This is a genomic window from Rhodococcus sp. IEGM1428, from assembly GCF_050321865.1.
Taxonomy (GTDB): domain Bacteria; phylum Actinomycetota; class Actinomycetes; order Mycobacteriales; family Mycobacteriaceae; genus Rhodococcoides.
The window spans coordinates 341,496-395,501 of record NZ_JBNQFW010000005.1 but is presented as its reverse complement, the minus strand read 5'-3'; the positions used below and the strand labels follow the sequence as shown (position 1 = coordinate 395,501).

At 64.9% G+C, this 54,006-nt stretch carries 61 protein-coding genes and 2 pseudogenes (2 of these 63 running past the window's edge); 17 read left to right on the top strand and 46 right to left on the bottom strand.

The window, feature by feature from the left end:
* A protein-coding gene (gene glgC / locus ACQR3T_RS23095) for a glucose-1-phosphate adenylyltransferase (protein ID WP_032375927.1) crosses the window boundary here: on the bottom strand, nt 1-67 show its beginning. Its footprint begins 1,148 nt before the window's first position; 67 of the gene's 1,215 nt are visible here — the first part of the coding sequence; the start codon lies at nt 65-67; its stop codon lies beyond the left edge, outside the window.
* Between the two features lie 76 nt (nt 68-143).
* On the opposite strand from glgC, the gene glgA reads away from it, so the two are divergent.
* Complete coding sequence (gene glgA, locus ACQR3T_RS23090; RefSeq protein ID WP_094738572.1) at nt 144-1,307, top strand: glycogen synthase; 1,164 nt, start codon at nt 144-146, stop codon at nt 1,305-1,307.
* Here the strand turns inward: glgA and ACQR3T_RS23085 are convergent.
* The 12 genes from ACQR3T_RS23085 to ACQR3T_RS23030 form a co-directional block, all read right to left on the bottom strand.
* A complete protein-coding gene (locus ACQR3T_RS23085) occupies nt 1,277-2,140 on the bottom strand; it encodes a methyltransferase domain-containing protein (RefSeq protein ID WP_094738571.1) in 864 nt (287 codons plus the stop codon). The genes glgA and ACQR3T_RS23085 overlap by 31 nt on opposite strands.
* Before the next feature lie 118 nt (nt 2,141-2,258).
* The gene (locus ACQR3T_RS23080; protein WP_008714277.1) at nt 2,259-2,426 is read right to left on the bottom strand and encodes a DUF3117 domain-containing protein; all 168 of its coding nucleotides are present in this window, start codon (nt 2,424-2,426) and stop codon (nt 2,259-2,261) included.
* A gap of 96 nt (nt 2,427-2,522) precedes the next feature.
* On the bottom strand, nt 2,523-3,131 hold the full coding sequence (locus tag ACQR3T_RS23075) for a DNA-3-methyladenine glycosylase I (protein WP_032375930.1): 609 nt from the start codon (nt 3,129-3,131) through the stop codon (nt 2,523-2,525).
* On the bottom strand, nt 3,128-3,478 hold the full coding sequence (locus tag ACQR3T_RS23070; RefSeq protein WP_032375931.1) for a DivIVA domain-containing protein: 351 nt from the start codon (nt 3,476-3,478) through the stop codon (nt 3,128-3,130). The genes ACQR3T_RS23075 and ACQR3T_RS23070 overlap by 4 nt, the downstream gene beginning before the upstream one ends.
* A 31-nt stretch (nt 3,479-3,509) precedes the next feature.
* Complete coding sequence (locus tag ACQR3T_RS23065; RefSeq protein WP_032375932.1) at nt 3,510-4,439, bottom strand: glucosyl-3-phosphoglycerate synthase; 930 nt, start codon at nt 4,437-4,439, stop codon at nt 3,510-3,512.
* Nucleotides 4,436-5,296, bottom strand: coding sequence for a dihydropteroate synthase (folP, locus tag ACQR3T_RS23060; RefSeq protein WP_032375933.1), 861 nt, complete (start codon nt 5,294-5,296; stop codon nt 4,436-4,438). The genes ACQR3T_RS23065 and folP overlap by 4 nt, the downstream gene beginning before the upstream one ends.
* A gap of 36 nt (nt 5,297-5,332) precedes the next feature.
* Nucleotides 5,333-7,108 carry a long-chain-acyl-CoA synthetase gene (locus tag ACQR3T_RS23055; RefSeq protein ID WP_094609682.1) on the bottom strand — a complete coding sequence of 592 codons (1,776 nt, stop codon included), beginning with the start codon at nt 7,106-7,108 and terminating at the stop codon, nt 5,333-5,335.
* 91 nt (nt 7,109-7,199) lie between these two features.
* Nucleotides 7,200-7,778 (bottom strand): TIGR00730 family Rossman fold protein, encoded by a 579-nt coding sequence (locus ACQR3T_RS23050; protein WP_428694933.1) that lies wholly within the window; start codon nt 7,776-7,778, stop codon nt 7,200-7,202.
* The gene (locus ACQR3T_RS23045) at nt 7,775-8,542 is read right to left on the bottom strand and encodes a TIGR00730 family Rossman fold protein (RefSeq protein WP_032375935.1); all 768 of its coding nucleotides are present in this window, start codon (nt 8,540-8,542) and stop codon (nt 7,775-7,777) included. The genes ACQR3T_RS23050 and ACQR3T_RS23045 overlap by 4 nt, the downstream gene beginning before the upstream one ends.
* A 10-nt stretch (nt 8,543-8,552) precedes the next feature.
* Entirely contained in the window at nt 8,553-9,638 is a 1,086-nt protein-coding gene (gene dapE / locus ACQR3T_RS23040) for a succinyl-diaminopimelate desuccinylase (RefSeq protein ID WP_428694932.1), read from the bottom strand.
* A 10-nt stretch (nt 9,639-9,648) separates the two neighbouring features.
* On the bottom strand, nt 9,649-10,593 hold the full coding sequence (locus ACQR3T_RS23035; RefSeq protein ID WP_428694931.1) for an SMP-30/gluconolactonase/LRE family protein: 945 nt from the start codon (nt 10,591-10,593) through the stop codon (nt 9,649-9,651).
* A 44-nt stretch (nt 10,594-10,637) separates the two neighbouring features.
* A complete protein-coding gene (locus ACQR3T_RS23030) occupies nt 10,638-10,781 on the bottom strand; it encodes a hypothetical protein (RefSeq protein ID WP_155290847.1) in 144 nt (47 codons plus the stop codon).
* 181 nt (nt 10,782-10,962) lie between these two features.
* On the opposite strand from ACQR3T_RS23030, the gene dapD reads away from it, so the two are divergent.
* Complete coding sequence (dapD, locus tag ACQR3T_RS23025) at nt 10,963-11,916, top strand: 2,3,4,5-tetrahydropyridine-2,6-dicarboxylate N-succinyltransferase (protein WP_037171561.1); 954 nt, start codon at nt 10,963-10,965, stop codon at nt 11,914-11,916.
* An 87-nt stretch (nt 11,917-12,003) separates the two neighbouring features.
* Here the strand turns inward: dapD and ACQR3T_RS23020 are convergent, their stop codons facing one another.
* The 7 genes and pseudogenes from ACQR3T_RS23020 to ACQR3T_RS22990 all read right to left on the bottom strand — a co-directional run bounded on the left by ACQR3T_RS23020 (nt 12,004) and on the right by ACQR3T_RS22990 (nt 15,488).
* The gene (locus ACQR3T_RS23020) at nt 12,004-12,564 is read right to left on the bottom strand and encodes an HNH endonuclease (protein WP_428694977.1); all 561 of its coding nucleotides are present in this window, start codon (nt 12,562-12,564) and stop codon (nt 12,004-12,006) included.
* 75 nt (nt 12,565-12,639) lie between these two features.
* Nucleotides 12,640-12,795, bottom strand: a pseudogene (locus tag ACQR3T_RS23015) (hypothetical protein); the annotation flags it as partial.
* Nucleotides 12,796-12,953: 158 nt separating this feature from the next.
* Nucleotides 12,954-13,331: pseudogene (locus ACQR3T_RS23010) on the bottom strand (DUF222 domain-containing protein); the annotation flags it as partial.
* Between the two features lie 129 nt (nt 13,332-13,460).
* Nucleotides 13,461-13,886: a DUF4440 domain-containing protein gene (locus ACQR3T_RS23005; RefSeq protein ID WP_428694930.1), complete on the bottom strand. Its 426-nt coding sequence runs from the start codon at nt 13,884-13,886 to the stop codon at nt 13,461-13,463.
* Nucleotides 13,887-13,902: 16 nt separating this feature from the next.
* Nucleotides 13,903-14,358, bottom strand: a complete 456-nt coding sequence (locus ACQR3T_RS23000; RefSeq protein ID WP_037171563.1) for a 6,7-dimethyl-8-ribityllumazine synthase — start codon at nt 14,356-14,358, stop codon at nt 13,903-13,905.
* Between the two features lie 10 nt (nt 14,359-14,368).
* Nucleotides 14,369-14,800, bottom strand: a complete 432-nt coding sequence (locus ACQR3T_RS22995; RefSeq protein ID WP_428694929.1) for a DUF1810 domain-containing protein — start codon at nt 14,798-14,800, stop codon at nt 14,369-14,371.
* 103 nt (nt 14,801-14,903) lie between these two features.
* A complete protein-coding gene (locus ACQR3T_RS22990; protein ID WP_032380596.1) occupies nt 14,904-15,488 on the bottom strand; it encodes a TetR/AcrR family transcriptional regulator in 585 nt (194 codons plus the stop codon).
* A 61-nt stretch (nt 15,489-15,549) separates the two neighbouring features.
* Here ACQR3T_RS22990 and ACQR3T_RS22985 point away from each other — a divergent pair, with 61 nt between their 5' ends.
* Nucleotides 15,550-16,311, top strand: coding sequence for an SDR family NAD(P)-dependent oxidoreductase (locus ACQR3T_RS22985; protein WP_428694928.1), 762 nt, complete (start codon nt 15,550-15,552; stop codon nt 16,309-16,311).
* On the opposite strand, the gene ACQR3T_RS22980 is transcribed toward ACQR3T_RS22985, so the two are convergent.
* The gene (locus ACQR3T_RS22980) at nt 16,286-16,726 is read right to left on the bottom strand and encodes a MarR family winged helix-turn-helix transcriptional regulator (RefSeq protein WP_032380594.1); all 441 of its coding nucleotides are present in this window, start codon (nt 16,724-16,726) and stop codon (nt 16,286-16,288) included. The genes ACQR3T_RS22985 and ACQR3T_RS22980 overlap by 26 nt on opposite strands.
* A gap of 59 nt (nt 16,727-16,785) precedes the next feature.
* On the opposite strand from ACQR3T_RS22980, the gene ACQR3T_RS22975 reads away from it, so the two are divergent.
* A complete protein-coding gene (locus ACQR3T_RS22975) occupies nt 16,786-17,487 on the top strand; it encodes an SDR family oxidoreductase (RefSeq protein ID WP_428694927.1) in 702 nt (233 codons plus the stop codon).
* A 14-nt stretch (nt 17,488-17,501) separates the two neighbouring features.
* Here the strand turns inward: ACQR3T_RS22975 and ACQR3T_RS22970 are convergent, their stop codons facing one another.
* The 5 genes from ACQR3T_RS22970 to ACQR3T_RS22950 all read right to left on the bottom strand — a co-directional run bounded on the left by ACQR3T_RS22970 (nt 17,502) and on the right by ACQR3T_RS22950 (nt 22,122).
* Nucleotides 17,502-17,987, bottom strand: coding sequence for a CoA-binding protein (locus ACQR3T_RS22970; RefSeq protein ID WP_428694926.1), 486 nt, complete (start codon nt 17,985-17,987; stop codon nt 17,502-17,504).
* A complete protein-coding gene (locus tag ACQR3T_RS22965; RefSeq protein ID WP_032380591.1) occupies nt 17,984-19,282 on the bottom strand; it encodes an O-acetylhomoserine aminocarboxypropyltransferase/cysteine synthase family protein in 1,299 nt (432 codons plus the stop codon). The genes ACQR3T_RS22970 and ACQR3T_RS22965 overlap by 4 nt, the downstream gene beginning before the upstream one ends.
* A gap of 4 nt (nt 19,283-19,286) precedes the next feature.
* Nucleotides 19,287-19,799 carry an OsmC family protein gene (locus tag ACQR3T_RS22960; RefSeq protein ID WP_032380590.1) on the bottom strand — a complete coding sequence of 171 codons (513 nt, stop codon included), beginning with the start codon at nt 19,797-19,799 and terminating at the stop codon, nt 19,287-19,289.
* A gap of 204 nt (nt 19,800-20,003) precedes the next feature.
* Nucleotides 20,004-20,666 (bottom strand): SDR family NAD(P)-dependent oxidoreductase, encoded by a 663-nt coding sequence (locus ACQR3T_RS22955; protein ID WP_428694925.1) that lies wholly within the window; start codon nt 20,664-20,666, stop codon nt 20,004-20,006.
* 40 nt (nt 20,667-20,706) lie between these two features.
* Nucleotides 20,707-22,122, bottom strand: coding sequence for an acyl-CoA synthetase (locus tag ACQR3T_RS22950; protein WP_032380588.1), 1,416 nt, complete (start codon nt 22,120-22,122; stop codon nt 20,707-20,709).
* 2 nt (nt 22,123-22,124) lie between these two features.
* On the opposite strand from ACQR3T_RS22950, the gene ACQR3T_RS22945 reads away from it, so the two are divergent.
* Nucleotides 22,125-22,547 (top strand): hypothetical protein, encoded by a 423-nt coding sequence (locus tag ACQR3T_RS22945; RefSeq protein WP_032380587.1) that lies wholly within the window; start codon nt 22,125-22,127, stop codon nt 22,545-22,547.
* Nucleotides 22,548-22,559: 12 nt separating this feature from the next.
* On the opposite strand, the gene ACQR3T_RS22940 is transcribed toward ACQR3T_RS22945, so the two are convergent.
* The 5 genes from ACQR3T_RS22940 to ACQR3T_RS22920 all read right to left on the bottom strand — a co-directional run bounded on the left by ACQR3T_RS22940 (nt 22,560) and on the right by ACQR3T_RS22920 (nt 28,118).
* On the bottom strand, nt 22,560-23,177 hold the full coding sequence (locus tag ACQR3T_RS22940; RefSeq protein ID WP_428694924.1) for a LysE family translocator: 618 nt from the start codon (nt 23,175-23,177) through the stop codon (nt 22,560-22,562).
* A 58-nt stretch (nt 23,178-23,235) separates the two neighbouring features.
* A complete protein-coding gene (gene dapC, locus ACQR3T_RS22935; RefSeq protein WP_428694923.1) occupies nt 23,236-24,339 on the bottom strand; it encodes a succinyldiaminopimelate transaminase in 1,104 nt (367 codons plus the stop codon).
* Between the two features lie 4 nt (nt 24,340-24,343).
* On the bottom strand, nt 24,344-24,667 hold the full coding sequence (gene fdxA / locus ACQR3T_RS22930) for a ferredoxin (protein ID WP_008714223.1): 324 nt from the start codon (nt 24,665-24,667) through the stop codon (nt 24,344-24,346).
* A gap of 113 nt (nt 24,668-24,780) precedes the next feature.
* Nucleotides 24,781-25,539, bottom strand: coding sequence for a hypothetical protein (locus tag ACQR3T_RS22925; RefSeq protein ID WP_428694922.1), 759 nt, complete (start codon nt 25,537-25,539; stop codon nt 24,781-24,783).
* A gap of 38 nt (nt 25,540-25,577) precedes the next feature.
* The gene (locus tag ACQR3T_RS22920; RefSeq protein WP_428694921.1) at nt 25,578-28,118 is read right to left on the bottom strand and encodes a bifunctional FO biosynthesis protein CofGH; all 2,541 of its coding nucleotides are present in this window, start codon (nt 28,116-28,118) and stop codon (nt 25,578-25,580) included.
* A 134-nt stretch (nt 28,119-28,252) separates the two neighbouring features.
* On the opposite strand from ACQR3T_RS22920, the gene ACQR3T_RS22915 reads away from it, so the two are divergent.
* From ACQR3T_RS22915 to ACQR3T_RS22905, 3 genes are read left to right on the top strand one after another with little or no spacing between them, the layout of a single operon-like run.
* Complete coding sequence (locus tag ACQR3T_RS22915) at nt 28,253-28,732, top strand: PH domain-containing protein (protein WP_094738535.1); 480 nt, start codon at nt 28,253-28,255, stop codon at nt 28,730-28,732.
* A gap of 59 nt (nt 28,733-28,791) precedes the next feature.
* Nucleotides 28,792-30,240 carry a PH domain-containing protein gene (locus ACQR3T_RS22910; RefSeq protein ID WP_428694976.1) on the top strand — a complete coding sequence of 483 codons (1,449 nt, stop codon included), beginning with the start codon at nt 28,792-28,794 and terminating at the stop codon, nt 30,238-30,240.
* Nucleotides 30,241-30,246: 6 nt separating this feature from the next.
* Entirely contained in the window at nt 30,247-30,948 is a 702-nt protein-coding gene (locus ACQR3T_RS22905) for a uracil-DNA glycosylase (RefSeq protein WP_428694920.1), read from the top strand.
* Here ACQR3T_RS22905 and ACQR3T_RS22900 read toward each other — a convergent pair.
* The 5 genes from ACQR3T_RS22900 to typA all read right to left on the bottom strand — a co-directional run bounded on the left by ACQR3T_RS22900 (nt 30,875) and on the right by typA (nt 36,416).
* A complete protein-coding gene (locus ACQR3T_RS22900) occupies nt 30,875-31,327 on the bottom strand; it encodes a hypothetical protein (RefSeq protein WP_032380580.1) in 453 nt (150 codons plus the stop codon). The genes ACQR3T_RS22905 and ACQR3T_RS22900 overlap by 74 nt on opposite strands.
* 66 nt (nt 31,328-31,393) lie before the next feature.
* A complete protein-coding gene (locus ACQR3T_RS22895; RefSeq protein ID WP_008714214.1) occupies nt 31,394-31,552 on the bottom strand; it encodes a hypothetical protein in 159 nt (52 codons plus the stop codon).
* A 43-nt stretch (nt 31,553-31,595) separates the two neighbouring features.
* Nucleotides 31,596-32,489: an N-acetyl-1-D-myo-inositol-2-amino-2-deoxy-alpha-D-glucopyranoside deacetylase gene (mshB, locus tag ACQR3T_RS22890; protein ID WP_428694975.1), complete on the bottom strand. Its 894-nt coding sequence runs from the start codon at nt 32,487-32,489 to the stop codon at nt 31,596-31,598.
* Between the two features lie 77 nt (nt 32,490-32,566).
* A complete protein-coding gene (locus tag ACQR3T_RS22885) occupies nt 32,567-34,375 on the bottom strand; it encodes an ABC transporter family substrate-binding protein (RefSeq protein ID WP_032402994.1) in 1,809 nt (602 codons plus the stop codon).
* A 103-nt stretch (nt 34,376-34,478) separates the two neighbouring features.
* A complete protein-coding gene (typA, locus tag ACQR3T_RS22880) occupies nt 34,479-36,416 on the bottom strand; it encodes a translational GTPase TypA (protein ID WP_032365354.1) in 1,938 nt (645 codons plus the stop codon).
* A 175-nt stretch (nt 36,417-36,591) separates the two neighbouring features.
* On the opposite strand from typA, the gene ACQR3T_RS22875 reads away from it, so the two are divergent.
* Entirely contained in the window at nt 36,592-36,768 is a 177-nt protein-coding gene (locus tag ACQR3T_RS22875; RefSeq protein WP_094609726.1) for a hypothetical protein, read from the top strand.
* Here ACQR3T_RS22875 and ACQR3T_RS22870 read toward each other — a convergent pair.
* Nucleotides 36,734-37,159: a (deoxy)nucleoside triphosphate pyrophosphohydrolase gene (locus ACQR3T_RS22870; protein WP_032380578.1), complete on the bottom strand. Its 426-nt coding sequence runs from the start codon at nt 37,157-37,159 to the stop codon at nt 36,734-36,736. The genes ACQR3T_RS22875 and ACQR3T_RS22870 overlap by 35 nt on opposite strands.
* Nucleotides 37,160-37,173: 14 nt before the next feature.
* Between ACQR3T_RS22870 and ACQR3T_RS22865 the strand changes: the two genes are divergently transcribed.
* Nucleotides 37,174-37,455, top strand: a complete 282-nt coding sequence (locus tag ACQR3T_RS22865; RefSeq protein WP_037171596.1) for a 4a-hydroxytetrahydrobiopterin dehydratase — start codon at nt 37,174-37,176, stop codon at nt 37,453-37,455.
* Here ACQR3T_RS22865 and ACQR3T_RS22860 read toward each other — a convergent pair.
* Entirely contained in the window at nt 37,400-38,617 is a 1,218-nt protein-coding gene (locus tag ACQR3T_RS22860; protein ID WP_032380576.1) for a mannosyltransferase, read from the bottom strand. The two genes, ACQR3T_RS22865 and ACQR3T_RS22860, sit on opposite strands and share 56 nt — an antisense overlap.
* 300 nt (nt 38,618-38,917) lie before the next feature.
* On the opposite strand from ACQR3T_RS22860, the gene ACQR3T_RS22855 reads away from it, so the two are divergent.
* On the top strand, nt 38,918-39,778 hold the full coding sequence (locus ACQR3T_RS22855) for a hypothetical protein (protein ID WP_052064894.1): 861 nt from the start codon (nt 38,918-38,920) through the stop codon (nt 39,776-39,778).
* A gap of 128 nt (nt 39,779-39,906) precedes the next feature.
* Here ACQR3T_RS22855 and ACQR3T_RS22850 read toward each other — a convergent pair whose 3' ends face one another.
* A complete protein-coding gene (locus ACQR3T_RS22850) occupies nt 39,907-40,656 on the bottom strand; it encodes a DUF1906 domain-containing protein (RefSeq protein WP_428694974.1) in 750 nt (249 codons plus the stop codon).
* Nucleotides 40,657-40,884: 228 nt separating this feature from the next.
* Between ACQR3T_RS22850 and ACQR3T_RS22845 the strand changes: the two genes are divergently transcribed.
* Together ACQR3T_RS22845 and ACQR3T_RS22840 are read left to right on the top strand one after the other, a co-directional pair.
* Nucleotides 40,885-41,463 (top strand): TerD family protein, encoded by a 579-nt coding sequence (locus ACQR3T_RS22845; RefSeq protein WP_032380864.1) that lies wholly within the window; start codon nt 40,885-40,887, stop codon nt 41,461-41,463.
* Between the two features lie 119 nt (nt 41,464-41,582).
* Entirely contained in the window at nt 41,583-42,404 is an 822-nt protein-coding gene (locus ACQR3T_RS22840) for a hypothetical protein (RefSeq protein ID WP_032380573.1), read from the top strand.
* Between the two features lie 66 nt (nt 42,405-42,470).
* Here ACQR3T_RS22840 and ACQR3T_RS22835 read toward each other — a convergent pair whose 3' ends face one another.
* The gene (locus ACQR3T_RS22835) at nt 42,471-43,823 is read right to left on the bottom strand and encodes a sialidase family protein (protein ID WP_428694919.1); all 1,353 of its coding nucleotides are present in this window, start codon (nt 43,821-43,823) and stop codon (nt 42,471-42,473) included.
* 194 nt (nt 43,824-44,017) lie between these two features.
* On the opposite strand from ACQR3T_RS22835, the gene ACQR3T_RS22830 reads away from it, so the two are divergent.
* Together ACQR3T_RS22830 and ACQR3T_RS22825 are read left to right on the top strand one after the other, a co-directional pair.
* Nucleotides 44,018-45,391: a WS/DGAT domain-containing protein gene (locus ACQR3T_RS22830; protein ID WP_428694918.1), complete on the top strand. Its 1,374-nt coding sequence runs from the start codon at nt 44,018-44,020 to the stop codon at nt 45,389-45,391.
* A gap of 75 nt (nt 45,392-45,466) precedes the next feature.
* Nucleotides 45,467-46,348, top strand: a complete 882-nt coding sequence (locus tag ACQR3T_RS22825; RefSeq protein WP_428694917.1) for a PE-PPE domain-containing protein — start codon at nt 45,467-45,469, stop codon at nt 46,346-46,348.
* Here the strand turns inward: ACQR3T_RS22825 and ACQR3T_RS22820 are convergent.
* The 4 genes from ACQR3T_RS22820 to ACQR3T_RS22805 all read right to left on the bottom strand — a co-directional run bounded on the left by ACQR3T_RS22820 (nt 46,314) and on the right by ACQR3T_RS22805 (nt 50,117).
* The gene (locus ACQR3T_RS22820) at nt 46,314-46,787 is read right to left on the bottom strand and encodes an SRPBCC family protein (RefSeq protein ID WP_037171602.1); all 474 of its coding nucleotides are present in this window, start codon (nt 46,785-46,787) and stop codon (nt 46,314-46,316) included. The two genes, ACQR3T_RS22825 and ACQR3T_RS22820, sit on opposite strands and share 35 nt — an antisense overlap.
* A gap of 10 nt (nt 46,788-46,797) precedes the next feature.
* Nucleotides 46,798-47,157 carry a VOC family protein gene (locus tag ACQR3T_RS22815; RefSeq protein WP_037153490.1) on the bottom strand — a complete coding sequence of 120 codons (360 nt, stop codon included), beginning with the start codon at nt 47,155-47,157 and terminating at the stop codon, nt 46,798-46,800.
* A 16-nt stretch (nt 47,158-47,173) separates the two neighbouring features.
* The gene (locus ACQR3T_RS22810) at nt 47,174-48,130 is read right to left on the bottom strand and encodes an alpha/beta hydrolase (RefSeq protein ID WP_037171606.1); all 957 of its coding nucleotides are present in this window, start codon (nt 48,128-48,130) and stop codon (nt 47,174-47,176) included.
* A gap of 73 nt (nt 48,131-48,203) precedes the next feature.
* Nucleotides 48,204-50,117, bottom strand: coding sequence for an alpha-amylase family protein (locus tag ACQR3T_RS22805; protein WP_428694916.1), 1,914 nt, complete (start codon nt 50,115-50,117; stop codon nt 48,204-48,206).
* Nucleotides 50,118-50,188: 71 nt separating this feature from the next.
* Between ACQR3T_RS22805 and ACQR3T_RS22800 the strand changes: the two genes are divergently transcribed.
* A complete protein-coding gene (locus ACQR3T_RS22800; RefSeq protein WP_428694915.1) occupies nt 50,189-51,148 on the top strand; it encodes an SDR family NAD(P)-dependent oxidoreductase in 960 nt (319 codons plus the stop codon).
* Between the two features lie 6 nt (nt 51,149-51,154).
* Here the strand turns inward: ACQR3T_RS22800 and ACQR3T_RS22795 are convergent, their stop codons facing one another.
* Both ACQR3T_RS22795 and ACQR3T_RS22790 read right to left on the bottom strand, forming a co-directional pair.
* Entirely contained in the window at nt 51,155-51,700 is a 546-nt protein-coding gene (locus ACQR3T_RS22795; protein ID WP_428694914.1) for a hypothetical protein, read from the bottom strand.
* A gap of 37 nt (nt 51,701-51,737) precedes the next feature.
* Complete coding sequence (locus tag ACQR3T_RS22790; RefSeq protein WP_428694973.1) at nt 51,738-53,486, bottom strand: GAF domain-containing protein; 1,749 nt, start codon at nt 53,484-53,486, stop codon at nt 51,738-51,740.
* A gap of 70 nt (nt 53,487-53,556) precedes the next feature.
* On the opposite strand from ACQR3T_RS22790, the gene ACQR3T_RS22785 reads away from it, so the two are divergent.
* Nucleotides 53,557-54,006 carry the 5' end (the start) of an FAD-binding oxidoreductase gene (locus ACQR3T_RS22785; RefSeq protein WP_428694913.1) on the top strand. The gene runs 924 nt beyond the window's last position, so the window shows 450 of its 1,374 coding nt (coding positions 1-450); it begins with the start codon at nt 53,557-53,559; its stop codon lies beyond the right edge, outside the window.

Below are 54,006 nucleotides of genomic sequence, written 5' to 3'. Positions count from 1 at the left end.
TCGGGTAAAGACGTTTACCCTCACCGCCGGCAAGCACGATCCCTAGTACGTGCGGTTGTGTCCTCACCCACTCAACCTATCCGCACCGAGAGAACCTTGCGAGCAGTACACGCACAACTGCTGGGGAATGTAGGTTCGTTCACGTGCGCGTAGCAATGATGACCAAGGAATATCCCCCGGAGATCTACGGTGGCGCAGGAGTTCATGTCACCGAGTTGTCCGCGCAGCTGAAGTCGCTGTGCGACGTGGACATCCACTGTATGGGCGCGCCCCGCGACACTGCGCAGGTGCACGACCCGGATCCCGCTCTCGCCGGAGCCAACGCTGCGTTGACGACGTTGTCGGCCGAGCTGCGAATGGCGAACGCGGCCTCGGGCGCAGACGTAGTGCATTCACACACCTGGTACACCGGGCTCGCGGGCCACCTCGCGGCCGAGCTGTACGACGTTCCCCATATCCTCACCGCGCACTCGCTCGAGCCGCGTCGGCCGTGGAAGGCCGAACAGCTCGGCGGCGGATACCGCATCTCGTCGTGGTCCGAGCGCAACGCCGTGGAATACGCCGACGCCGTCATCGCCGTCAGCGAGGGCATGGCCAAAGATGTGCTCGACGCCTATCCGCGACTCGACAAGAGCCGGGTTCACGTGGTGCGCAACGGAATCGACACCGAGCGCTGGTTCGCCGATCACGGCACCTCGACGCTGGACGAGATCGGCGTCGATCGAAGCAAGCCGATCGTCGCCTTCGTCGGGCGCATCACCCGGCAGAAGGGCGTCGGGCACCTGATCGCGGCCGCCCACCATTTCGATCCGTCCATCCAGCTCGTTCTGTGCGCAGGCGCGCCCGATACACCCGAGATCGCTGCGGAAACCGAGCGTGCGGTGGCACTTCTCGCCGAACAGCGCGGCGGCGTGTTCTGGGTCAAGGACATGCTTCCCACCGACAAGATCCGCGAAATACTCACTGCAGCAGCAGTATTCGTGTGCCCGTCGGTATACGAGCCGCTCGGCATCGTCAATCTCGAAGCGATGGCCTGCGAAACCGCCGTTGTCGCATCGGACGTCGGCGGTATCCCCGAGGTGGTCGACGACGGCCGCACCGGACGCCTGGTGCACTACAACTCCTACGAACCCGACGCATTCGAGCGGAATCTGGCCGACACCGTCAACGCAGTCGCCCTCGACCCCACACTCGCGACGGCAATGGGCAAGGCAGGACGCGAGCGCGCCGTCGCCGAGTTCTCGTGGGCGTCGATCGCGCAGCAGACCCTCGCCGTCTACGACGCAGCGTTGGCGCGGCGGCGATAGGTCGACACTGTCACCGACGCGGTGACCTCGATGCCGTCCGGTAGCTGCGCCAGCGCTGCGGACCGCGACTCGGGGTCACCGTGCCGCGCCGACGGGCCCATTCCGATCAATGTCTCGATGTCGTGGTGCGAGAGCATCATCGAGTACTCGAGCGGGGATTCTGCCACCGGCTCGAACAAGCCGGACAGCGATTCACCGAGCCTGCGCGTCTTGTTCTCTTCGACGCCGATGAGGCCCAGCGGGCCCCGCAGCTCGTGCTGATGACGCGCTGTGGGTGTCACGACCACCAGCACGCCATCGGGTACGAGAACTCGGCTGAACTCGGCGGCGTTGCGCGGAGAGAACACACACGTCACTGCGGACGCGGTTTCCGTTCGCACCGGTAGGCCACTCCAGATGTCCGCGACCACGGACCCCAGACGAACGTGAGATCGCGCAGCACGGCGCGCAGCGAACTTCGACACGTCGACGCCTACGCCCCTGGCGTCGGGACGGGCGTCGAGCACAGCTGCGAGATAGTGACCGGTACCGACCCCGACGTCGAGTACCACTTCGCTGTTCGACGGAACGGCAGCCGAGACCGCTGCTGCGATCGGGTCGAAATGGCCCTTCCCCAGGAACGTGTCGCGAGCGGCGATCATCTCCGCCGAGTCACCGGTGAACTTGCCACCGTCTCCGGTCGACAAACTGACGTAGCCCTGACGAGCCACGTCGAACGAATGTCCTCGATCGCACAACAGCGTCCGATCGGTATCGCCGAAGTCCATGCCGGATTCGACGTCGCGCGCCCGGCATTGCGGACACAGCAGCAGATCGACGACATCGGTCAGCATCGAGCACCTCTCTCACACCGGAACGAACGCCCCTCGCCACAACACTCGTCGCCACAACACAAAGCCCCGCTTGCCGGTACGGCGAGCGGGGCTGAGCGACGAGCGATCGACGTGACTATCAGCCGGTGACACCCTTCAATTCGTCTCCGAGTGCCGCGGCCTCGTCGGGGGTCAATTCGACGACCAATCGGCCGCCCCCCTCGAGCGGGACACGCATGACGATTCCTCGTCCCTCTTTGGTTGCTTCGAGGGGACCGTCCCCGGTCCGGGGCTTCATCGCCGCCATCCTCTGCTCCCTCCAGATCTGCGCCCATCAGCACGGCGCCTCGGCCTAAAAGATAAATTTCGTCGCGGGGCGACGGGTGTTGAGTCCTATTCTTCCCTATCGACCTCGATACCGGGAATCGGAGTCGGTATTCGTGACCTGCACACAACACCCCGACAGGTGATCGTCGACCATTCCGGTGGCCTGCATCAAGGCATAGGCGGTTGTCGGACCGACGAACCGCAGCCCCCGACGCTTGAGCTCCTTGGCCAGAGCCTTCGACTCGGAGGTCGAGGCAGGCACGTCGGAGGACTCCGTCAGCCGCCCCGGCCTGGGTTCGGGCGCAAAGGACCAGAGCAGGGTGTCGAGGTCGGTGTCGTTCAACTCGACGATGACCCGAGCATTGTTCACCGCAGCGTCGATCTTGAGGCGATTACGCACGATCGACGCGTCGTTCATCAACCGTTCGACATCAGCGGTGCCGAACCGGGCCACTCGTTCCGGGTCGAAACCGGCGAATGCGCTCCGGAAACTCTCGCGCTTGCGCAGGATCGTGATCCACGCCAGGCCGGACTGGAACGCCTCGAGACACAGCCGTTCGTACAGCTCGTTTCGCCCGTGAAGAGGCTGCCCCCACTCGGTGTCGTGGTAATCCCGATACAGCTCGTCGTCGGTGGCACCCCACGGGCAGCGCAGCCTGCCGTCCGGTCCGGCGACAGCGCTCACCGCTCGCCCGGTTCGGTCGTGCCCGGCTCGTGGTCTATAGCGGGCCTGAACCCCAACTGTGCACCGGCCTCCGCTGCGGACAACCGCGACCGAAGCATGTCGATTTCGCCGCCGAGCCGTTCGAGTGCCCAATCGACCTCGCTCGGCTTGTACCCCCGCACGGTCTGCTGGAACTTCAGCGCGCGCACGTCGGTACCGGTGACGCCCTCCGCGGGCAGCACGGTCGCGGTGGTTCCCTCGGGCAGTGGGCCCAGTTCCTCACCGCGACCGAACACCGTCGACGCCACGAAGAACAACGCAGCAGCGACGACAGCAATGACGACGACGTAGATCAGCAGCGTCAACATGCCACGATCTTGTCACGCCCGCCCGACACGACTACTTCAGCGAGTTCATCGCCGGTCGATCCATCAGCGACACCTCGGTCGAGAACGGCTCGAAGGAATCACCGTCCACCCGGAACTGCATCAACCCGGCACCGGAATCGACCATGCCGCACCGGTTCAGCATCGTTCCGACGATCTGCCGACTCATCGCCCCGAGCTCTACCAGCGGACGGTTACGGTGCTTGCGCACACCGAGATTCACCTGACCGATCGCCTGCAGACCGAGCCTGTCGTACGTATCGAGCAGCAGCCCTATCTCCACTCCGTAGCCGGGCGCGAACGGCACCGCGGACAGCAGCTCGCGAGTACCCGCGTATTCCCCGCCGAGCGGCTGAATGACGCCCGTCAACTCCGGTCGCAGTGCAGCGAGCAGTGGCCTGGCCACGAGCTCGGTGACTCGGCCACCGCCGTTGGCGTCCTCGGTGCCGCTGACCCGCAGCGGACGGCGGTAGTAGCCCTTGACGAGGTGGATACCGTCGCCCATCAGCAGCGGTCCGAGCAATTTCGGTACGAACGCCGGATCGGGATTGATCAGATCGGAGTCGACGAAGGCGATGAGATCACCGGTCGACGCCGCGACCGATCGCCACAGCACCTCACCCTTGCCCGGCACCGGGTCGATTCCGGGGACCGCTTCCTCGCGGCTGATGACTCGCGCGCCTGCCGCCGTCGCGCGGACGGCTGTTTCGTCGGTCGAACCGGAGTCCAACACGATCAGCTCGTCGACGAGTCCCCCGAGCAGGGGATGAATCGTGTCGATGACCGCGGCCACGGTCTGTTCCTCGTTCAGCGCCGGGAGTACCACCGACACCGTCCGGCCCGCCTTCGCGGCTTCCAGTTCGGCGATCGTCCAGTCGGGGACGTCCCAGCTGTTGGTCTCGGACCATGCCATGGTCACGTCCGTTCGATCCGCAAGTGTCATGCCAGACCCCTGACCGTCCGCGCCGGGGTTCGGAGCCCCTGGATCGCTGCCACCATGTCTACGACTCTTCTGGTCGACGCAACCTCGTGCACCCGGAACATTCGGGCTCCGCCTGCTGCGGCCAATGCTGTCGCTGCCAATGTTCCCTCCAACCGGTCGACGAGCTCTACCCCTAGAGTCTCGCCTACGAAGTCCTTGTTGCTCAGCGCCATGAGCACAGGCCACCCGGTGTTTACAAGATCGTCCACGCGCCGCAACAACTCGAGCCCGTGATAGGTGTTTTTCCCGAAATCGTGCGTCGGATCGATCAATATCGAATCTTTTTTCACCCCCTCGGCGACAGCATTCTCGGCGGCTGCGGTGACTTCCGCGATCACGTCCGCCACCACATCGGCATACCGAACCCGATACGGACGCGTCCGGGGCACGGCACCACCGGTGTGCGAACAGACGATGCCGACACCCTCGGCCGCCGCGACGCGCACCAACTCGGGGTCTGCTCCGGCCCAGGTGTCGTTGATCAGATCCGCGCCCACGCCGCAGGCCAACCTGGCGACTTCGCTACGCCAGGTGTCGACACTGATCAGCAGCTCGGGATACGCACCCCGAATGGCCTCGACGAACGGAACGACGCGTCGGATCTCCTCCTCGGCGTCGACGATGTCGCCCGGACCGGCCTTCACACCGCCGATGTCGACCATGTCGGCACCCTCGGCGACTGCCCGGTGCACCGACGCCATCGCGGCATCGTCGGTGAAATTCGCACCCCCGTCGTAGAACGAATCGGGGGTGCGATTGACGATGGCCATCACCAAAGCGCGGTCGTCGGCAACCGGTTTGCCGCAGAGGGTGCTCATGAAATCAATAGTGACACGCGCGCATCTTTCGGGTGCTCAGCCTTTGGGAGCCTTACCTGCGGCGACCTCGTCGACGTACCCGTCGTACGCCTTTTCGTAGCCACCGGACTTGCCGCGCAGTACGTACAGATCGCTGGCACTGTCTTCCTCGTACCCGAGCTTGCGTAGGGCTACCTTCTGGCTCTTGAACGTCGACGTCTGCTCCAGGCTGTCCACGACACGCACGAACAGCGGCACCGCGTAGCTCGGCAGCTTGTCGTAGAGGTGCTCGGCGACCGATTTGCCGTCGAAGGTTTCGCCTTCGCGAAGCGTGACCGCCGCCATGCCGGCCTTGCCGTCGGTTCCGTCGATATCGACGCCGTACACGACGGCACCGTCGACCGAGGAGTGTCCGCCGAGGGCACCTTCGACCTGGGTGGTGGCCACGTTCTCGCCCTTCCAGCGGAAGGTGTCACCGAGGCGATCCACGAACGCGACGTGCATCCAGCCCTGCTTGCGGACCAGGTCGCCGGTGTCGAACCAGGCGTCACCGTCCTTGAAGCCGTCGCGCACCATCTTCTTCTCGGTGGCTTTGTCGTCGGAATAGCCGTCGAACGGTGCCCGGTCGGTGATCTTGGACAGCAGCAATCCGATCTCCCCGTTGCCGACCTTGCGGAGCTTGCCGTCCTGACCGCGCTTGGCCTTGCCGGATTCCTCGTCGTACTGCACGACGGCGTACGGCAGAGGGCAGATTCCCGCGGTCTTCTTCATGTTCAGAGCGTTGATGAACGCGATGTTGCACTCGCTGGCACCGTAGAACTCGGCGACGCGGGAGATACCGAATCGCTCGGTGAACTCTTCCCAGATCTCCGGACGGAGGCCGTTGCCGACGATCAACTTGACCGAGTTGTCGCGATCGGAACTCTTCTTCGGCTGCGTCAGCAGGTAACGGCACAGCTCACCGATGTAGGTGAACGCGGTGGCCTTGTTGACCCGGATGTCGTCCCAGAAATTGCTCACCGAGAACTGCTTGCCGATGGCCATGGTGGCTCCGCCGGCGAGCACCGAGGACAGCGTCACCGTCAGTGCGTTGTTGTGGTACAGCGGCAGGCAGCAGTAGATGACGTCGTTGCTGCGCAACCGGACACCCATGTTGCCCAGCCCGGACATCGACTTGAGCCAGCGGAAATGGCTCATCAGGCTGGCTTTCGGCATGCCGGTGGTGCCCGAGGTGAAGATGTAGAACGCCTTCTCCTTGGCCTGGATCTCTGCGGTGACCTTCGGGTTGGCCGTGGACGCCGTTGCGGCCAGCTCGGCCAGCTTCTTCAGTGGCAGCACCGCTCCCACCTTCGGCTCCGCGTCGAGCGAATCGAGAGCTTCCTGCGCGTTCTCGTCCAGTACCAGGACCTTCGCGTCGAGAATCCCGAGGCTGTGCTCGAGCACATCGCCGCGCTGGTTGTAGTTCAGCATGCCTGCGGTGGCACCGAGCTTGACGGCAGCGAGCGCGGCGAACAGCGCCTCCGGACGGTTCTTGCTCAGCACGCCGACGACGTCACCGCGCTGTACACCGTGGTCGGCGAACACTGCGGCGTACTGGTTGACCAGCTCGTTGGCGTCCTTGTACGAGGTCGACTCACCCTCGAACCGCACGAACGGGCGGCTGCTGTTCTTGGCAGCGGCCTCCTGAAAGATCAGGCCGATCGACACCTTGTGATCGGGCTTGCGAGTGAATCCCGCCAGACCCTTGAGCAGGCTCGGCACCTCCGTCACCATTTTCGGCAACGCGACCGCGAGGTCGGTCACTCCAATTTTCTGACGGGCATCGACAGCCATGAACTCCCCTTTGAGACGGTGTGAGATTTCTTACCCTACTTGAGGGTAACAAGTTTGAGCATCTCACTCCGCGGGCAAGGTTCGTGACCTGTCACAACGTTGCGCACGCATCCAGCGCCGATTCGACCGTCGTCGTCCTGACCAGTGCGTCGAGTGCTCGCTGTTGCACGAATCCGGTCGACCGGAGACCGTCGATCCACTGCATCATCCCGTCGAAATGGCCGAACGGATCGAGCATCACCATCGGCTTGCTGTGCATGCCCAGGTAGCCCGCAGTCCACGTCTCGAACAGTTCCTCGAGCGTTCCGATACCGCCGGGCAACGTGATGAACGCGTCGGCGCGATCCTCCATGATCTTCTTGCGCTCGCGCATCGTGCCGGTGACGATCAGCTCATCGGCGTCGACGTCAGCGACCTCGCGGTGCACGAGTGCCTTCGGGATGACGCCGACGGTGTTCCCGCCTGCCGCTCGCGTCGCCGCGGCCACCGCGCCCATCATCGAGACGTTGCCACCGCCCGAGACGAGTTGCCAGCCACGTCGGCCGATCTCGGTTCCGACGTCTCGAGCGAGTTCGATGAACGAGGAGTCGACGGGACCCGACGCGCAGTAGACGCAGACACTGAGCGTGTGTCCCCCAGTTGCCGGGTTGCTCGCTACCGAATTGTTCACTGCTGGGCCTCGCGGACGATGCGGACGGCCTCGTCGACGCTGTCGGTGCAGTGGATGAGGTCGAGGTCCTTCTCGGACACCTTGCCTTCTTTCACGAGAGTCGTCTTGATCCAATCGAGCAGTCCCGACCAGAAGTCTTTGCCCAACAACACGATCGGGAACTTCGTGACCTTTGCGGTCTGCACCAGGGTCAGCGCCTCGAACAGTTCGTCGAGGGTACCGAAGCCACCGGGCAGGCATACGAACGCCTGGGAGTACTTGACGAACATGGTCTTGCGAACGAAGAAGTATCGAAAGTTGACGCCCAGATCGACCCACTCGTTGAGTCCTTGCTCGAACGGCAATTCGATGCCCAACCCGATCGAGTAGCCGTCGGCCTCGCTCGCACCGCGGTTGGCACCTTCCATCACACCCGGTCCGCCGCCGGTGATGACGGCGAAGCCCTCCTCGGCGAGGGCGGCTCCGAGCTGCCGGGCTCGGGCGTACTCGGGATGGTCGACGGGGGTGCGGGCAGACCCGAACACCGTCACGGCTTTCGGTACCTCGGCGAGCGCGCCGAATCCCTCGACGAACTCGCTCTGGATGCGCAGCACTCGCCAGGTATCAGAGTGAATCCAGTTGCCCGGTCCTCGCTCGTCGAGCAGGCGTTGATCGGAGGTGGACGTCTCCGTGTTTCGGCCACGCCGGAGTACTACGGATCCCTTGTGTCTGGCCGGCTTCTCGGTGTGTCCCTCGAAACCGCCTGGGTCCTGGTCGCTGTTCATGCCGTTCAGGCTATCCGGCAGAGAGGTAGCTCCGGAGAACCTGTGTGACGTGGCTGATCTGCTCGACGGGGACGCGTTCGTCCCGCTTGTGGGCGAGGTTGGGATCGCCGGGCCCGTAATTGACCGCCGGGATGCCGAGGGCCGAGAACCGAGATACGTCGGTCCAGCCGTATTTCGCCCGAAACTGCCCGCCCGCGGCCTCGATCAGCGCAGCCGCCGCGGGCTGGTTCAGACCGGGGAGGGCACCCGGTGACGAGTCGGTGACCTCGAAGCCGAGATCGAGCCCGTCGACCACCTCACGAACATGCTCGACGGCCTCGGTGACACTGCGATCCGGCGCGAACCGGAAATTCACGTCCAGTTCGGCGGCGTCGGGAACGACATTTCCCGCAACGCCACCGGAGATCCGAACTGCTTGCAGCCCTTCGCGATACACACAGCCGTCGATGTCGACGGAGCGAGCCCGATAGGCAGCGAGCCGGTTGAGTACGGCACCGAACTTGTGAATTGCGTTGTCTCCCAGCCAGGAACGGGCACTGTGTGCCCGCGTTCCCGACGCCGTGAGCCGGACCCGCAGTGTCCCTTGACACCCCGCCTCGATGAAACCGCCGGACGGTTCACCGAGAATGGCGACGTCGGCCTCGAGCCACTGCGGCAGTTCTCGCTCGATGCGGCCGAGTCCGTTTCGCGAGGCCGCGATCTCCTCGCAGTCGTAGAACACCAGAGTCAGGTCGTGCGCGGGGTTGTCGATGGTCGCCGCGAGATGCAGGAAGACGGCGTCCCCCGACTTCATGTCGACGGTTCCGCACCCGTGCAGGATGTCGCCCTCGGCACTGTCGTGTTCCCGCCTCGACGGCACGTTGTCGGCGATGGGCACCGTGTCGAGATGGCCGGCCAGCATCACCCGCGATCCGAGCCCGCGGTTGGTTCTGGCCAGAACGGCGTTGCCGCTCCGAATGATCTCGAAGCCAGTGGTCTGCTCGCGGAGCGCCTGCTCCACCTCGTCGGCGATGCGCGATTCGTCCTCACTGACACTGGGGATGTCCACCAGTGCAGCGGTCAGATCTATCGGGTCGGCATGAAGTTCGAGCGTCACGCCGACAACCCTAGGCTTTGGGTCCCGGAATCTCGCGGACCACGCCGTCGAAGCCTGCACCGAACAATCGTCCGCTCGAAAAACCCTGTTCGGAGCGACCGTAAGCGACAACGCTCGTCAACCGGGTACCGGTGCCGATCACGCAGGTGGCCCCCGGCGCATCGATGCGGACGACGGATCCGCCGGCATTGAGCGGCACCACGGGGCGTCCGGCGGAATCGAGAGTCAGTCCGTCCGGCGCCGCGAAGGAGCCCAGTCCCGACAGGTCGAGCAGGCTCTCCGGTGCCGACGGGTTGGCGATCGGAATTCGGCTGACCCCAGGGTTCACGAATGTTCGCGAGACGTACAGATACTGATCAGCGGCGTCGAGGACAGCGCCGTTGGCGCTCGGAAAGCGAGCCCAATCCGGGTCGACGGAACCGTCGGGACCGATCCGACCGATGAGCGAGCCGAAGTCGTTGGTGGCGTACACAGTTCCGTCGGCAGCGACAGCGAGTCCGTTGGCAGCACTCAGGCCGGTCGCAAACGGGGTGACGGCAAGCGAGTTCACGTCGAGTCGAACGATGCCGGCCGCCTTGACGAGGTCGCCGACGAAGACGCGAGGGTCGGCCCCGTAGCCGACCAGGAGTGTGCCGTCGGGCATCCAGGCCAGAGCTCCGCCGCCGCCGCTCGGAACCTTCGCGATGGGATACGCGGCCCGGCCCGGCGCGTCGATGCGGTACACCCGGCCGGAGACGATGTCGGTGACGTAGGCGCGGCCCGACGCGTCGACGGCCAGGCCTTCGAGAGCTGCCCCGGGAATTCTCGTGACCACGGCCGACGAACCGCCGGCTCCGGCGCAGTTGGGATCGGCGGCAGCGGTGCCCGAACCGACAACGGCGCTGCTCACGGCGATCAGCGCAGCAGCGATCACCGTTACTGCCGAACGCGTGCGTGTGGACTTGCTCGAACTCATGACGCCCCCAGACTCGGCGACCCCCTGTCAGCCGATGGGCATGTCTACCACGCGCCTGCGACAACCAAACCGAGGGCGACTCCGAGGACGATCGTCGTGGCCAGCGTCGTCACCAATCCGGTGAAAGAGACGCCGTCCGCCACCACCGTGGCGGCTCCACGGCTGCGCGAGCCGATGCGGGTGGTCATCGGAGAAACTCTGTCAGCTCCCCCGCCCTCTACCCGTCCACCCGCATCCCGATGCGATCACACTCGACAGTCGAATCGGTAACGAACCGACGCGGCATCGGGATCGGATTCCGGAAACAGTCCGCGTACCCGCGATGACGGGTGAACCCGCGCACGAAACCCACCGCGTATTCTTCCTGCCGTGAGCGCACAGGGAGCATCAGCAGTAGGTATTGCCAACATCACGACGTCGGGTGTCGTTCTCGACACCTGGTTTCCGAGCCCCGAGCTCGGGTCGGGCTTCGAGACCGGCACCACTCGACTCGAGGGATCCGAGATCCCGGAGGAGTTCGCTTCTCTCGTCGGACCGGACGACGCGCGCGGTGTTGAGGTCGTTGCGGTTCGCACCAGCATCGCCTCCCTCGACGACGCCCCGATCGACGCGCACGATGCGTATCTGCGACTGCATCTGCTCTCGCACCGGCTGGTTCAGCCGCACGGGCAGAACCTCGACGGAGTATTCGGTCTGCTCGCCAACGTCGTATGGACCAACTTCGGCCCCGCAGCGGTCGACGGCTTCGAAACGGTGCGCGCGAAGCTTCGCGCACGCGGGCACGTGACGGTGTACGGCGTCGACAAGTTCCCGCGTCTGGTCGACTACGTCGTTCCCACCGGAGTTCGCATCGCCGACGCCGACCGCGTGCGCCTCGGTGCTCATCTGGCCAGTGGAACGACGGTCATGCACGAGGGCTTCGTCAACTTCAACGCAGGCACGCTCGGCAACTCGATGGTCGAGGGGCGCATCTCGGCAGGCGTTGTTGTGGGCGACGGTTCCGACGTCGGCGGCGGCGCGTCCATCATGGGCACACTCTCCGGCGGCGGCAAGAACGTCATCTCTGTCGGGAAGAGTTGCCTGCTCGGTGCCAACTCCGGACTCGGTATCTCTCTCGGTGACGATTGCGTCGTCGAGGCGGGGCTCTACATCACCGCGGGCACGAAGGTCAGCGGACCGGATGGAACTGTGGTGAAGGCGGCGACTCTGACCGGGAAGTCCAACCTACTGTTCCGTCGCAACTCGCTCTCGGGTGCGGTCGAGGTGGTGCCGTGGAAGGGCACCGGCGTCGAACTGAACGCAGTGTTGCACGCCAACGACTGAGAGCTACGTTCTCGAATTAGCTTTACGGCCAACCTCTTCCAGCCCCGCACCGTGTTCTCGGTGCGGGGCTGGATTGCTTGTATGGGCTTATGCGATGTGGGGGCCGGCTCGGGCGTGGGATTGTCGGGGTTTTCGATCCGGGTCGACGGTGGCCGGCGGGATGAACCACGGGTGGTTGTCGGCGGCGATGAACACTTCCCAGTCACTGTGGTGAATGAGTCGGTGGTGGAATCCGCAGAGCAGGACGAGGTTGTTCATGTCGGTGGGTCCACCATCGGTCCAGTGCCAGATGTGGTGGCCTTCGGTCCAGGCTGCGGGTTTGCCGCAGCCGGGGAACGCGCAGCCGTGATCGCGAGCGGTCAACGCGCGTTTCTGTTTCGCGGTGACAGTGCGTGCGGTGCGGGCGAGGTTGATCGGTGAGCCGTTCTCATCCATGACGATGGCGGTGAGAAGACAATCGCAGGCCAGTTGCCGGGACGTATTGCGGGAGAGTGGCCCCATCCACGGCAGCCACCCGACAGTGGTGCCGTCACCGAACAAGTCCCGATACGCGCCGCGATCGGCGGTGGCTGGCCGGCTGTCGTTGTCGGATTCGGTTGCGATGCTGCCATTCTCAGAGTCAGAGTCAGAGTCAGAGTCGGTGTTCATGGTGCGGCGGAGGTTGGTGAGGTCGCGCAGGCTGATGTGCAGATTGAGGTGCGGTTTTTCGCCGCCTTCGGTGGGTCGGTTGCTGGAGGCGAGGTAGCGGTCGAGGATGTGCCCGAATGCGTCGGCTCGGCGCCGGGCGGGGCTGCGTTCGTCTTGGGTACCGTCGGCTGCGGGTCGGGGTTCGGTGAGCGGTGCTGTGCGGTGAGGAGTTTTTCTCCGGTGATGGCATCGAAGTCGGCCTTGAGCACCAGCCGCCCGTTGAGGGTTGTGGAGGCGAAGAGTTCGTTGCGGTCGGTGTCCTCGGGGGGCGGTTTCTTGCTGCCGTAGGTGTCCTCGAGTTTGGTGATCGCTTCGCGGATGCGGCCGGTGCGCGCTTGTGGTCCGGTCGCAGCCTTGATCATGGCGGCGCGGGCGATGTCCTGGCCTTCTTGCGGGAGGTTCTTCGGTGGTGTTTCGGCGAAGGCGAGGATCAGAGCGGCATGGTCGACGGACATGACGCCCGTGCTGACGGCGTCGGCGATGTCGGGGAAGTTCTTCAGTCCGCGGGCGAGGGCGACGATCTTGGTGGCTTTGCCGGGGGTGAGCAGGGTGGTGGAGGTGAGCCAACCGGCGGGCCCGGGGAATCCGAGCTTCTCGCGGGAGACGCGAGTATCGATCTCGGCGACGAGGGCGATACGTCGGGCTTCGAGCAACTGGATTCGGTGGGAGACATCAGCAGAGTCGGCGAGGAGTTCTGCCTCGCTCAGTTGCCAGATCTCCGTTGTCATGGATCAAGTGTATCGAACATGTGTTCGACTGACAATGATAGTCGCATCGAAAACTATTGCTCTGCTTCACTATTCGTGAAACAGAATCTGTCGGTAGCTCGTGGTAGAGGTCGACTCATCCGTCACACTTCACGATTTCTGGTCTGCGATCACGGTTCCCTGGTGATAGAGGATTTTCCAGTCACCGTCCCGTCGCTGCCATAACGTCGTTCTGCGGGTATGCCTGCCGTCGAGCCGCAGCGTGTAGGTCAGCAGGTAGGTCGCCGGGGCGATTTCCCGGAGCTCGAACCCGCTGGTCTCCCAATCAGGGTCGAGCCGACCGCTCGGGTCGGACGAATACCGGTCTTCGAGGACCGACCAGACGTGTTCGCGACTGTAGAGCCGACCCGAAGCTCCGATCTCCCAAAAACTTGGATCGGTGAGGCGCTCGAAGTCTTCCCGCGTGGTGCCGCACTCGCGGCGGTGGAAGATCGGTTCTCGCCGTTCGAGTTCCGCGAGTACTTCGTGAAGCCCAGGCGCAGTGTGGCAATCGGTCCCGCGCACAGAATCGGCCATGGCGTCGGCCCCAGCGTCAGCCGATGGTTCCCAGCGAGGCCAGAGTTTTGACCACAGCTCTCGCCGCCTCGGCACCTTTGGTTTCGAGATGCGCGGTGAAGAAGGCCTTGTGGTCGGCATGCTCGTGGAAATGGTGGGGAGTGAGCACCACCGAGAACACGGGGACGTCGGTATCCAGCTGCACCCGCATGAGGCCGTCGATGACCGCCGTCTCGACGAAGTCGTGTCGATAGATTCCGCCGTCCACCACCAGTGCGGCGGCAACGATCGCCGAGTACTTTCCGGTCTTGGCCAGCCGCTGCGCATGCAGCGGGATCTCGAATGCTCCCGGGACCTCGAAGACGTCGATGGACGTACCGGCCTGGCCGAGCCGCTCGAGTTCTGCTGCGAAACCCACTCGCGCGCGGTCGACGATGTCCAGGTGCCAGCTGGCGTGAACGAAGGCAATGGATCCGGCGAGTGGAGTCGTCATGGGTGCGATGCTAGCGGTATCGCTCGTCGAGCAAGTCGAGTGTTCCGCCATCGGATTCACCGTCGAAATACTTTCGCAACACTTCGCCGAAAACGGACGTGCCCTTGGTAGCTTCGGCGAAAAGCGTCATGGACGAGTGCAGTTTCAGATTGTCCGGATAACCGAAGATCTCGTCGATCGTCCGGCCCTCGATTCCGACGGTCAGCCGAGCTGCCTTGCTCAGGCGCGGTCCCAGCACCTCGTGAGACAAGTACAGTTCCGCCTCGGTCAGATCGGCGATGCCGAAGTGCTGAGCAGTTGCACTGCGGCCCAGCCCCGCCAACTGCGGGAACACGAACCACATCCAGTGCGTCTGCTTGCGTCCCGCCTTCAGTTCCTTCGTCACTGCATTCCAGACGGGGTCCTGGGCGTCGACGAAGCGTTGCAGGTCGTATTCGGTCATGCCATTCAACTTAGCCACAGGAGTGGAGCCTGCGGAACGACCCGATCATCAGTGGAGCCTGCGGAACGACCCGATCATCAGTGGAGCCTGCGGAACGACCAGATCAGGTGAACCCGCGCATCAGGGTGTCGACGGTTGCGTCCAGTAGATCCTCGACGGGGACGCCGTCGAGGAGATCACCGGTGGCGAGCACCGCGAGGCCGTGCACGCTCGCGAATGCCACCCGAGCGAGTATCTCGGTGGGTGCCTCGGTGATCATGCCGGCGCCAATGGCGTCCTTCAACAACGCTTCGGTTGCCGTCATACTCTGGCCCGCAGCAGCTTTCAGGTCTTCGCTGGCATCGGGGTGGTGTTTGGTGCTGTACATGACATCCAGCAGTTCGGCATGCTCGACGGCGAATCCGAGATACGCACGTGCGACGCCACGAAACCGCGACATCAGCTCACCAGGACCGGTCGCGGCGGCGGCCATCCGGCGGTTCATCTCCTGAAAACCGTGTAGCGCCAGCGCATCCAACAATGCCTGTTTGTCTCTGAAATGCCGAGCCGGGGCGGCGTGACTGACTCCGACATCTCTGGCCAACTGCCGCAGCGAGAGCGCGTCGACCCCACCCTGCGCAATGCTCCGTTCGGCCGCGTCGAGCAGTACCGCCCGCAAGTCACCATGGTGGTAGCGCCGCGTTGCCATGTACTCACCCTAAGGGATGTTGGCATTGACAACAATGCTGACACTGCCTACATTTGCGCTCATGACTTCCACAGTGCTCATCACCGGAGCAAGCTCAGGCCTCGGCGAGGAATTCGCCACCCGATTCGCCACACGCGGCGAGAACGTAGTCCTCGTGGCGCGGCGGGCCGATCGACTCGAGGCGCTCGCTCGCCGCATCGAGGCCGACCACGGCGTCACTGCCACCGTCGTGGCGATGGACCTGGGCGTGCCTGGAGTCGGCGCAGCGCTGCGAACCACGTTGGCCGAGAAAGGGATCACTCCCACTTCCCTGGTCAACAACGCTGGCTTCGGAACGCACGGCCGGTTCGCCGACGAGGATCCGGAGCGCGTGGCCGCAGAGATCGCCCTCAACGTCAGTGCGCTGGTCGACCTCACTCACGCATTCCTGCCGAACCTGACCGGTGCGCTGATCAACGTGGCGAGTACCGCTGCGTATCAACCGACGCCCAACATGGCCGTGTACGGGGCGACAAAAGCGTTCGTCTTGAACTTCACCGAGGCTCTGGCATTCGAGTACCGCACCTCGTCGTTGAAAGTCCTCGCGCTCTCCCCCGGTCCGACGCGTACCGAATTCTTCGACGTCGTGGGATCGAAAGACGCCGCGGTGGGCAACTTTCAGACATCCGAGCAAGTTGTCTCGACGGCATTGCGCGCGTTGGATTCTCGTCGCACTCCGGCCAGTGTCGTGTCCGGTCTGTCCAACAAGATCAGCGCAGGCAGCGTGCGCCTCGCCCCGCGCGGTCTGGCAACAGTGATCAGCGGTCGCCTGCTGAAGGCGTGAGGCCGACGAGGATGCGCTCGAATGCCGCTCGCTCGGAAGCCGGGATCGCGTCGAGCAGATGCCGTCGGACCGCCTCGGCGTGAACGGGCCGAGCGCGCACGACGGCATCGCGTCCCGCGGTGGTGAGAAATACCTCCACTCCCCCGTCGACCTGACGCCGAGTAATGAGTCCGCGGTCGGCCATGCGGGTCAGATGGTGCGACAGCCGGCTGCGATGCCACTCGAGCAACGCCGCCAAGGCGCTCTGCCGCAGCACCCCATCCCCTATCTCGTGCACTCGGGTCAGAACCGCGAAATCCTGGTCCGACAAGCCAGTTTCGTCCGCAATCTCCGCGGTGACGCGAGTCCACACGGTGTCCTGCGCCCGCTTCCATACGTGCCACAGGGCCATCTCAGATTCGTTCAACAGCGACATTACGCCAGCCTATCCACCCGCTGTTGACATGACAACGCAACCGGGTGCATTGTGTTGACATGACAACACACGCCGCTCTTGTCACGGGTGCCAACCGAGGCATCGGCCTTGCCATCGTCCGCGGCCTCGCCGCCCAGGGCTTTGTCGTCTATTTGGGCTCGCGAGATCTCGCCGGGGGCGTCACCGCGGCCACCGGGATCGACGGAGACATACGCCCGATTCGGCTCGACGTCACCTCGACCGGCGACCTCGACGAGGCCGTCCGACACATCGACACCGAAGTGGGCCACCTCGATGCTCTGATCAACAACGCCGGCGTCAACGTCGGGTATCACCGCCCTACCGAGGAGAGTTCGTCGGATCTGCGAAAGGTGTATGACGTCAATGTCTTTGCCGTCGTCGATGTGACCAACGCATTCCTGCCGCTACTGAGAAAGTCCCCGGCCGGTCGGATCGTCAACGTCACCAGCAAGCGCGGTTCCATCGGCGAGGACGGTGCATGGGTGGGCACGCCGTCGATGGCGTATTCGAGCTCGAAGACCGCTCTGAACGCCCTCACCGTTCACTACGCCCGAGACCTCGCCGATACCCCGATCAAGGTCAACGGAGCAGCCCCCGGGCACGTCGCCACCGACTTCAACGGATTCCGCGGAACACGATCGCCGGACGAGGGTGCGGCCGTCGCGATTCGACTCGCCACCCTCGACGCCGATGGACCCACCGGACTGGTATTCGAGGACAACACCGTCCTGACGTGGTGAGGCGTGCGGCGCGCCTACCCCCGTGTACGACGCGAATCGATCACTCCCGTATCGAATCCGGCCAGATGCAATCCTCCGTGGAATCGCGCGTGTTCGATCTTGAGGCAGCGATCCATGACGACGTTCAATCCGGCGGCTTCGGCGTCGTGGGCCACCTGCTCGTGCCACAGTCCCAGCTGGAGCCAGATCGTCTTCGCCTGCACCGCAATGGTTTCGGCAAGCACCGCAGGAAGGTCGTCGTACTTGCGGAAGACGTCGACCAGATCCGGCGGCTTCGGTAGGTCGGCGAGCGTCGGATAAACCGTTGTTCCTTCGATTTCGCTGATCGTCGGATTGACGAGAAAGATCTCGTAGTTACTCGTCGACGACAGATACCGGTTGACGAAATAGGATGCCCGCGAGGGGTTCTTGGACGCACCGACGATTGCCACCGTCCTGGTTTCCCGCAGAATGCGCTGACGCTCTTGGGCGGACGGGCCCTGCCAGGTGCGTTCACTCACGAGCGTGCCTTTCCGGTTGCCAGCGTCAGGGCCTGATCCAGATCCCAGAGAATGTCCTCGACGTCTTCCAGTCCGACGCTGATGCGGATCAATTCCGGGCCGACACCCGCTCCGCGGAGTTGATCGTCGGTCAGCTGCCGGTGGGTGGTGCTGGCCGGGTGAATCACGAGGGTACGCACGTCGCCGATGTTGGCGACGTGGCTGGCAACCCGGACACTTTCGACGAACGTCTGACCGGCGTCGCGACCCCCGTCGATTCCGAAGGCGAACACCGCACCGGGCCCGGCGGGCAGATATTTCTCGGATCGATCGTGATGCGGGTGACTGTGTAGCCCAGCCCATCTCACGTAGTCGATGCGCGGATCCTGTTCCAGCCACTCGGCGACCACTCGGGCATTGGCAACGTGTGCGTCCATGCGCTGCGGCAACGTCTCGACACCCTGGATCAGGGTGAAGGCCGACTGTGGTGCCAACGCACCACCGATGTCGCGCAGTTGCTCGCTGCGCAGCTTGGTCAGAAAGCCGTACTCGCCGAAGTTTCCCCACCACGACAGGCCCCCGTACGAGGCCACCGGCTCGGTCATCTGCGGGAATTTGCCCGAGCCCCAGTCGAATCGACCGGATTCGACCACCACTCCACCCAGCGTCGAGCCGTGCCCGCCGAGAAATTTCGTCGCCGAGTGGATCACGATGTCGGCACCGAACTCGATGGGCCTGCTCAGCCACGGGGTCGCCATCGTCGCGTCGATCACCAACGGGATTCCGTGCTCGTGCGCAACGGCGGCGAGACCCTCGAGGTCGGCGATCTCCCCCGACGGGTTCCCGATGATCTCGGCGTAGATCAGTTTGGTCGAATCCGTGACCGCAGCAGCGTAATCCGCCGGATCGGTGCCCGGAACGAAGGTGGTCTCGACACCGAACCGGCGGAGTGTGACGTCGAGTTGGGTCACCGTGCCGCCGTAGAGACCGGCCGCCGCGACGATGTGGTCCCCGGTGCCCGCGAGAGCAGCGAACACCGCGAACTCGGCCGCCAACCCACTGGCGAACGCGACCGCTCCGATGCCGCCTTCGAGGCTCGCGATGCGCTCCTCGAAGGCGGCGACGGTCGGGTTACCGATACGGCTGTAGACGTTGCCGTACTTCTGCAGAGCGAACAGATCGCCTGCGTCCGAGGAATTCTCGAACACGTAGCTCGCCGTCTGATAGATCGGCACAGCACGCGAACCGGTGGAAGGATCAGGCCTTGCTCCGGCGTGAATTGCTCTGGTACGCAGGCCGAATGTCCGTTCGCTCATGACCTCAGGCCGTTTCGAGAACGGTGTGGATCGGGGTGGGATTGCGCGTCAGATCCAGCACGGGGCAGTGATCGTCGACGGCCTGTTGCAGCTCCTCGTACCGTTCCCGCGTCTCCGGCCCCGTGACCGTGACGACAACACGCACCTCGCCGAACCCTGGGCGCACCGCGTCGTCGAACCCGAAGAATCCGCGCACATCGAGATCTCCCTCGGCCTTTGCGCTGATGTCGTCGACGACGATGCCCAGCTTCTCGGCCCAGACACGATAGGTGACCACCTGGCAGGACAGCAGCGACGCGAGGTAGTACTCCACGGGATTGGCGGCTTTGTTCTCCCCGCCGAGGGCCGGCGGCTCGTCGACCTCGACGCTGTACTTGCCGAGTGTGACGGTGCTGGCGACGGCGTCGTGTGCGGTGGCCGAACCACGAAAGACGACCTGGGCGTTCTTCGCGTCGGCCTGCACGGCGTCATCGGTGGCAGCGATGACGCCGCCGAGATGAGAAACAGATGTGGTCATGAGAATTCCTGTTCGATTCGAGGGTTGCCGGAACTACCCGAGGAGCGCAAAAAGCCCGTCGGGAATGGGTTCGATCGACTGTTACGAACAGGAGGAGGTGCAGACGAGACCGAAGTCGATGGTGCGACGACGAACGAGCCTTCTGGCTGCGTCGGTCACATGTGTCTCGGTCACGAAGCCGACAATAGCCTAGGAAGGTCTCGCCTACGAGAACTGGTCCGCGCCGAGGTCGGTCTCGTCGTCGGTGATGGCCGCGACGATGCGCGCTGCCACCGACTCCGGGGTCAGCCCCTGTGGCAGTTTCGGCGCCTGCCCGGCGATCGGCCGAGTGGCCAAGCCGGTCTCGGTGTGCGGTGGCCGCACATCGACGATCCTGATCTTCGACTTACGGGCTTCGGTGCGAACACTTTTCAGCAGCGCACTCACCGCGGCCTTGCTCGCAGAATAGGCACCCATGTTCGGCATCGGCTTGTCGGCCACCACCGCGCTGATGTTGAGGACGAAGCCACCCTGATCCAGAGTGGTCATGGCTTCTCTCAGCACACGCAGCGGTGCCAGGTAGTTGAGCAGCAGCAACTCGTCGACGGTGTCGTCGTCCACGTCGCTGACTGCGCCGAACGCCACCACGCCGGCGGCGATCACGATCCCGTCCAGACCGCCGTGGTGTTCGACGGCCTCTGCGATCACCGATCGAGCCGAATCCGGAAGCGTCAGATCGGCATTCACCGTGTGATGATCCGAGGACTCGAGGCTGCGACCGCTGACGGTCAACCGAGCACCGGCTTCGGCGAGCTGGTCGACTATCGGGGACCCCAGCCCACCACTGGCACCGAATACGAGAATGCGTGCGCCGTCGAGTGTCGTCATACTTTCGAGGCTAACGGCCACCTCACACCCCCGCTGACGACTACGACAACAGCTTCTTCTGCACCTTGCCCATGGCATTGCGCGGCAGCGAGTCGACCACGCGAATCTCGCGGGGCCGCTTGTGAATCGACAGCTCGGTGGCCACCAGATCGATGAGCACCCGATCCTCGACATCGGTGCCGACGACGAAGGCCACGATGCGCTGGCCCAAATCGTCGTCCGGTAAGCCGACGACAGCGACCTCGTCCACGCTCGGATGCCCCAGCAGCACCGTCTCGATCTCCCCCGCGCCGACGCGATAGCCACCGGATTTGATCAGGTCCGTCGACGCGCGCCCGACGATGCGGTGAAAGCCGTCCGGCTCGATGAGAGCGACATCTCCGGTGTCGAACCAGCCGTCCTCGGTGAAGGTCTTCGCTGTCGCCTCCGGGTTGTTCAGGTAGCCGTCGAACAGCATGGGGCAACGGATCTGCAGTGCTCCGATCGATTCACCGTCGTGGGGCAGGATTTCGCCCTGCTCGCCGCGCAATCGGGTTTCGACGCCTGCGACCGGGAGTCCCACCGAGCCCGGGCGACGCTCACCGTCGGCGCGGGTACTGATGGTGATGAGGGTTTCGCTCATACCGTACCGCTCGATCGGGGCCTGGCCGGTGAGCTCGCGCAGCTTCTCGAACACCGGTACCGGAAGCGGCGCACTGCCGGAGACCAGCAACCGGGCGTCCGCGAGAGCTCGGGCGGACGTCTCGTCGGCGGCGACCCGCGACCACACCGTCGGCACCCCGAAGTAGAGGGAACCACGCGCTGCCGCGTAGAGCTCCGGAGTCGGCTTACCGGTGTGAATCAGTGGGCTGCCGACCCGCAGCGGGCCGAGGACCCCGAGGATGAGACCGTGCACATGGAACAACGGAAGCCCGTGCACCACAGTATCTTTCCACGTCCAGCTCCACGCCTCGGCCAGCGCGTCGAGGCCGGCCGCGATGGCGCTGCGAGAGATCAGGACGCCCTTCGGTGGACCGGTGGTACCGGAGGTGTAGAGCACGAACGCAACGGAAGACGGCTGCGGTTCGGCGTAGCTGTGCCACGACCGCGCGTGCTGACGCACCGGTAGAACCTCGAGCCCGGCGGTATCGGGCGGAGCTTCGCCGAGCCACGCCTGCGCACCCGAGTCCCGGAGGATGTGCTCGCGTTCGGCGACACCCGCGTCCGGCGGAACGGGCACCACGGTGACCCCAGCGATCAGGGCGCCGACGACCGCGAGCACCGTCTTGACCGACGGCGTTGCGTAGATCGCGAGCCGATCTGCCCGCGCGATACGTTCGGCAACCGAGGTCGCCGCACCCAGGATGTCGGCGCGAGAAAGCGAGACTCCGTCGATGGTGATGGCGTCGGGAATATCGTCTCCCCGCGCAACGGCGAGTGGGTTCAGTGAACGAAGCAGCACATGGCTACCGTACATACATGGACGTGGACGGAATCGACACCGGCGATTACGCCGAGTACATGACGGTCGCCGCCGGTGACCTGCAGGCGGGCGTCTATCTGATCGGAACCGACGCCGAGCAGGACACCGATTCCGAGGACGAACTCGACCTGGATCTCGAAGACGAGGATTCGGACGACGACGCCATCGACATCGCGCACGTCACCGACGGCGCGCCGAGGCTGGTCTACTCGGTCCAATCGGACGATTTCTGGACGCGGGTGGAACTGGCCGATCTGCGAGCCACTCAGCTCTACGAGGAAGCCCACGCACGCAATCCCGAGGTCAACACCGAGCCGAAGCGCTTCACCACCGTCGAAGCGTTCGGCAGCAACGAACTGGTCTACATCCTGCGCATCAGACGCGGCGGCTGGGATGTGGGCGAGCCCGACCTCGATTGACCGCTGTCGCCGCTAGGCCGAGGACGCGACGGTTCCGACGCCGAGGGCGACCAGGAATCCGGCACTGATGCGGTCCAGCCAGTCGGTCACCGCCGGCTTGCGCAACAACGCGACCGCGCGTGAGGCGACGACGGAGAACACTCCCATCACCAGGGCGGCCACCACCACCTCGACCAGACCGAGCGTCATTGCACCGGTGAACGTGACCACGGTGAGGAACTGCGGCACCACGGCCAGGTAGAACAGTCCCACCTTCGGATTGAGCGCACACGAGAGAACCCCGGCACCGAACGCCGACCATGCGGCCGCAGCAACCGGCACCAGCGGCTCACCGGCCACCTTGTTCTTTCGGCGTGCCCGAAACGCCTTCACGCCCAGGTACAGCAGATACAGCCCGCCGAGGATCTTGACCACGCGATACGCCGTCGCCGACTGCTCGACGATCGCCGCCAGCCCAACAGCTACCAGCACGGCCCAGAACAGTCCGCCGATCGCGACGCCCATCGCCGCCGCGATCCCGGGCTTGAGGCCGCCGATGCGGTACCGCAGCACCAGAAACGAATCGGGCCCGGGCAGAATCGCCAGCAGAAAACACACGCCGGCGAAGCTGAGCAGCAGGGTGAGGGTCATGCGTACATGAGAACACCCGGTCCGAGCCGGGTCCAACTGACGTGAGTGTCTGCCGAAATCAGCCGCGCAGGCGAGTGGCCGCAGCCTCGATGCGCTCGTCCGTAGCCGTCAGTGCGATTCGCACGTGCTGTCCGCCGTCCGGCCCGTAGAACTCTCCCGGAGCGGCGAGGATGCCGCGTTCGGCGAGCCAGTCGACGGTGTCCCGGCACGGTTCGCCCCGCGTAGCCCACAGGTAGAGCCCCGCCTCGGAGTGGTCGACGGTGAATCCTGCTGCCTCGACGGCAGCTTTGAGCACGGTGCGCCGGGCGCGGTATCGCTCGCGTTGAATGCTCTCGTGCTCGTCGTCGGCCAATGCTGCGGTCATGGCAGCCTGGATCGGCAGCGGCACCATCATGCCGGCGTGCTTGCGCACCTCGAGCAACTCGGCCACGAGGGACGCGTCGCCGGTGACGAAGCCGGCGCGATAACTCGCCAGGTTCGAGGTCTTCGAGAGTGAGTGCACGGCAAGCAGATTGGTGTGATCGCCGTCGCACACGCGAGGATCCAGTACCGACACGGCATCCGCGTCCCAGGTCAGTCCCAGGTAGCACTCGTCGGAGACGACGATGGCGTCGCGCTCGCGGGCCCAGTCGACAACCTTGCGCAGGTGGTCGACGCCGAGCACCTTGCCCGTCGGGTTGGACGGAGAGTTGACGAAGATCAACGACGCGCGCTCCGGTCCGAGTCGCGCGAGACCGTCTGCCCGCAGAATACGAGCACCGGCAAGCAGAGCACCCACTTCGTAAGTGGGATAGGCCAATTCGGGGATGACGACCAGGTCGTCGGCTCCCAGACCCAACAGAGTCGGCAACCAGGCGATCATTTCCTTGGTGCCGATGGCCGGCAGCACCGCGTCGACCCCGATGCCGGTGATCGAGTAGCGGCGCTCGAGCGCAGCCACCGCGGCCTCCCGGAGCGCAACGGTACCGACGGTCGTCGGGTACCCGGGTTCGCCCGCAACCGAATTCAGTGCGGTGCGGATGACCTCGGCAACCGGATCGACCGGAGTACCGACCGACAGGTTGACGATGCCGTCCGGGTGCGCCGACGCCTTCTCTTTGGCAGCGGTCAACGAGTCCCAGGGAAAATCGGGCAGCGCCGCTGCCACCGCTCTACGTGCCAAGGCGTCAGTTCTCGCCCATGGGAGGCAGAGCCTTGATGAACGGCGGGTCGTAGTCGGTCTTGCCGAGCTTCGCGGCACCGCCGGGAGATCCCAGGTCGTCGAAGAAGTCGACATTGGCACCGACGTAAGCGCTCCACTGCTCGGGAACGTCGTCCTCGTAGAAAATGGCCTCGACGGGGCACACGGGCTCGCAGGCCCCGCAGTCGACGCATTCGTCGGGGTGGATGTACAGCATTCGGTTACCCTCGTAGATGCAATCCACCGGGCACTCTTCGATGCACGCTTTGTCCAGTACATCTACGCACGGTTCTGCAATCGAGTAGGTCACTGCTGCTCTCCCCTCCTGTATCGATCGTGGGCGCTCGCGCGCCCTGAGCATCCTAGTATCGCCGTCCGAACGTGGGGCAAATCGACCAGGGTGGCCTCACCTGCCCCGAACGGCTATCGCCGCAGCTGCTTCGCGGGCACGTCTGCACCGAGTGCGGACGTCTTCTTGTGCGCCGCGAGCCACTTGCGGCCCTGCTTGGCGGCGCGCGAGAGCGCGCCCCGCTCACCGAGATATCCGGCGACGCCGCCGACGAGCGGAATGGCTCCGAGTACGCGGTAGAACCCACGTGGATGCGGGCGCTTCTCCAGTTCGCAGGCAACGTCGCGCAGCACGTTGGCGATCTGCCACATTCCGCGCAGCAGTGCGAACGGGCCGGATTTCGGCGATTCTTCCTTCTTCGCGGGAGCGCTGTCGGCCAAGGACGTCAGGTCGCGCTTGCACAGCACCGACCCGAGCAGCGCCACGTGCGTCTCGCGGTCGGTCACTCCGGATTCGCGGGCCACCGCCACGAGCACCATCGCCTGGTTGGCGAACCCGAGCAGATCCTGGATCGGCAGACGGTTCACCAGGATGCCGAACACACCGGGGAATGCGACGGCAACGGTGTTGAGAGCTCCGATGCGATTGACCCACCACTGCGAACGAGCATCGCTGTCGAGCTTCTCCCAGCCGGCGGTGCCCGGGAAGTCGGTGGTGTCGAAGGCTTTCGCGAGAAAGTCGATGACGTTGTCGAGGGTCGAATCGTCCGCAGAGGACTCGCGGAACGTCCTCCCCTTCAGCCCGATCGGATCACGTGTGGCCAGGATGTCGAGCACGGGATGAATGATTGCGACGGCGCTGCTCAGCACCGCGGCGACTCGGCGGTCGTCCATGTCAGACAAGCTCCATTTCAGAAAATCAGGACCCAGGGTCAGATCAGGCCGGCGACCGACACCTCTGGTGCCGGGCCGTACGTGGTGGTGCGCTGACGAACCGGTCGTCCGATGCCGTCGGCGATCTCGTGCAGTTCCGCGACGGTCTTCTCCGAACCGTTCTGCGAACCCGCCATCCGCGAGATCGTCTCTTCCATCAGGGTCCCGCCCAGATCGTTCGCGCCTCCGTTCAGCATCGCCTGTGTACCCGTGATTCCCAATTTCACCCACGACGTCTGAATGTTGTCGATCCGGCCGTGCAGCATGATCCTGCCCAGAGCATGCACCGCACGGTTGTCCCGGTTCGTCGGACCGGGCCGCGACGCCCCGGCCAGATACAACGGCGAGGACTGGTGCACGAACGGCAGCGGCACGAACTCGGTGAACCCACCGGTCTTGTCCTGGATCTTCTTGAGCACGTTCAGGTGACCGACCCAGTGCGAGGGGTTGTCGACGTGCCCGTACATCATCGTCGAACTCGACCGCAGCCCCACCTCGTGCGCGGTGGTGATCACTTCGATCCACTCGGCAGCAGGGAGCTTGCCCTTGGTGAGCACCCACCGGACCTCGTCGTCGAGGATTTCCGCGGCGGTACCCGGAATCGAATCCAAGCCGGCCGCCCGGAGCTCGGTGAGCCATTCGCGGATCGACTGGCCTCCGCGCGATGCCCCGTTAACGATCTCCATCGGCGAGAACGCATGCACGTGCATCGAGGGCACCTTGGCCTTGACCGCCCGCACCAGATCGGCATATCCCGTCACGGGGAGTTCGGGGTCGATTCCGCCCTGCATGCACACCTCGGTAGCACCGACGACATGCGCTTCCCACGCCCGATCGGCGACCTCGGCGGTGGACAGGGTGAACGCGTCGGCGTCGCCCTTGCGCTGCGCGAACGCACAGAAACGGCACCCCGTGTAGCAGATGTTGGTGAAGTTGATGTTCCGGTTCACCACATAGGTGACGGTGTCCCCGTTGACCTGCCTGCGCAGATCGTCGGCGAGCGCAGCAACGGCGTCCATACCCGGACCCTCGGCTGTGGCCAGCGCGAGGTACTGCTCGTCGGACAACCCGGCCGGGTCCTTCTCCGCTGCCGTCAACGCCGACACCAGGTCACGATCCACCCGTTCGAGCCCGGCGAGATCGCGGACCTGCTCGCGGATCGATTCCCAGTCGCCGAACGCATTCGCCAGATCCGAGCGGGTCTCGGTGTTGCGGCCCTGGGTGTCGATCTCTGTGTTCAGATCCACCCGACCCGAGGACTCCCACTCCTCGTCCGGCTCCTGCCACGGCAGACCCGTCGGGTTCACACCCTCGCGTGCCATCCCGGTCTCCGGGTCGGCCACCGCCCGCACGTGCGCGGAGATCCGCGGATCGATCCACGGTGCGCCGGCGAGAACGTACTGCGGCTGCGCGGCGGTCCGCTCGACCAACCGGTATCCGGCCGTTGCCGACAGCTCGGCGAGAGTGTCCAGGTTCGGCCAGGGCCGCTCGGGATTGACGTGATCGGGCGTCAGCGGGGAGACCCCGCCCCAATCGTCGACCCCTGCGCCCAGCAACGCGGCCGTCTCTTCCGGTGCGACCAGATTCGGCGGAGCCTGAATCCGCATCGAGGGGCCGAGCACCATCCGCGTCACCGCGATGGTCGCGAGGAATTCTTCGAGACCGGCGTCGGGTACCGACCGCATCGCGGTATCGGACTTGGCGAGGAAGTTCTGGACGATGATTTCCTGGACGTGCCCGAAAGACTTGTGCACCTTGCGAATGGCCATGATCGACTCGGCGCGATCGCGCAGGGTCTCGCCGATCCCGACGAGGATGCCGGTGGTGAACGGGATGTTGAGCCGGCCCGCGTCGGTCAGGGTGCGTAGCCGAACCTCGGGATCTTTGTCAGGGCTGCCGTAGTGCGCCTGGCCCTTCTCTTCGAACAACCGACGCGAGGTGGTCTCGAGCATCATGCCCATCGACGGGGCGACCGGCTTGAGTCGCGAGAGTTCCTGCCAGGACATCACTCCCGGGTTGAGGTGCGGCAGCAGGCCGGTCTCTTCGAGTACCCGGATCGACATGGCGCGCACGTAGTCCAAGGTCGAGTCGTAGCCGCGGGAATCGAGCCACGCCTTGGCCTCGGGCCAGCGTTCCTCCGGTCGGTCGCCGAGAGTGAACAGTGCTTCCTTGCATCCGAGGGCGGCACCCTTGCGGGCGACGTCGATGATCTCGTCGGGATCCATGAACATCCCGTGCCCGGCGGCATTGAGTTTGCCCGGCACTGTGACGAACGTGCAGTAATGGCATTTGTCGCGGCACAACCGCGTGATGGGAACGAACACCTTGCGTGAGTACGACACCGTCTTCGGCCGGCCCGCGGATTCGAGCCCGGCATCGCGAACCCGGGACGCCGACGCCATCAGATCGGTCAGATCGTCACCGCGAGCGTGCAGCAGTACCGTGGCCTCGTCGACGTTGAGAGAGACTCCATCGCGGGCACGACGCAACACTCGTCGCATCGCAGAGGGGGCTGGTACGGCATCCGGTAGAGAAGTCACCCGTCGATCATGCGCTTCCTGGTACGCACGTGCCACCCGCGGGTCGGGCTGTCGCCCTCGTGCGCGTTTTGCGTAGCTGGAAGTACGCAAAACGCGCACGAGGGATGAGGGCTAGGTTTGTAGCCGTGACAACGATGACCGACCCCCAGTGGCAACCGTCTCCACGTGCACGTCTTCTCTGGGCTCTGAGTGCCGGTCTGCTGTGGCTGCCGGTCTTCGTCGCCCAGATCGTCTGGGCTGTCGTCGACTCGACGTGGACCTCGTGGCCGCATGTCGCCGTCCTTGTGGCATCGATAGTGCTGGCGGCCCTGCACATCACGATCGTGCCGCAGTGGCGGTACCGCGTCCATCGTTGGGAGATCAGCGACACGGCGGTCTACACCCGCACCGGCTGGCTCAGTCAGGAGCGCCGCATCGCGCCGATCTCGCGAGTGCAAACGGTCGACACCGAGCGGGGACCGCTCGATCGGCTGCTCGGATTGGCCACGGTCACCGTCACTACGGCGTCGTCGGCCGGAGCGGTCAAGATCACGGCACTCGATCGAGACGTCGCAGACAAGACGGTGGCCCGACTGACCGATATCGCCGGCCGCACCGTCGGAGACGCAACGTGACAGATCAGGAACTCCTCGCCGTCGAGGAAGAGCAACCGTGGCTACGCCTGGACAAGCGAATGTTGTTGGTGCATCCGGTGAACGAGGGCATCAAGATTCTGCCGGTGCTGCTGATCTCGTTCTTCGTCGGCAGCCAGAGCGGTAACCACTACTGGAGTCTCGGCATCCTCGCGGTCGTGGTGGTGTTCGCAATTCTGCGCTGGTTCACCACCAGCTACCGGATCGGCCCGGTACATGTGCAACTGCGCACCGGAGTGCTGCAGAAGAAGGTTCTGTCCATCCCGCGCAACAGGATTCGTTCGGTCGACGTGGAAGCGAACGTGCTGCACCGGATGCTCGGATTGTCGATCCTGCGGATCGGAACCGGCCAGCAGGCGGGTAAGGGCGAGGCCTTCGAGCTCAACGCCCTCGACACCTCCTTGGTCCCCGCACTGCGCGTCGATTTGCTGCAGCGAGTGTCGGGACAGATTCCGGCAGCCGACGGTATCCCCACCGCAGCACCGAATCCCGAAGTGGAGATTGCGCACTGGCAGTTCTCGTGGGTGCGATTCGCCCCGTTCTCGATCACCGGCATCGTCACCATCGCCGCTGCCGTCGGCGTGCTGTTCCAGTACGGACTGGGGCAGACGCTGGCCGAGTCGTCGGTGGTCTCGAACAGCATCGACTCCGCCGAGCAGTTCGGAATCGCCGTGTTCGTCGTCGTCGCCCTGATCGCACTGCTCGTCGTGTCGAGCATCTTCGCGTGTGTGCGCTACCTGTTGACCTACGCCAATCTCACTGTCACCGATCAGGGTCGCACCCTGCACGTCAGCCACGGGCTGCTACGGACCCGGCAGTCGACACTCGACCGGAAGCGGCTGCGCGGCACCTCCCTGTCGCAACCGCTGCTGCTGCGTGCGGTCAGCGGTGCCCGCCTGGACGCCATCATGACCGGCGTCAGCGCAGAGAAGAAGGAATCGTCTCTGCTGCTCCCCCAGGCCCCGCAGGCCGAGGCTCTACGCATGATGAACACGGTGCTCGGCGACGCCGGTCTGCACGGCGGTGCTGACCGGCCACTGCTGCAACACGGCCCCGCAGCGCGACGTCGCCGTTACACCCGGGCAGCGCTGCCGCTGCTGGTCATCACCGCCGGCCTGGGAGTTGCGCAGTATTTCGGCGCGCCGATTCCGATTCTCGCGTGGACAGCGATCGGGGTGTTGTTCGTCGCCGCTGTCGGCCTGGCTCACGATCGCTACCGAGGCCTGGGCCATGCAGTGCTGCCCGGCTGGCTCATCACCCAGCACGGTTCGCTGGACAGAACTCGGCACAGCCTCGAGGCCGCGGGCATCATCGGCTGGACGGTGCGGCAGACGTTCTTCCAGCGCCGCGCCGGGGTGGCGACCATCGTCGCGGCAACTCCGGCAGGCGTCGGCCACTACGAGGTGATCGACATCCCGGTGGAGAACGCGTGGGCCATGATCGACGCCGTCACCCCGGGAGCCGGAGACATCTGGCTGCGGCGCACCTGACCCGCCATGAAGAAGGCACGCCCGCAGAGCATCGAACAACTCGACATCGCGGTCTCGGAATGTCGCGCCTGCCCGCGCCTGGTGCGGTGGCGCGAACAGGTCGCCGCCGAGAAGCGTGCGGCATTTTCGGACGAATCCTATTGGGGCAAGGCGGTTCCCGGATTCGGACCGCCCGACGCGGCGATGCTGATAGTGGGCCTCGCTCCGGCGGCACACGGGGCGAACCGCACCGGCCGAATGTTCACCGGCGATCGAAGTGGTGACGTGCTGTATCGAGCCATGCATGCCGTCGGGCTGGCGAGCCAACCCACCGCGACACATATCGGCGACGGGTTGACGCTCAACGGAGTTCGCATCACGGCCCCGGTGCATTGCGCGCCGCCGCAGAACAAGCCGACTCCGGCCGAACGAGACAGGTGCAAGCCGTGGTTGGACGACGAGCTGCGGTTGCTTCGTCCGACGTTGCGATCGGTGCTCGTTCTCGGTGCCTTCGGCTGGCAGTCCCTGCTTCCGATACTGGCCACCAACGGATGGGAAATACCCAGGCCTGCACCGAAGTTCGGCCATGGAGTTCGACTGGAGCTGGGATCGATCACGGTGTTCGCCAGCTACCACGTCAGTCAGCGAAACACCTTCACCGGACTGTTGACGCCGACGATGATCGAGGATGTCCTTCGGGATGCGGGTCGGCATGCACGCTTGCTGTGATCGCCTTCATCCGGAACGTGAACAGCAGAACACCGGCCGGGCCCGCCCCTGCAATGATGAGCAGCATCGTCCGCCAGTCGGCGAGCAGCAGAACATCGTTGCCCGGGCCGCCCAGCATGCACAGCACCACCGCGACGAACCACCCGATCAGGGGTGACGCCACCCAGATCGACCGCTCGGCAACCTTTCGCGCGGCCAGAATCAGCGCGACGTTGGCGATGCCGCCGAGTAGTGCGCTGATGGGGAATTGAACCGAACCGAGGTACGTCGGCAAGAAGAAGACCGACAGAATTCCGGAGAGAAAGCCGTCGAACACCAGTACTGCGACGGTCGCCCAGGACACCAGGGCGACAGTATTGGATGCGGCCTTCGAGATCATGCGCCCAATACTGCCTTGACCCGGGTTGTTTCAGTGCATCGCATTCGAAAATCCGGGCACCGGCACTCAGGAAACCGGCGGATAGCCCAGCGAGGTGAGCAAGTTGCTCGCACCCATGGCGATCTGACCAAGAACGTATTGGTACAGATCTGCCTGCGCGCCGAACTGCGGCTTGAGAGAATCGACGAACGCGACGATGGCGTCCTGCACTACCCAGTTGTACATATGTGTTCCGCCCCTGCTGTGATGAGATCGACCCTGCGGTCATTCAGTGATGCGAAGCACAGCCTAGTACGCCGGCAAACAGGTCGGCCTCCCTGCCTGTCCCATCGACGCCGAGTGTGCCCCGAACCAGCACGTACTGCTCGTCCAGCAGGATCGGTTGGGCGATGTCGTTGGAGAGTGCGTACTCGCGTCCCGACGGTGCGACGGTGACCTGAGTGGCGTGTGCGCGCAGCGCGTCCCGCTTGGCATCGAGCACACCGCGAATATCGATGCTGGTCGTGATCGTGCTCTCGGGCACGCTGGGCAGCTCACCGTCGACGGGCAGTCGCCATCCGGCCGGAATGTCGTCGATCGCGGCGAGTCCCGACTGCAGTTGGTCCTGACCGGTGACAGTCCAGTAGAACTTCGACACCTCCCATGGCGACCCGGCCCGGGGGTAGGAATCCGTGCCGCAGACCTCCACGGCCTCGGTCACCAACGAATGCACCTGCTGATGATCGGGATGGCCGTAACCGCCCTCGGGGTCGTATCCGATGACAACCTGCGGCCGAAGCTCACGCATCACCGCCACGAGCGCTCCGAGAGCCTCGTCGCGGTCTGCGTTGACGAACGCACGCGGCTTGCGGGCAGCAGACGTCCCGGCCATTCCGGAATCCCGCCAGCGGCCGGCTCCGCCGAGAAAGCGCGGCGGATTGCAGCCCAGCGCCGCGAGAGCACGGTGCAATTCCAGAATCCGGTAGCCGCCCAGCTGATCGGCACGATCGACGACCAGGTCGGCCCACGTCTCACCGATCACCTCACCCTCCTCGCCGAGCGAGCAGGTGAGTACCGTGACGTCGGCCCCGGCACGAACGTAGTGGGCAATGGTGCCGCCGGTGGTGATGGTCTCGTCGTCCGGATGCGCGTGCACGAGCAGCAGCCGCTGCGGCTCCGTCATCGCCTGCTCCGTCACTGCCTCTGTCATCGATCCAGTGCTCACTTCGTCATTGGTCGCGGTGTCGCCGCGGCGATCGGTCACGAGGGCGTCCGTATCCACTGCGCGGCGTCGGCGAAGATGCCGACCTCGATCGGGCCGGTCAGGGAGACGCCGGTGATGCCGGGAACTGCGGCCACCACCGACGAGTCCTGCATGATCGGCAGCGTCGACGCCAGCGACCACAGCTTGGGCTCGACGTCGTTGGTGGCGACGGACGGATCGAGTCCGTTCACGAGAGCCCTGTCGATGGTCGGCCCGAGTTCGGGAACGCACAGGCCGGACAGATTTCGCGGGGCCGCCGCGCGGTCGCCGCTGCCTGCAGCAGGCTCCTGGACACAGCCGAACCGTGATGCCAGCGCCGTCGCCGGGTCCACTCCCGCGCTGTTCCAGCCCACCACCGCATCGACGGTGCCCTCGGTCAACGCCGTCGAATACAACTCGTCGGCGGGCAGTGGGGTGACGGTCGCATCGATCCCTGCGCTGACGAGCTCGTCCGCAGCCGTCCCCGCGACAGCGAGCGCGATGTCGTCGTTCTCGACGGCACCGATCACGAACCGCAACGCGGTACCGGTCGCGTCGGCAAGACGGGTCACCCCCGGAACCGGAGCACTCGTGGTCGCCGGGTCGGCGGTCTGGGTACCGGTTGCCGGGGCGGTCGACGTCGGCGCGGTTGCAGTGGTAGGTGCGGTCGCATTCGGTGTCGATGTCACCACCGCGTCGGGCGTCGGAACGAAGCCCGCGCGTCGCAGCAGGTCGAGGGCCGCGGTTCTGCCGATGGGAGCGGGCGACGTCGCGGTGTATCCGGGGTCGGAGGGAGAGAGGAGCTGCGCTGCAGCTCGACGATCCGTCGCGCCACCACCTGCCCCGACGGTGGCGAGCAGATTGGGATCGAGCAAGCCGAAAATACCCTGGCGCACAATGGAATCCGACATATTGGCCGCTCGCCCGTTGACCGTCATCGACAGGACCCGGGATTGCCGGATCGTGTCGGTGCGGACGCCGGGAATTGCCGAGAGCTGCGCTCGCAAGGCCGCGTCACCACGAACCTGGGCGATCTGGGCGTCGGCCGACCGCAGAGAATCGGCCAGTTGCGCGGGGGTACCGCCGCGGCGGATGAGGATCTGATCGGGCGACGCGGGCTCGCCCCAGAAGCGGTCGTTGCGCTCGAGCAGAATCTCGTCTCGACCCTGGTCGACGGTCTTGATGTTGAACCGGGATCCGGAGACCGGCACGTTGTCGGTGAGACCACCTTGGAAACCGCCGGGCGAGTCCTTGAGCAGGTGCGAGGGCACCAGGTCCGTGAACAAGCGCTGCCACGCCGGGTACGGCGATTCGAGAGTCACGTCGACCGTCTTGCCACCGCCCGAGGATGCGACGTCGCTGATCAGGGCGTACCCGGCGGAATCCACCACACCGGGTTGGGTGATCATCTGCTGCCACAGGTAGCGGAAATCCTCGGCGGCGATGGGTGCGCTGTCGGACCACTGCGCCTCGTTGCGCAGCTGATAACGAATGGTGAACGGCGACTGCGAGGTCACCTCGGCCGAGATCATCAGCGACAGGTCGGGTTCCCAGGTGGTCACCCCGGTGTCGGCGTTGCGAATCGGCCGAAACGGACTGGGTAGCACCAGGGAACTCACCGCGGCCGTTGCGGGCGACTGGTCTGCCAGCAAGTGCGGGTTGAATCCGATTCCGACGTCGTCGATGGCGACGACCACCGGATCACCGGTCTTGGCCGGAACCATCGTCGTGCTGACCGGCGTCTCCACGCTCTCGATGGGAGGTGGTGGATCCGCGGTGCACGCAGTGAGTACCAGTGCGATGGCAGAAACCAGAACCGCCGGCATCAGCACGTTGCGCAACGAGGATCTCCTTCGTGATCGGCTACCGGTACAGGAGAAGCGACGCCCCACAAGAGTGACACGTCGCTTCTCCCGCACGAGATGAGTCTTACAGAGCAGCCTTGTCGCGAGTCTTGCTGCGCGAACGCTCACGGGCGCGCTCGTTGGAATCGAGGTGCACCTTGCGGACGCGGACGACCTCGGGGGTCACCTCGACGCACTCGTCGCCTGCACAGAACTCCATGGCCATTTCCAGGTCCAGCTTCTTGGGCTTGGCCAGGGTCTCCATGACGTCTGCCGAGGACTGACGCATGTTGGTCAGCTTCTTCTCGCGGGTGACGTTGATGTCGAGGTCTTCCTGACGCGGGTTGATGCCCACGACCATGCCCTCGTAGGTGTCTGCGCCCGGCTCGACGAAGAACGTGCCGCGGTCGGCCAGCTGGATCATCGCGAACGGGGTGACGGTTCCGTGACGGTCCGAGACGAGCGAACCGGTGTGGCGGGCGCGGATCTCGCCGGCCCACGGCGCGTAGCCGTGGAAGACGGCGTTGGCGATGCCGGTACCGCGAGTGTCCGTGAGGAACTCGGTGCGGAAACCGATCAGGCCACGCGAGGGAACGATGAATTCCATGCGGACCCAGCCAGCGCCGTGGTTCGTCATCTGGACCATCTTGCCCTTGCGTGCGGCGAGCAGCTGAGTGACGGCACCGAGGTACTCCTCCGGTGTGTCGACCATCAGCTCTTCGAAGGGCTCGTGCAGCTTGCCGTCGACCTGCTGGGTGACCACCTGGGGCTTACCGACGGTGAGCTCGAAGCCCTCACGACGCATCTGCTCGACGAGGATGGCGAGAGCGAGCTCGCCACGACCCTGAACCTCCCAGGCATCGGGGCGACCGATGTCGAGGACCTTGAGCGAGACGTTGCCGATGAGCTCCTGATCGAGGCGGCTCTTGACCATGCGCGAGGTGAGCTTGTGGCCGCTGACGCGTCCGACGAGCGGGCTGGTGTTGGTGCCGATGGTGACCGAGATGGCGGGCTGGTCGACGGTGATCCGCGGGAGAGCGACCGGGTTCTCCAGGTCGGCGAGCGTGTCACCGATCATGATGTCCGGGAAGCCGGCGACGGCGACGATGTCTCCTGCGACACCCTTCTCGCCGGGAACGCGCTCGACGCCGATCGTGTTGAGCAGCTCGGTGATCTTCGCCTTCTGGACGACGGGCTCGCCGTCGACCTCACGCATCCAGCTCACGGTCTGGCCCTTGGAGAGCTGACCGTTGTGGATGCGGACCAAGGCGAGGCGGCCGAGGAACGCGGAAGCGTCGAGGTTGGTGACGTGCGCCTGCAGCGGCGCGTCGACGTTGCCCTTGGGTGCGGGGACGTAGCTGAGCAGAACCTCGAACAGCTCGTCGAGGTTCTCGGCGTCGGGAGCGTGTCCGTTCTGGGGCTGGACCTTCGAGGCCTTGCCCTCACGACCGGAGGCGTAGAGGACGGGGAGGTCGAGTGCGAGCTCGGCTGCCTCGGACGCTTCGTCGTCGAGATCGGACGCCAGATCGAGCAACAGATCGTGGCTCTCCGAGACGACCTCTTCGATACGCGCGTCGGGACGGTCGGTCTTGTTCACGACCAGGATCACCGGCAACGACGCGGCGAGCGCCTTGCGCAGCACGAAACGGGTCTGCGGCAGCGGGCCCTCGGATGCGTCGACGAGAAGGACGACGCCGTCGACCATGGACAGGCCTCGCTCGACCTCTCCGCCGAAGTCGGCGTGGCCGGGGGTGTCGATCACGTTGATGACGGTGATGGTGCCGTCGGCATTGCGCTTGTGAACGGCCGTGTTCTTGGCCAGGATCGTGATGCCTTTTTCTTTTTCGAGGTCACCCGAGTCCATGACGCGGTCGATCGCTTCGGCACGTTCCTCGAACGCGCCGGACTGCCGAAGCATGGCGTCGACCAGGGTGGTCTTGCCATGGTCGACGTGTGCAACGATGGCGACGTTGCGAAATGTAGTGGTGCTGTCGATGTTGTCTGCACTGCTTGGGGCGCTCACGCGAAAAATTCTCCTGGAGTCGAATGCGGGCTCTTGTTCGCTAGCGGGCTTATGTCGCTAGAGAAGCGCGCTGCACCGCGAGGTTCTCGCGACTGATCGAGTTTACCCGTAGTTCGACCGTGCCCCGCGCCACCCTCAGGTCTGTGACCTGCGCCACCCATTAGTCTTGGTGCTCATGGGCAAGATAAAGGCCGCAGATGTCTCGGGGATGAAGCCCAAGAAAAAATGCTGCCGCAAGAAGGTTCGGTGCATCAAATGCCCGGTCGTCATCATGCGAATGAAGAAGCTCGAATCGGCGGGCGCAACCAAAAAAGACCTCAAGAAGGGCCTGAAGACCGCTCGGGCGAAGTGAGCAGGATGTCCAGTAGCTCGGGTAGCCAGAGTCGGTCGGCATCGACCAGATCCATCGTCGGCAGCGTCTCGGCGTCCACCCACCGCAGAGCCGAATGTTCCAGCGCCGCAGGGGTTCCCGAGACAAGCGCCGCGCGGTAGGTGCGAAGCACAAGTCCGCCGGGGAGATCGACATCGCCGTTCAGCGCGGCACCGATGGAGCACTCGACTCCCAATTCCTCGCGAAGCTCACGCGCGAGCGCTGCGTCCTCGGACTCCCCCGGCTCCACCTTGCCGCCCGGCAGTTCCCAGCGGCCGGCCAGCTCCGGCGGACGGGTTCGTTGCGCGAGCAGGAGTCGGCCGTTCTCGATCAACGCGGCAGCGACAACCACAGCGGTAGGGGTACCGGACATGCCACCATCTTTCTATGACCGAACTGCTGACCGACCGCGACATCGAGGACGCCCAGCTCACCGACTGGACGGTGGTGGAAAAATCCCTGACGCGAACCGTCGAACTGGGCTCGTTCCCGGCAGCCATCGAGGCGGTGAACCGCGTGGCCGACGCCGCGGAAGAGGCGGACCATCACCCCGATATCGACATCAGGTGGCGGACGCTTACGTTCACGCTCTCGACGCACTCTGCCGGTGGTCTCACGCAGAAGGATGTGGATCTGGCGCGTCGGATCGACGAGTTGATCGTGCACTGATGCGCCCCGCATAGACGACCCAGCCGAGGAACAGAGCAGAGCCGATCACGTCGACGGCACCCGCCCACGCCTCGAACCCGGGACGAGGGATGGTCCAGATCGATTCCTGGAAGAAGCTCAGCAACCACGGCACCCCCACCGTGACCGTCACCAGCCAGTATCCCGCGACGAGCTTGGCACCGGCGATGTTGCGCAATGGACCGTGCACCAGCCAGATCACCATCGGAATCACCCAGATCCAGTGGTGCGACCACGAGATGGGCGACACCAACAGGCCGAGGAGTTGGACGATGACCAGGGTTCCGAGGTAGTCGCGGCGATCGATTGCTCGCCATGCCGACACAGCGAGGACCGTGGCGATCACTGCGGCGGTGATCCACAGCGGCCCCTGGCCCACGTCCTCGCCCACGATCCGGCTCAGTGCTCCGCGCAGAGACTGATTCCAGACCGAGCCGACGGGGCCGATGCGGTCGGCGTCGCCGAGCAACGTGGTGAAGTAGGTGGCGGCCTGATGCCCGAGCACCGCGTAACTGACCGCGACCGTCAGCGCGAAGGCCACGGCCGAGAATGCTGCGGCCTTCCACCTGCGCGTGGCCAGGAAGTACAGGCCGGTAATCGCCGGGGTCAGCTTGATTCCCGCGGCGAAGCCGACGAGGCCGCCTGCGACCCACCACCGCGAGCTGCGTACAGCCAGTAGTGCCAGCAGCACCAGGAAAACGTTGACCTGGCCGTAGTCGAGAGTTGTCCGTACGGGTTCGGACCACAGCCCCAGCGCGGTCCACAGCATCGCGATCCGCACCCAGCGCGGTTCTGCGGCACGCCCGTCACCCAGCACCATCGACAGCGCCAGCCGAACCACCGCGAACAACGCGGCCATGGTCGCGGCCTGCCAGACGACGCCGACCACCGTGAACGGCAGGTAATGCAGTGGGAAGAACACCAGGGCGGCGAACGGTGGGTACGTGAACGGAAGCGGGAAGTCCGGGGTCTGCACCGAGTAGGTGTAGTCGTACAGGTTGTCGCCCAGCAGCGCTGCCGAGCCCTCTACGTAGACGTGCAGATCGACGAGGTTCATGCCGTTCGGTGTCACGAAGGCCCAGACGAAGCGGCTGATCACCGACATCGCCAACAGAACGGGGGCCAGCCGAACGAGTCGGTTCACTGTGCGTGCGGTTCCGTTCGGTATCGGTGCTGTATATCGATAACGAAGCTTATAGGTCGTCACAGGCCTTCCCTAACCACCTGGGTAGACGAGTAACATTTGCATCACCTTTAACACTGACAACTCCAGTAACAGGCTATTGTTTGGCCCTGCGGAGAATTCGCAGCGTGGACCACATAGACTGCCCTGGCACAGTTGCGACGGGGAGGGTTCGACGTCAACGGCTGTACATCGGGGATCGCGCTACATAGAGTGACCCCTCGAGCACCGGCTGTCGCCGGGGCCCGCGTCATGATCAGAATGGGGATTATCACCGTGCTTCGTACCCGCGGAACGCGTCGCGTAGTGACGGCATTCGCCGTTGCAGCAGCCGCCGCACTCGTCGTGCCGACCAGCGCATCCGCACAGCCTCTGGTGCCCATGGCGCCCGCTGATCTGCCTGCAGCACCGGCCGATCCCGCCGCGTTGATCGCTCAGTTCCTTCCCGCTCCCGGTGAGCCCATGCCCAACCTGGCCGACATCGAGGCGCTCGCCTCGTTCGCGCCCGCGATCGTCGGTGCTGCCGCTGGACCCGCCGATGTCGGAGCCGCTCCGGCCGCAGATCTGCTGAGCCAGGCTCGCGCTCTGCTCGCGACGGCGCAGCTGCCAGAGCAGGTCAAGTCACTGCTCGAGTCCGTCATCACCTTCCTGGACGGATCCGGCGGCGGCGGTCCGGAACTGCCCGCCGACGGACCGGCCATCGCTCAATTCCTCTACCCGACGCTCGGCAAGGGGTGCATCTCCGACACCGCCGATTCCGTCGGAACCGCTCTCGCCGTACCGGGCCCGGCCACGTTGCCTCCTCCCGGACCGGCCGCCGGCCAGGCAGGTTTCGTGTTCACTGCGCTCGGCACCGCCCCCATCGCCGCCGAGCAGTCCGCTCCGCTCACCGTCACCTGGCTCAACATCGACAACCGTCGCTCGGGAACGCAGGACCTGACCGGCGCGGCAAAGATCAACGCCGACGGCCCGGCCACGTTGTCGGCCATTGCCGATACCGGTCCCGGACGCGTCCTGTCGGTGGTCTCCGGCTCGATCACCACGCAGTCGAAGGAAGATCCCGCGGCCGCTCCCCGCAGCTGCACCTTCCTGCCCACCATCGGAACGGTCTACGTTCCGTAGTTCCTGCGCACAACGCATTTCGCCCCCGGCTGTTCGTCAGCCGGGGGCGAGATCATTTCGAAGGTGTTTCGGACAGTCGAGTTACATCGTGGAATGCAACAAATACCGCGGAATTACATCGATGTAATTCAGATGATATCGGCGGCGGATTTCGACCACTGCCCATAATCGGCTTTGAGAATATTGTTGATGTCCACTTTGACTCCGCCGACAGAATCCTTGTCGATTCGGATCTGATGAATATGCGCGGCCGGGTGAACGAAGCCCTTCGGTGTCCCCCAATTGTGCTGCCAATACCACTGGCCGAGACCTGCTACCGAGGCCAATTCGATGGTGGGCGAATTGGCGTAGATGCCGGTGTTCTCGGCCCCGATCACCGACTGCCAACCCAGGATGTACGGCGCGATCAGAGTCGCGAACTCCACCGCGGTGGGATTGTCGTCGATCGACGCGTAGATCGGACGGTCCGCGGGACCTCCGGCAGCCGTGTGGAGTTCGAGGCCGCGCTTGGCATGCTTCACGCCCGCTGCGTATCCACCGCGCCAATCCGACGTCGCGCCTTTTCCGAACTGGTAGTTCGAGACCACCTCCAGTCCGGCGGAGGTGAGCGAGTCGGCCTCGGACTTACGCATCGGCTTGCCGATCATCCAGTTCGCGTCGGGTCGGCGATCGGAGACGTACCGCACCGCCCCGAGGTGACCGGCCTGCTTGATCGCCGAGGCCGATGGCACCCCGCCCGAATAGTCGACGAGTGTTCCCAGTCCGGCGTCCGCGTGCGCGGTCGCCGTCCCCAGCGCAACCAGACCGACGGCGGCAGCGGAGCCTGCGGCGGCGTATTTGAACAGTTCACGTCGCGAAACCTGCACTGAAATCTCCATCGTTCGATCGATCGCCGCGGCGCGCCTACTCACAGAACTGCACCACCACTGATAATTTGCGATCTTTTGTCGTATCCCACCACAATCCCACCGGTACCGCCAGCCCCACTGCTCACACCCGACGCCCTTCTCACGGGCATCACATCGGCAACTCGGGCACCCTGAACGCATGCATGAATAGGGTGGGTAGAACGATCGACGGTCGAACGCGCGAAGGAGTGGATGGACATGGGCGTAACTCTTGCCAAGGGTGGAAATGTCTCACTGACGAAGGAAGCACCGAACCTGACCGCTGTCTCCGTCGGACTGGGCTGGGACGTCCGTGCCACCACCGGCGGTGACTTCGATCTCGACGCCAGCGCCATCGGCCTCGGCACCACCAAGAAGGCACTGAGCGACCTCTACTTCGTCTTCTACAACAACCTGCGCTCCCCCGACGGTGCCATCGAGCACACCGGTGACAACCGCACCGGCGAGGGCGAGGGCGACGACGAGAGCATCGATGTGGACCTGGTGGCTCTGACCCCGGAGGTCGACTCCATCGTCTTTCCGGTGTCCATTCACAACGCAGACGCGCTGGGGCAGAACTTCGGTCAGGTCGTCAACGCCTTCATCCGCGTCGTCGACAAGTCCGACGGACGCGAACTCGCCCGCTTCGACCTCAGCGAGGATGCCTCCACCGAAACCGCCATGGTGTTCGGTGAGCTCTACCGCCGCGGTGCCGAATGGAAATTCCGCGCCATCGGCCAGGGCTACGCATCGGGCCTGGAAGGAATCGTTCGGGACTTCGGCATCGACGTGGGCTGAAACGTTCGCGGACCGTCTCGATTGAACAACGGATTCCGGCAGAACTTGTGGCGTCGAGATGATGTGTGGTGGTATCAGCGCAACCGCAACATAAGCCACATCAGTCACAGGAGTCACACATGTCTCGTCGCCTCAGCCGTCTGGCGGGCGCGCTCGCGCTCTCCTGCGCAGCATTGCTCGCAGTCCCCGCTACCGCGACAGCGGAGCCTGCACCGGCAGATCCACTGGCCCAGGCAATTGCCGCACTGCAGGGTCAGGGCGGTGCATCTCTCGCGGCTGCGAACGCCATCGCCGACTCACGCACCCCGGTCGCCGAGGATGCGAGCACCGATCCGTTCGCCGCGCTGAACGCAGCCAACAAGGCGTTGACCGATTTCGGCATCACACCGTTCTTCTACCCGACTGCGGCCATCAACTGCGCGGCGACGGGTGCCTCACCCCTCGGCATCGTCCCGGGCGTCGCCGGTGGTGCCGGCGGACCGTGGCCCCAGCTGACCGTGCCGCCGATCGCCACTCTGCCCGGCCTGCCCTCGATCGCTGTGCCCGAACTCAACGCGGTGAACAAGGGCGAGACTATGTTCGCATTCGTTCCGGCCGGCATCGTCAACGACTCGGCCGACAAGTCCGGCATGCAGGTGGCGTGGTTCAACGTCAACACCCTGCAGGGCGGCTTCGCCGACTTCGGTGGGCTGGCCACCACTCTCGCCCAGTCGATCCTCGACAACTCCGGCATTCCGGCAGAGTTGAAGGAACTGGCCCGGCCTCTCGTGGTCAACGCACTCAATGCATTGCCCGCTGCCGGTGCGCGCGCCGTGCCCGTGGAAACCGGATCGGGAACCGTCCTTGCGGCGGTGTTCGGCACGGTGAACCACAAGGGAATCGACGGCACCGACAAGAGCTGCTTCTTCTTCCCCACCGTGGGTCTGGTCAACGTCGCCTGATCAACGTCGCCTGATATCGAAAGTCGAAAGGCCCTGCAGCACTTGTGCTGCAGGGCCTTTCGCTACTCAAGCTTCGACAGCTCGGCCCAGCCTTCCCAGTACTGCCTGCATCTCGGTGCGTTCCGAGCGCACCGCCCACGGACGCTGCCGGTTCCTTCCTAGCATCTGCATCGCGGCTCCCGTGAGCAGGTCACCGTTGGGGGCGAAGTGCACCCGAACGATGTCGTCGAGTGAGTGTCCCAACGCGAAATCCTTGACGCCACCGCGGAAGCCGTGCGGAAACAGTGGCGAGTCGGGTTCGTTGTACTTGCCGCCGACGAACACCGGGCGGCCGGTGCGAAAGTCACGACACTGCGCGATGAACCCGTGGAATGCGCGCCCTCGCTCACGCCCGTAATAGGCGATGCCCACTCGCCCGGACCCGGTGGCGGTGATGGCCGCGAGTCGGGCATCGCGCACTCCGGGCGCGGAGACGACCACCGGCCTCGACCAGGTCACCGTTCCATCGAAGGACCAGGCGGCATGGAGCACTCCGTCGCGGTCCGGCCACACCACGTAGACGTTGCCCTCGTCGTCGACCGCCGTCGACTCCGGCAGCCGATAGCGCGAACCGAGCAGCAGAAAATGCAGTGGGTTGTGATACCTCGCCAGTGCCGACCCGGGGACCATGCGGACATCCCAGGTCAGACCCTCGTCGTGACTGACTGCCACAGCGAACCGTCGACCGTAACGGCCGCCGATGTAGACCGTTCCATCCGGGCCGACGACGCCCTTGCCGAACGTGACGTACTCGCGGCTCGGTAGACCGGGGATGTTCTTCGGATCGATGTCGAATCCGCCGGCCACTTCCCACTTCACGCCGCCGTCGTAGGACCGCCAGATCACCTGACGGGTCACGTTGATCAGCGGTCGCACGCGTAGCGCGAACGGCGTCGGAGCAGACAGGTACGTCACCCTCCCACTGCTCGAATTACGTGGGCCGGCAAATATTTTCGCGTTCGTTCTGGCTTTGGACGCCACCTTTCGGATGCGCCAGGTTTCACCTCGGTCGTCGCTGACCCCGAGAGCGAATCCCGTCCGAAACAGGCGCTGCGGTGCCGCGCCGAACGTGCCGGCATGGAGAAACAGTCGGTCGTCGACATCGTCGAAGTACAGATACGGCCGACGTCCACCGTTCTGCATGCCCTCCGGAACCGATGCGCGCCATGACTTTCCGAAGTCCGACGACCGCAACACACCGATCCCGTCGACGGTGAATGCGGGGGCGAGAAAGACGGTGTTGTCCGACGCGACCCCGAGGGTGCAGGCCGCCGAGCCGTACTCCGTGTAGGAGATGTCGGTGACGTAGTCGGCCGAGGCGGCAGCGTTGGTCGAGGAACGCAGACCTGCCCGATAGCCCGAAGCAACTCTGGGCGTCACGACACCGACCATGCCGGTTCGCGGCGTTGCGTACGGAGGGCGAGGCGATGCATCGACCCAGGCTAACGGGGATTCGGCGAGTAATCGCCGAGGCAACCGAAGAAGTCCTCGGCCCGTGGTGGTGAGAGTTCACAGAACCGAACTGGTCAGTTCGTAACCGGCCCGGTCCCGCCGCGGCGCTTAGGCTCTACCGTGTGCCCCGCGATCGCCCCGACGACAATCGCCCCGAGTCGATGCGTCTGCACCCGGCCGATGCACGGGCGTACTGGATGGCGTCGAAGATACCCAGCGACCAGTTTCTGCTGTACTGCTTCGACACCGGGCCAGATGATGTCGATGCCGAGGTGGTGCGACTGCTCGAACGCAGCGCTCGCATCGACGTACTGCGCCGGCACGTCACCGACGCGCCTCTCGGGCTGGACTATCCCCGATGGACGTCCGCGTATCCGCGCACCGACGCGATCATCGTTCACCGGACACCACGCACCTGGTCGGAATGCCTCGATGCGATCTCGGCGTCGTTCGAGCATCAGGTGGACCCCCGAGTATCCGTGTGGTCCCTGCAGCTGTATTCGCAGGTCCCCGACGCTCCTGGCGGAACAGGACCGGCTATCGTTGCTGTACTTCAACTTTCGCACGCAGCGGCCGACGGGGCCCTGGCATCGAAGACCGCCCGCGACCTCTTCGGCACACATCGACTCCCGCCCGCAACCGAGAGCACCTCGCGTTCCACCGGGACCGAACTGGCGTTCGCAGTGCGTGCCGCTGCAGCCCTCCCGCTGCGCGTGGCGCTGATGGTTCGCGGCGGTCTACGCGCTCGACGTGACGCGCTGGCCCTCGGGCGAGCCACCGACTCGGGTTCGATCCCGCCGCCTGCTCGGTCGCGGGCCCTGACAACCCTCGACGTACCACCCACCGGCCGGACGTCCGTGCGGACCATCGTTCTTCCGAAGTCCGATCTGCACGCCGAGGGCACCACGGTCACCGCGTTCGCACTCACCGCCATATCGATTGCACTGCAAGCCTTTCTCGACACTCCAGGCGATCTGGCCGCAGAGGTGACCCTCGCGCGACAGACGCGTGGGCCCGCGCGCAACAACTTCGGCAACGTGGGAGTCGGACTGTTCACCGCAGAGCCGGATATTCGCACACGCATGCTCCTCATCTCGGACGACCTGGCCGCACGGAGAGTTCGCGCCAGTCACCCACTGACGGAGGCGGCCCGCGCCTCCCAAGACGAGGTCGAAGCACACGTGCCGGCGTTTCTGGCCGAATGGGGAGTCGCGCAGTTCGATCCGACCGCGACGCCACCGACGGTCACCGGCAACACCGTCGTGTCCAGCGTCTCGCGCGGCAATGCGGATCTGACGCTCTGCGGCGGTGGCGTCCGGTTCACCGCAGGCTTTCCCGCCCTCTCCCCCGCCATGAGCCTGACCCACGGAGTACACGGCATCGGCACTACCGTCACCATCGGAATCACGTCCAACAGCGCCGCCGTACCCGACCCGGACCGCTACGAGGCGCTGCTACGAGGTGCCCTCGAACAGGTGCGCGCTGCCTTGACCTGATCGGGACCGAACTGCCAGACAGTTCTCAGCATTTGCCGGGCGACGAGCTCAGGTTCGACCGCCAGACTCGAGACCATGAACCAGGACCACGTCACCGTCCTCGCCGTCGGGGGTACCGGAGAATCGCATCCGTCCGACCACCGGACGTCGGTGACCGGACTGCTCGCCTGCGTGGTCGGTGAACTCGACGACCGTTTCGTCGGCCGATGGGTCGGCTACCCGGCGTCGTACGGTCCTGTTTCACTGGGCGGACTGTGCTTCCGGCACAGTGCCGACATCGGCGTTCGACGCCTCCGTCGCGCAGTCGAAGGCACCACCGGGCCGATCGCGCTGATCGGCTATTCCCAAGGTGCGACCGTTGTGCGCGAGGTGCTCGGACTCGTCGCCGACGGAACGATCGACGGCACCCGAATCGTCGCTGCGGGATTGGTGTCCGATCCCCAGCAACCGGCCGGCGCGGTGAGCGGATGCGCTGGACGAGGGGTCGCAGGAACGGGCCCGGCTCTGCCCGGGTCGATTCCGGTTCGGTGGATCGGTCTCGAGACCGACATGATCTGTAACGCCAGCGACGACAGCCTGATTCGCGACATCGCCGACCTCACCCGCTGGATGTCGTTTCGCACCCCGAGAATCTGGCTGCGCGAACTGTGGACCTTGCTGCGCAGCAACAGTTTCCAGAATGCGACCCGGACTCGCCTGCGACCCTCCCAGTGGGTGAAGGATGTTCGACGCCTCCGCACCGCGGCCACCGAGGTGGCCGGCTATCTGCCACAGTCGATGCGCTGGCACCGATTCGAGTGGGCCAACCCCGGCGGCGGTCGCCATATCGCGTACGCGCGTGAACCGTACGACGGCGAACTCACCGGATGCCAGGTACTCGCGCGCTGGCTGAGCGAGCAGGCAGACCGCCTCGAGGACGGATTCAGCCCTTCTCGGCCACAGCCGCGAGCTGCCTGAGGCCCTTCTCGAAATCCGGTCCGACGAGCTTGTCCATCGAGAACACTTTTCCGATCAGAGCGAAGAGCTTGTTCTGCTTTCCCGACATTCGCCAGGTCACTCGGGTTCCGTCGGCGTGAGGCTCGAGCAGAAACGCTGTGACGTTCCGGTTCTTGAACGGCTTGGTGAACGCAAGATCGAGCACCACCCGTTCAGCGGGAATCGACTCGGTGATGGTCATCGTCCCGGCACCGGCCTTGCGGTTACCCGACCACGAGTACGACGCCCCCACCCCAGCGTCGGGACCGGTGTAGGTGCGCTGCAAACCAGGGTCGAGTCCCTCGTAGGGCGACCACTTCACCCACTCGTGAAAGTTGTCGATCAGTCCGTGCACGGTTGCGGCGTCGGCCCGGACGAGGGCCGATCGCTCGACGAGTACCGGGTGGGTTTCGCTGGCCATGACGGTTCCTTCATTTTCTTTTGCACAAGCAGAAGATGTGTCCAGCGGGATCGCGGTACACCCAGAACGAGGACTGCGCGTGGTCGATGAGTGTCGCCCCCGCGTCGACGACGAAGTCCCGTGCTTGTTCCATGTCGTCGACCACCAGGTCGAGATGAATCTTGATGCCCTCGCTCGGCCAGTCGATCGGGGTGAAGTCCGGTGCCCGCTGAAACGCCAGGCGAAGTTCACCGGGACCATGGACAACCACCCAGTCGCCGTCGTCGTCCACCGATCCCCAGCCGAGGATGGTGCTGTAGAAGCGAGCCAGCTCAGCGGGCTCCGGGCAGTCCAGCACCGTGTAGTCGACGGTGATTCTCGGGGGCGTCATGGCGACAGAGTAACTATCAGCCGCCGAGCGCAGGGGCGATTGTCTCGAACCATGCCTCGTGCAGGTGCTGCTCCCAGTGGTTCCACCAGTGCACACCGGTACCGGTGATCTTGACGTTGGGTCGACCGCCTGCGGCCTGCAGCAACGGAACGAATGCACGGCTGCTCATGCCGGCGGCCGTCTCCAGCGGAACCATCTGCGCGAACTTGACCGGGTCGAAGCTGCTGCTGGCCGGGTTGAACACAGGGTCGGTAGCCGGTGAGCCACTCCCCGAAGAGACGAAGACTGCCGTGTTGCGCAGCGCGCCGACGTTGAGGGACGGGTCGTTGCGGATCCAGTCCGCGGACGGCCAGCTGCCCCACATGTTGCGAGCGTTGCCGCCCATCTCGCCGACGGCCACCGAGATGCCCTGCGCAAATCCGGGGCTGCTCGCGGTCGGGTAACCGCTGAACGATGCCACCGCCTTGTAGAAATCCGGACGATGCGCGGCCAGGTTGAGAGCGGAGGTTCCGCTCATCGACAGTCCTGCGACGGCATTGTTGACGTTGTCACTGCCGAAACGATCGGCCATGACGGGCGGCAGTTCCTGAGTGAGGAAGGTTTCCCACTTCACCCGTCCGAGCTTGGGGTCGTCGCGCTGCCAGTCGGAGTAGAAGGTTCCGCCGCCGCCGAACGGGATGACCACGTTGACGTGCTTGTCGGCGAAGAAGCTCTCGACGTCGGTCTCGATCAGCCAACCGCTGTTGTCCTCGGGCGCGCGCAGCCCGTCGAGCAGATACAGGGTGGGCGCGGGTCCCCCACCGGCAGCTTTGAGCACCTTGATCGGGATGTCTTTGTCCATCGACGGCGAGTAGACGTAGACGAGCTCGGAATCGGCCCTTGCCACACCGGTCCCCATCAGCACCGTTGCCATCGTGGCCACCAATACCGCCACCACAGCGAGCACCAGACTTCGTATCCGAGCATGCAGCATGGAGATTGTCCCCTTGTTCGTATCGACCGACCGTCTCGGGGAGGGTAACAGCCCGGTCACGGTAACGCTCCTTCTAGCGCAGAGGGCTGTCGACGATCCACCACGCCGCGTATGGGGGCAACCACACTGATCCGGTGTCGTCGACGTGCAGATCGTGTTGCGAGAGCACCTCCGTCGGAGCCGGGATGCCGAGTTCGATCAGCTGCGCGTGGGGAAAGGGTCGATGGTCGGCCGTTACGTTGTAGAGGGCGACCAGGGTGCCGCTCGGATGACGCCTGCGCACGACGAGCAGACCGTCGTCCGATTCGGTCTGCACGTCCACCGGAGCCTCGGCGTGGAGCATCGGCAGACCGGCGCGCACCTTCGCGATTCGAGCGATACCGTCGAACACCCGCTGCGCGTCGCTCCCCTGCTCGAACCGACCGGCGCGGTCGGCGTCGGTGACGCGGGGGCGATGCACCCACCTGTTGTCCTCGGCATGAGCCGGTTCGTCTGCCCAGTTCGGGTCTCCCGGGGAGCCGAGCTCGTCCCCGCTCCACACGACGGGAATGCCGCCCCAACCGGCAATGATGGCGTGCGCCAGAAAGATTCGCCCGAACGCGCCGTCGGGATCCAGGCGGGACGGGCCAAGGCCGGTGAGCGCGGCCGCGGTTCCGCTGATCCGGCGGTCCCCGGTGTCGGGGTTGTACTGGAACACCAGGCCTTCGGCCCAGGAGCCCTCGAATTCGCCGGAGTACCAGTCGGCCAGAAAGTGCCGATGCCCTGCGCCCGAAAGTCCGAGTGACGCTGCGTCGCCGTCGTCGATGGCCCAGCCGATGTCGTCGTGGCAGCGAACGTAGGTCACCCAGGTTCCACTCGGCGGCGTCGGGGGCAGCGACGCCAACGCGTGACGCGCCAAAGCCGTACTGCCCGTTGCCAACATCGACCAGACCTGCACCATCAGCGAGTTGTGGTAGGCGATGTCCGAGACTCGTCCGGTGTGCCGCCCTTGACCCAGGTACGGCAGCAGATCGCGGGGTCCGACGATCGCCTCGGCCTTGAACAACGTGGCCGGAGCAGCCAGTCGAGCGGTGGCGCGCAGAGCCTGAGTGACCGCATGCACCTCGGGTTGATTCTGGCAGTTGGTGCCGAGCCGCTTCCACAGGAACGCGATGGCATCGAGGCGCAGCACCTCCACCCCCAGGTTGGCCAGATGCAGCACGACGCTCGCGAACTCTTGCAGCACAGCAGGATTGGCCCAGTTCAGATCCCACTGCCATTCGTTGAACGTCGTCCACACCCATTCCCCGAGCTCGTCGTCGAAGGTGAAACTGCCGGGAGCGAAGTCGGGAAATACCTCGGGGAGAGTGCGCTCGTACGAGTCCGGAGTGGTCCGATCGGGATAGATCAAGAAGTAGTCACGGTATTTCGGATCACCGGCACGAGCCTTGGCAGCCCACTCGTGCTCGCGAGCAACGTGATTGAGAACCAGGTCGACCACCAGGCTGATGCCGCGTTGACGCAGCGTCTGCGCGAGGGTGCGCAGATCCTCGTTGGTGCCCAGATCTTCTCGCACGGCGCGGTAGTCCATCACCGCGTATCCGCCGTCGTTGTCGCCGGGCCGGGGCTGCAGCAACGGCAGCAGGTGCAGGTAGGTGACACCGAGGTCGGTCAGATGGTCGAGCCGCTCACCCACGCCGCGCAGCGTCCGTCCGTACCGGTCGACGTAACAGGCGTAGCCGAACATGTCCGGCTGCTGAAACCAGTCGGGCTCGAGCAGTCGGCGCTGGTCCAGCCTGTGCAGATCCTCGGCTCGGGCGGCATAGGCGCGAGCGGCGATGTCCACAAGTCCGGCCGCCACGGCGTCGGGATCGGGATAGACGGCGGTGACCGCGTCGTGCAGATCGGGAAACCACTGCTCGAGACGCAACTCGAACGTCTCGCGTCGGTGTGCGGGAAGTTCGGCGAGGATCTCGCGGGTGACGTCGGAGACGGCGGGGTGAACCATGGACTCATTCTGGCATCGACCCCAGCGTGCGGACGCGCATACATCCGGTTACCGCGGGGTATCAGAGCGGCATGTCATTGCTGAGCCGCACGGTCGACACGATCCTCGACAGAGCAATCGTTCCCGGATACTCCCGCATCGGTGCGACGGTGCGTCGACGATTCTGGGCTGCGGATCCGACGCCGTTCCCCTCCCCCATAGACATGGTGGTGACCGGCGCGTCGTCCGGTTTGGGAGCCGCCACTGCGAAAGAACTCGCGCGGCTCGGGGCACGGGTGCACCTGGTCGGCCGATCCGCCGACCGACTCGAGTCCGCCGCCGCGGCCATCAGAACCGAGGTGCCCGACGCCTCTCTCGTGGTGCACGAGTGCGACATCAGCGACCTCGATTCCGTGGCGGCGTTGATCGCGGCTCTGGCGTCCGAACTCACGTCGGTGCACGCGCTCGTACATTGCGCCGGGGTGATGCCGGACGAGCGGCAGTTGTCGGCGCAGGGGCACGAATCCGCTTTCGCCACCCATGTTCTCGGACCGGTCGCGCTGACGGTGGGATTGCGCGAGCTGTTCGACGCCGGATCACGAGTTGTGTTCGTCTCGAGCGGCGGCATGTATGCGGTGCCGCTGCAGAACTCGGACTTCGAGTACGAGAACGGCAAGTACTCCGGCATGACGGCGTACGCTCGCACGAAGCGCATGCAGGTGGTGGTGGCCGAGCAACTGGCCGAACGCTTTTCGCTCGAAGACGATCCGGTGGTGCACAGCATGCACCCGGGCTGGGCGTCGACTCCCGGGGTCACCGGCTCCATGCCGCTGTTCGGTTCGGTGATGAAGCCGATTCTACGCAGCGCCGACGACGGGGCCGATACCATCGTCTGGCTCGTGGCAGCCGATCCCGCGTTGACCAGCACCGGCACATTCTGGCACGACCGTGCGCCGCGCCCGACTCATTACCCCTCCTGGCGCGGAGATTCACCTCGCGTGCGAGATGCTCTGTGGGCCAGCGTGGTCGAGGCAACGGGAATCGAGATCTGACGTCGATTACTTCTCGCCTGTCGGACGTTTTCGCACGAGGTTTGCAGACGTGTTCCGAATCAGGATCAACAGGGTCAAGCCGAACCCCCAGCCGAGCATGCACAGAATGACACCTACGCCCGATTGCCCGGTGACATCGGTGCTCGCAGAGATGCAGAACGCCGTCGAGAACCCAGCGGTTGTGCCCAGCGCAGCGACATGTCCGCCGGCATTCGACCATCGCGACAGATGCGCGGCCAGCAGGCACAGCAACACCACCGTCGCCCCGCACGCGGCCACTTGCCAGGTCGGGAACGCGTTCGGGGCCGGGAGCCCGGGTCCACGGAACGCACCACGTTGATCGGCAGACCAGCTCAACCAGCCCGCACACGAGGCGAAACCCGATGCGACAGCTATCGATCCGGTGGCCCACAGGCCGAGCGGGCCGGTCCCCGCTCTCTCCCGGCGCTTCCTGAACAGGGCCCACAGCAACAGAGCCCAGAGTGTCGACGGCACACCGACGAAAACGAAGACTATCCACAGAAACTGAGACCACGAAAAGTCGACTGCCATCACCCGACGCTATCCGACGAGCACCGATTCGCTCGGATCACAGACCTAGCAGATCGGCCGATCTTCGTAACCGCATCAGCACCTGAAGATCGAGAGCGTCGTCCGGGTCGCGCCACTGCGTACCGATCAGCCGGTCGATTGCCTCGAGTCGTTGGTAGAGCGTGTTGACGTGCACACCCAGACTCGATGCCGTAGCCGAATGATGCCGTCCGTGGGCCAGATACGTCGACAACGTCTCCATCAGCGGGACCCCGCGCTTGTTCTGCTCCGCCATCAAAGGGCCCAGCAGTTCCTCTGTGAGCTCGTCCAAGTGCTCACGGGCCATGTGGCTGAGCAGGATTCGATAGATCCCCAAACCGCGGGCCGAGGACACTTCACCGTCCCTGCCCAGGGTCGTCAGAACATCGACGGTTTGTTGCGCCTCGCGGAATGCCGTTGCCAGGGCGTCGGCACCTCGCGCGGGCTCGGAGATTCCTACCGTCGCACGGGTGTTGATCATGCGGCGAACGGCAGCGGATTCTCGGGCCGGCACGACGAGCAGAACCCTCGAACCCTGCTCCGCCACGACCGATCCCGGAGGTAGTGCAATGGCTTCGAACTCGGCTCTCGACGCGTTCCCTTGCCCCACTGCCACGCAGTACGTCACGTCCGGCGTCAGTCCGGCACGGTGGAACTGCCTGCGTTCGTCATCGGGTGACGAGATGGGATGAAGAAGCAGATCCACCAGAAAGGCGTCCTGCGCGCGGCGTGCAGATTCCGCTGCGGCCCGCTCCTCGGCCAGTGACAGCGCAATGGCCGGTGCGGCCCGATCGAGAAGCAAACGGGTTTGATGGTCCTCGGGTCCGACGGAGATCAACACCCCCAGAAAGTGACCCGCAGCCACCACCCGATGAGCGGTCATCGCGTCGTCGACGGCCGTTTCCGCACCCGCCCTACATCGGTCGACGAGGGTTTCGACCGTGGTTGCCGTGTACTCCAGAGCGGCCGGCACGGACCCAACATCTGCCACAAAATACGCCGGGCGTTCGGTGGCCGCAGCGACCTCCCGAACCAGGCTCCGCACCCCGCCCCCTTGGAGCACGACCTGCGTCAACGTGCGGTCCCATTGCAGTGTTTGTTCCAATTCCGCCGTGCGAAGAGATAACTCGGCGTTGAGGGTTTCGAGTTTGTCGATCGCCCGAACGTTCTCGATGGCGATGGCCGCGTGCGCGGCCAGTGCCGACAGCAGGGCGATCTCACTGTCTGCGAAGTCCCGCTCCGACCGTTTGCACGCGAACAATGCACCGATCACACGGTCGCCCACCCTCAGCGGTACGCCCAACAAGCCGCGCATGTTCTCCGATCGCGCTGCGCTGTCTGCGCCGGTGATGTGCCGAAAGGCAGGTTCGCTCTGATAGTCGGGAGTCCACGACGGCGAGGCACCGCGCACGATGAGGCCGACCAGCCCCTCGTCCTGCGCGAGCCTGATGCCCACGAGCTTCGGCGTCAGTGCACCGCTGGTGACTTCGATGACGAACTCGTTCCCGTACACCGAACCCATGTAGGCCAGATCCACGCCCAGAAGTGTGCGCGCCTGGTCCACCACCTCCTGCAACAGAATCCGATTGTCTCGCACGGTTGTCAGGCGCACCGCGATGTCGTTGAGCGCCGAGAGTTCGGTGCTGCGCTGTTTTCGCTGATCGAGCAACGCGCGCAGCCTCGAGGCCGCGTGCGCCTCGGCACCGGGATGTGCTCGACGGTGGGCTTCCAGTTCGTCGATGGACGCATCGGCCAGCAGCAATTCCATCCATGACTTCACGGGCGACATAGAGAAAACCTACATTGGCCGAGATCCAGGTCACAGCTAGAGTCGAGACATGTCGCTCGTCGAACAGTTGTCGAACTCTCTCCCCGCGGACCGCGTCGTCGTCGATCCCGACGTCATCGCGTCGTACCAGCACGACGAGGCGGAATGGGCACCGTTTGCGGTGCCTGTTGCCGTCGTGCGGCCCCGTAGCGCCGAAGAAGTGCAGGCTGTCGTTCGTGCATGCCTGGCCCATGGCGCACCCGTCGTCACACGCGGGGCGGGCACCGGACTGTCCGGGGGCGCGAACGCCACCGAGGGATGTGTCGTACTCGCCCTCGACGGCATGGATGCGATCAAGGAGATCGACCAGCTCGAGCGATACGCCGTCGTCGAGCCGGGAGTGGTCAACGATCATCTGCGAGCGGCGGTCGCCGAGCAGGGTCTCTGGTACCCACCGGATCCGGCCAGCGCGCCGTGGTCGACCATCGGCGGCAACGTTGCCACCAACGCGGGCGGGCTG

What these genes read in the sequence shown, in the direction of transcription:
- ACQR3T_RS22980 (WP_032380594.1), bottom strand. Translation starts at nt 16,726, where the DNA reads ATGTCGCTGTTGAACGAATCTGAGATGGCCCTGTGGCACGTATGGAAG.
- ACQR3T_RS22975 (WP_428694927.1), top strand. Translation starts at nt 16,786, where the DNA reads ATGACAACACACGCCGCTCTTGTCACGGGTGCCAACCGAGGCATCGGC.
- ACQR3T_RS23000 (WP_037171563.1), bottom strand. Translation starts at nt 14,358, where the DNA reads ATGACGACTCCACTCGCCGGATCCATTGCCTTCGTTCACGCCAGCTGG.
- ACQR3T_RS22900 (WP_032380580.1), bottom strand. Translation starts at nt 31,327, where the DNA reads ATGATCTCGAAGGCCGCATCCAATACTGTCGCCCTGGTGTCCTGGGCG.
- ACQR3T_RS22965 (WP_032380591.1), bottom strand. Translation starts at nt 19,282, where the DNA reads ATGAGCGAACGGACATTCGGCCTGCGTACCAGAGCAATTCACGCCGGA.
- ACQR3T_RS22820 (WP_037171602.1), bottom strand. Translation starts at nt 46,787, where the DNA reads ATGGCCAGCGAAACCCACCCGGTACTCGTCGAGCGATCGGCCCTCGTC.
- ACQR3T_RS22885 (WP_032402994.1), bottom strand. Translation starts at nt 34,375, where the DNA reads ATGCCGGCGGTTCTGGTTTCTGCCATCGCACTGGTACTCACTGCGTGC.
- ACQR3T_RS22800 (WP_428694915.1), top strand. Translation starts at nt 50,189, where the DNA reads ATGTCATTGCTGAGCCGCACGGTCGACACGATCCTCGACAGAGCAATC.
- ACQR3T_RS22875 (WP_094609726.1), top strand. Translation starts at nt 36,592, where the DNA reads ATGGGCAAGATAAAGGCCGCAGATGTCTCGGGGATGAAGCCCAAGAAA.
- mshB (WP_428694975.1), bottom strand. Translation starts at nt 32,489, where the DNA reads ATGACGGAGCCGCAGCGGCTGCTGCTCGTGCACGCGCATCCGGACGAC.
- ACQR3T_RS23055 (WP_094609682.1), bottom strand. Translation starts at nt 7,108, where the DNA reads ATGGCTGTCGATGCCCGTCAGAAAATTGGAGTGACCGACCTCGCGGTC.
- ACQR3T_RS23085 (WP_094738571.1), bottom strand. Translation starts at nt 2,140, where the DNA reads ATGCTGACCGATGTCGTCGATCTGCTGCTGTGTCCGCAATGCCGGGCG.
- ACQR3T_RS23030 (WP_155290847.1), bottom strand. Translation starts at nt 10,781, where the DNA reads ATGACCACCCGCATCGGCTCGCGCAGCCGTGGAGCCGCCACGGTGGTG.
- ACQR3T_RS22790 (WP_428694973.1), bottom strand. Translation starts at nt 53,486, where the DNA reads ATGGAATTGCTGCTGGCCGATGCGTCCATCGACGAACTGGAAGCCCAC.
- ACQR3T_RS22870 (WP_032380578.1), bottom strand. Translation starts at nt 37,159, where the DNA reads ATGTCCGGTACCCCTACCGCTGTGGTTGTCGCTGCCGCGTTGATCGAG.
- ACQR3T_RS22915 (WP_094738535.1), top strand. Translation starts at nt 28,253, where the DNA reads ATGACCGACCCCCAGTGGCAACCGTCTCCACGTGCACGTCTTCTCTGG.
- ACQR3T_RS22910 (WP_428694976.1), top strand. Translation starts at nt 28,792, where the DNA reads ATGTTGTTGGTGCATCCGGTGAACGAGGGCATCAAGATTCTGCCGGTG.
- ACQR3T_RS23065 (WP_032375932.1), bottom strand. Translation starts at nt 4,439, where the DNA reads ATGACACTTGCGGATCGAACGGACGTGACCATGGCATGGTCCGAGACC.
- ACQR3T_RS22960 (WP_032380590.1), bottom strand. Translation starts at nt 19,799, where the DNA reads ATGACCACATCTGTTTCTCATCTCGGCGGCGTCATCGCTGCCACCGAT.
- ACQR3T_RS22855 (WP_052064894.1), top strand. Translation starts at nt 38,918, where the DNA reads ATGGGGATTATCACCGTGCTTCGTACCCGCGGAACGCGTCGCGTAGTG.
- folP (WP_032375933.1), bottom strand. Translation starts at nt 5,296, where the DNA reads ATGAGCACCCTCTGCGGCAAACCGGTTGCCGACGACCGCGCTTTGGTG.
- ACQR3T_RS23080 (WP_008714277.1), bottom strand. Translation starts at nt 2,426, where the DNA reads ATGGCGGCGATGAAGCCCCGGACCGGGGACGGTCCCCTCGAAGCAACC.
- ACQR3T_RS22950 (WP_032380588.1), bottom strand. Translation starts at nt 22,122, where the DNA reads ATGTACGGTAGCCATGTGCTGCTTCGTTCACTGAACCCACTCGCCGTT.
- ACQR3T_RS22990 (WP_032380596.1), bottom strand. Translation starts at nt 15,488, where the DNA reads ATGGCAACGCGGCGCTACCACCATGGTGACTTGCGGGCGGTACTGCTC.
- ACQR3T_RS22795 (WP_428694914.1), bottom strand. Translation starts at nt 51,700, where the DNA reads ATGGCAGTCGACTTTTCGTGGTCTCAGTTTCTGTGGATAGTCTTCGTT.
- ACQR3T_RS22810 (WP_037171606.1), bottom strand. Translation starts at nt 48,130, where the DNA reads ATGCTGCATGCTCGGATACGAAGTCTGGTGCTCGCTGTGGTGGCGGTA.
- ACQR3T_RS22925 (WP_428694922.1), bottom strand. Translation starts at nt 25,539, where the DNA reads ATGGACGACCGCCGAGTCGCCGCGGTGCTGAGCAGCGCCGTCGCAATC.
- ACQR3T_RS22850 (WP_428694974.1), bottom strand. Translation starts at nt 40,656, where the DNA reads ATGGAGATTTCAGTGCAGGTTTCGCGACGTGAACTGTTCAAATACGCC.
- ACQR3T_RS22945 (WP_032380587.1), top strand. Translation starts at nt 22,125, where the DNA reads ATGGACGTGGACGGAATCGACACCGGCGATTACGCCGAGTACATGACG.
- ACQR3T_RS22865 (WP_037171596.1), top strand. Translation starts at nt 37,174, where the DNA reads ATGACCGAACTGCTGACCGACCGCGACATCGAGGACGCCCAGCTCACC.
- ACQR3T_RS22955 (WP_428694925.1), bottom strand. Translation starts at nt 20,666, where the DNA reads ATGACGACACTCGACGGCGCACGCATTCTCGTATTCGGTGCCAGTGGT.
- ACQR3T_RS22985 (WP_428694928.1), top strand. Translation starts at nt 15,550, where the DNA reads ATGACTTCCACAGTGCTCATCACCGGAGCAAGCTCAGGCCTCGGCGAG.
- ACQR3T_RS22845 (WP_032380864.1), top strand. Translation starts at nt 40,885, where the DNA reads ATGGGCGTAACTCTTGCCAAGGGTGGAAATGTCTCACTGACGAAGGAA.
- ACQR3T_RS23020 (WP_428694977.1), bottom strand. Translation starts at nt 12,564, where the DNA reads ATGAACACCGACTCTGACTCTGACTCTGACTCTGAGAATGGCAGCATC.
- ACQR3T_RS23005 (WP_428694930.1), bottom strand. Translation starts at nt 13,886, where the DNA reads ATGGCCGATTCTGTGCGCGGGACCGATTGCCACACTGCGCCTGGGCTT.
- ACQR3T_RS22940 (WP_428694924.1), bottom strand. Translation starts at nt 23,177, where the DNA reads ATGACCCTCACCCTGCTGCTCAGCTTCGCCGGCGTGTGTTTTCTGCTG.
- ACQR3T_RS22995 (WP_428694929.1), bottom strand. Translation starts at nt 14,800, where the DNA reads ATGACCGAATACGACCTGCAACGCTTCGTCGACGCCCAGGACCCCGTC.
- ACQR3T_RS22905 (WP_428694920.1), top strand. Translation starts at nt 30,247, where the DNA reads ATGAAGAAGGCACGCCCGCAGAGCATCGAACAACTCGACATCGCGGTC.
- ACQR3T_RS22825 (WP_428694917.1), top strand. Translation starts at nt 45,467, where the DNA reads ATGAACCAGGACCACGTCACCGTCCTCGCCGTCGGGGGTACCGGAGAA.
- ACQR3T_RS22840 (WP_032380573.1), top strand. Translation starts at nt 41,583, where the DNA reads ATGTCTCGTCGCCTCAGCCGTCTGGCGGGCGCGCTCGCGCTCTCCTGC.
- ACQR3T_RS22815 (WP_037153490.1), bottom strand. Translation starts at nt 47,157, where the DNA reads ATGACGCCCCCGAGAATCACCGTCGACTACACGGTGCTGGACTGCCCG.
- ACQR3T_RS23045 (WP_032375935.1), bottom strand. Translation starts at nt 8,542, where the DNA reads ATGAACAGCGACCAGGACCCAGGCGGTTTCGAGGGACACACCGAGAAG.
- ACQR3T_RS22805 (WP_428694916.1), bottom strand. Translation starts at nt 50,117, where the DNA reads ATGGTTCACCCCGCCGTCTCCGACGTCACCCGCGAGATCCTCGCCGAA.
- ACQR3T_RS23035 (WP_428694931.1), bottom strand. Translation starts at nt 10,593, where the DNA reads ATGAGTTCGAGCAAGTCCACACGCACGCGTTCGGCAGTAACGGTGATC.
- ACQR3T_RS22895 (WP_008714214.1), bottom strand. Translation starts at nt 31,552, where the DNA reads ATGTACAACTGGGTAGTGCAGGACGCCATCGTCGCGTTCGTCGATTCT.
- ACQR3T_RS23070 (WP_032375931.1), bottom strand. Translation starts at nt 3,478, where the DNA reads ATGTTGACGCTGCTGATCTACGTCGTCGTCATTGCTGTCGTCGCTGCT.